The sequence below is a fragment of the Puerhibacterium puerhi genome, assembly GCF_009846865.1.
Classification (GTDB): Bacteria; Actinomycetota; Actinomycetes; order Actinomycetales; family Cellulomonadaceae; genus Puerhibacterium; species Puerhibacterium puerhi.
In genome coordinates, this window is record NZ_WUWN01000007.1 from 1 (window position 1) to 57,671 (window position 57,671).

The 57,671-nt window shown below is 71.5% G+C and carries 49 protein-coding genes and 1 pseudogene (1 of these 50 running past the window's edge); 17 read left to right on the forward strand and 33 right to left on the reverse strand.

Annotated features, from left to right (window positions below; genetic code table 11):
- Positions 1-142 precede the first annotated feature (142 nt).
- From fliG to GSF02_RS05860, 10 genes are all read right to left on the reverse strand, one after another.
- On the reverse strand, positions 143-1,147 hold the full coding sequence (fliG, locus tag GSF02_RS05815; RefSeq protein WP_159793915.1) for a flagellar motor switch protein FliG: 1,005 nt from the start codon (positions 1,145-1,147) through the stop codon (positions 143-145).
- 80 nt (positions 1,148-1,227) lie between these two features.
- Positions 1,228-2,829, reverse strand: coding sequence for a flagellar basal-body MS-ring/collar protein FliF (gene fliF / locus GSF02_RS05820; RefSeq protein ID WP_159793704.1), 1,602 nt, complete (start codon positions 2,827-2,829; stop codon positions 1,228-1,230).
- Positions 2,829-3,131: a flagellar hook-basal body complex protein FliE gene (gene fliE / locus GSF02_RS05825; protein ID WP_235915394.1), complete on the reverse strand. Its 303-nt coding sequence runs from the start codon at positions 3,129-3,131 to the stop codon at positions 2,829-2,831. The genes fliF and fliE overlap by 1 nt, the downstream gene beginning before the upstream one ends.
- Positions 3,132-3,142: 11 nt before the next feature.
- Positions 3,143-3,538, reverse strand: a complete 396-nt coding sequence (flgC, locus tag GSF02_RS05830; RefSeq protein ID WP_159793708.1) for a flagellar basal body rod protein FlgC — start codon at positions 3,536-3,538, stop codon at positions 3,143-3,145.
- Positions 3,538-3,879 (reverse strand): flagellar basal body rod protein FlgB, encoded by a 342-nt coding sequence (locus GSF02_RS05835; RefSeq protein WP_159793917.1) that lies wholly within the window; start codon positions 3,877-3,879, stop codon positions 3,538-3,540. Before GSF02_RS05835 ends, flgC begins: the two co-directional genes overlap by 1 nt.
- Before the next feature lie 164 nt (positions 3,880-4,043).
- Positions 4,044-4,388, reverse strand: coding sequence for a hypothetical protein (locus GSF02_RS05840; protein WP_159793710.1), 345 nt, complete (start codon positions 4,386-4,388; stop codon positions 4,044-4,046).
- Complete coding sequence (fliS, locus tag GSF02_RS05845) at positions 4,388-4,810, reverse strand: flagellar export chaperone FliS (RefSeq protein ID WP_159793712.1); 423 nt, start codon at positions 4,808-4,810, stop codon at positions 4,388-4,390. The genes GSF02_RS05840 and fliS overlap by 1 nt, the downstream gene beginning before the upstream one ends.
- Positions 4,811-4,840: 30 nt before the next feature.
- Positions 4,841-6,211 (reverse strand): flagellar filament capping protein FliD, encoded by a 1,371-nt coding sequence (fliD, locus tag GSF02_RS05850; protein ID WP_159793714.1) that lies wholly within the window; start codon positions 6,209-6,211, stop codon positions 4,841-4,843.
- Positions 6,212-6,321: 110 nt separating this feature from the next.
- Positions 6,322-7,149, reverse strand: a complete 828-nt coding sequence (locus GSF02_RS05855) for a flagellin N-terminal helical domain-containing protein (RefSeq protein WP_159793716.1) — start codon at positions 7,147-7,149, stop codon at positions 6,322-6,324.
- A gap of 102 nt (positions 7,150-7,251) precedes the next feature.
- The gene (locus tag GSF02_RS05860) at positions 7,252-8,070 is read right to left on the reverse strand and encodes a sigma-70 family RNA polymerase sigma factor (RefSeq protein ID WP_235915395.1); all 819 of its coding nucleotides are present in this window, start codon (positions 8,068-8,070) and stop codon (positions 7,252-7,254) included.
- Positions 8,071-8,465: 395 nt separating this feature from the next.
- Between GSF02_RS05860 and flgN the strand changes: the two genes are divergently transcribed.
- The 6 genes from flgN (at position 8,466) to GSF02_RS05890 (ending at position 14,309) form a co-directional block, all read left to right on the forward strand.
- Positions 8,466-8,948, forward strand: a complete 483-nt coding sequence (flgN, locus tag GSF02_RS05865) for a flagellar export chaperone FlgN (RefSeq protein WP_159793718.1) — start codon at positions 8,466-8,468, stop codon at positions 8,946-8,948.
- A 55-nt stretch (positions 8,949-9,003) separates the two neighbouring features.
- Positions 9,004-10,431, forward strand: a complete 1,428-nt coding sequence (flgK, locus tag GSF02_RS05870; RefSeq protein ID WP_159793720.1) for a flagellar hook-associated protein FlgK — start codon at positions 9,004-9,006, stop codon at positions 10,429-10,431.
- A gap of 3 nt (positions 10,432-10,434) precedes the next feature.
- Positions 10,435-11,325, forward strand: a complete 891-nt coding sequence (flgL, locus tag GSF02_RS05875; protein ID WP_159793722.1) for a flagellar hook-associated protein FlgL — start codon at positions 10,435-10,437, stop codon at positions 11,323-11,325.
- Positions 11,322-11,750: a flagellar assembly protein FliW gene (locus GSF02_RS05880; protein WP_235915396.1), complete on the forward strand. Its 429-nt coding sequence runs from the start codon at positions 11,322-11,324 to the stop codon at positions 11,748-11,750. The genes flgL and GSF02_RS05880 overlap by 4 nt, the downstream gene beginning before the upstream one ends.
- Before the next feature lie 168 nt (positions 11,751-11,918).
- A complete protein-coding gene (locus tag GSF02_RS05885) occupies positions 11,919-12,944 on the forward strand; it encodes a type IV toxin-antitoxin system AbiEi family antitoxin domain-containing protein (RefSeq protein ID WP_159793724.1) in 1,026 nt (341 codons plus the stop codon).
- A 324-nt stretch (positions 12,945-13,268) separates the two neighbouring features.
- On the forward strand, positions 13,269-14,309 hold the full coding sequence (locus tag GSF02_RS05890; protein WP_159793726.1) for an NAD(P)-dependent alcohol dehydrogenase: 1,041 nt from the start codon (positions 13,269-13,271) through the stop codon (positions 14,307-14,309).
- 126 nt (positions 14,310-14,435) lie between these two features.
- Here the strand turns inward: GSF02_RS05890 and GSF02_RS05895 are convergent, their stop codons facing one another.
- The 8 genes from GSF02_RS05895 to GSF02_RS18785 all read right to left on the reverse strand — a co-directional run bounded on the left by GSF02_RS05895 (position 14,436) and on the right by GSF02_RS18785 (position 23,801).
- Positions 14,436-15,779: an MFS transporter gene (locus GSF02_RS05895; protein WP_159793728.1), complete on the reverse strand. Its 1,344-nt coding sequence runs from the start codon at positions 15,777-15,779 to the stop codon at positions 14,436-14,438.
- Positions 15,780-15,845: 66 nt separating this feature from the next.
- A complete protein-coding gene (locus GSF02_RS05900) occupies positions 15,846-16,307 on the reverse strand; it encodes a MarR family winged helix-turn-helix transcriptional regulator (RefSeq protein WP_159793730.1) in 462 nt (153 codons plus the stop codon).
- A 288-nt stretch (positions 16,308-16,595) separates the two neighbouring features.
- The gene (locus GSF02_RS05905; RefSeq protein WP_159793732.1) at positions 16,596-17,558 is read right to left on the reverse strand and encodes a class C sortase; all 963 of its coding nucleotides are present in this window, start codon (positions 17,556-17,558) and stop codon (positions 16,596-16,598) included.
- Positions 17,559-17,690: 132 nt separating this feature from the next.
- A complete protein-coding gene (locus tag GSF02_RS05910) occupies positions 17,691-19,172 on the reverse strand; it encodes a SpaH/EbpB family LPXTG-anchored major pilin (protein WP_159793734.1) in 1,482 nt (493 codons plus the stop codon).
- Positions 19,173-19,291: 119 nt separating this feature from the next.
- Positions 19,292-21,931 (reverse strand): prealbumin-like fold domain-containing protein, encoded by a 2,640-nt coding sequence (locus GSF02_RS05915; RefSeq protein WP_159793736.1) that lies wholly within the window; start codon positions 21,929-21,931, stop codon positions 19,292-19,294.
- Positions 21,932-22,328: 397 nt separating this feature from the next.
- On the reverse strand, positions 22,329-23,192 hold the full coding sequence (locus GSF02_RS05920; protein ID WP_159793738.1) for an EamA family transporter: 864 nt from the start codon (positions 23,190-23,192) through the stop codon (positions 22,329-22,331).
- 271 nt (positions 23,193-23,463) lie between these two features.
- Positions 23,464-23,601, reverse strand: coding sequence for an LbetaH domain-containing protein (locus tag GSF02_RS18780; RefSeq protein WP_408003863.1), 138 nt, complete (start codon positions 23,599-23,601; stop codon positions 23,464-23,466).
- Positions 23,589-23,801 (reverse strand): hypothetical protein, encoded by a 213-nt coding sequence (locus GSF02_RS18785; protein ID WP_235915407.1) that lies wholly within the window; start codon positions 23,799-23,801, stop codon positions 23,589-23,591. Before GSF02_RS18785 ends, GSF02_RS18780 begins: the two co-directional genes overlap by 13 nt.
- 168 nt (positions 23,802-23,969) lie before the next feature.
- Between GSF02_RS18785 and GSF02_RS05930 the strand changes: the two genes are divergently transcribed.
- A complete protein-coding gene (locus tag GSF02_RS05930) occupies positions 23,970-24,518 on the forward strand; it encodes an arsenate reductase/protein-tyrosine-phosphatase family protein (protein ID WP_159793742.1) in 549 nt (182 codons plus the stop codon).
- A 48-nt stretch (positions 24,519-24,566) separates the two neighbouring features.
- On the opposite strand, the gene GSF02_RS05935 is transcribed toward GSF02_RS05930, so the two are convergent.
- Positions 24,567-25,733, reverse strand: coding sequence for a nucleotide sugar dehydrogenase (locus GSF02_RS05935; protein WP_159793744.1), 1,167 nt, complete (start codon positions 25,731-25,733; stop codon positions 24,567-24,569).
- A gap of 123 nt (positions 25,734-25,856) precedes the next feature.
- Here GSF02_RS05935 and GSF02_RS05940 point away from each other — a divergent pair, with 123 nt between their 5' ends.
- Positions 25,857-26,324, forward strand: coding sequence for a hypothetical protein (locus tag GSF02_RS05940; RefSeq protein WP_159793746.1), 468 nt, complete (start codon positions 25,857-25,859; stop codon positions 26,322-26,324).
- A gap of 85 nt (positions 26,325-26,409) precedes the next feature.
- Here GSF02_RS05940 and GSF02_RS05945 read toward each other — a convergent pair whose 3' ends face one another.
- Entirely contained in the window at positions 26,410-27,471 is a 1,062-nt protein-coding gene (locus tag GSF02_RS05945; protein WP_235915397.1) for an LCP family protein, read from the reverse strand.
- Between the two features lie 104 nt (positions 27,472-27,575).
- Positions 27,576-28,835, reverse strand: coding sequence for a zf-HC2 domain-containing protein (locus GSF02_RS05950; RefSeq protein WP_159793748.1), 1,260 nt, complete (start codon positions 28,833-28,835; stop codon positions 27,576-27,578).
- A gap of 207 nt (positions 28,836-29,042) precedes the next feature.
- Between GSF02_RS05950 and GSF02_RS05955 the strand changes: the two genes are divergently transcribed.
- Genes GSF02_RS05955 through GSF02_RS05985 form a run of 7 tightly spaced genes read left to right on the forward strand, consistent with a single transcriptional unit; the run spans position 29,043 to position 37,253 of the window.
- On the forward strand, positions 29,043-30,332 hold the full coding sequence (locus GSF02_RS05955; protein ID WP_159793750.1) for a glycosyltransferase family 4 protein: 1,290 nt from the start codon (positions 29,043-29,045) through the stop codon (positions 30,330-30,332).
- A complete protein-coding gene (locus GSF02_RS05960; RefSeq protein ID WP_159793752.1) occupies positions 30,329-31,954 on the forward strand; it encodes a glycosyltransferase in 1,626 nt (541 codons plus the stop codon). Before GSF02_RS05955 ends, GSF02_RS05960 begins: the two co-directional genes overlap by 4 nt.
- A 25-nt stretch (positions 31,955-31,979) precedes the next feature.
- Positions 31,980-32,969: an LCP family protein gene (locus tag GSF02_RS05965; RefSeq protein ID WP_159793754.1), complete on the forward strand. Its 990-nt coding sequence runs from the start codon at positions 31,980-31,982 to the stop codon at positions 32,967-32,969.
- 35 nt (positions 32,970-33,004) lie between these two features.
- A complete protein-coding gene (locus GSF02_RS05970; RefSeq protein WP_159793756.1) occupies positions 33,005-33,934 on the forward strand; it encodes an ABC transporter permease in 930 nt (309 codons plus the stop codon).
- Positions 33,921-34,865, forward strand: coding sequence for an ABC transporter ATP-binding protein (locus GSF02_RS05975; protein WP_159793758.1), 945 nt, complete (start codon positions 33,921-33,923; stop codon positions 34,863-34,865). The genes GSF02_RS05970 and GSF02_RS05975 overlap by 14 nt, the downstream gene beginning before the upstream one ends.
- Before the next feature lie 17 nt (positions 34,866-34,882).
- Positions 34,883-36,040, forward strand: coding sequence for a non-hydrolyzing UDP-N-acetylglucosamine 2-epimerase (gene wecB / locus GSF02_RS05980; protein WP_159793925.1), 1,158 nt, complete (start codon positions 34,883-34,885; stop codon positions 36,038-36,040).
- A 1-nt stretch (position 36,041) separates the two neighbouring features.
- Positions 36,042-37,253, forward strand: a complete 1,212-nt coding sequence (locus GSF02_RS05985) for a DUF6270 domain-containing protein (protein ID WP_159793760.1) — start codon at positions 36,042-36,044, stop codon at positions 37,251-37,253.
- Between the two features lie 133 nt (positions 37,254-37,386).
- Here the strand turns inward: GSF02_RS05985 and GSF02_RS05990 are convergent, their stop codons facing one another.
- The 11 genes and pseudogenes from GSF02_RS05990 to GSF02_RS06040 all read right to left on the reverse strand — a co-directional run bounded on the left by GSF02_RS05990 (position 37,387) and on the right by GSF02_RS06040 (position 54,007).
- Entirely contained in the window at positions 37,387-38,694 is a 1,308-nt protein-coding gene (locus tag GSF02_RS05990) for a glycosyltransferase family 61 protein (RefSeq protein ID WP_159793762.1), read from the reverse strand.
- A 201-nt stretch (positions 38,695-38,895) separates the two neighbouring features.
- Complete coding sequence (locus GSF02_RS05995) at positions 38,896-39,588, reverse strand: LbetaH domain-containing protein (RefSeq protein ID WP_159793764.1); 693 nt, start codon at positions 39,586-39,588, stop codon at positions 38,896-38,898.
- Positions 39,589-39,618: 30 nt separating this feature from the next.
- Positions 39,619-40,275, reverse strand: a pseudogene (locus tag GSF02_RS06000) (UDP-galactopyranose mutase); the annotation flags it as partial.
- A gap of 227 nt (positions 40,276-40,502) precedes the next feature.
- Positions 40,503-41,648, reverse strand: coding sequence for a hypothetical protein (locus GSF02_RS06005; protein WP_159793766.1), 1,146 nt, complete (start codon positions 41,646-41,648; stop codon positions 40,503-40,505).
- Positions 41,649-41,764: 116 nt separating this feature from the next.
- Positions 41,765-44,269: a glycosyltransferase gene (locus GSF02_RS06010; protein ID WP_268892849.1), complete on the reverse strand. Its 2,505-nt coding sequence runs from the start codon at positions 44,267-44,269 to the stop codon at positions 41,765-41,767.
- Between the two features lie 538 nt (positions 44,270-44,807).
- Positions 44,808-45,215: a hypothetical protein gene (locus GSF02_RS06015; protein WP_159793770.1), complete on the reverse strand. Its 408-nt coding sequence runs from the start codon at positions 45,213-45,215 to the stop codon at positions 44,808-44,810.
- A 190-nt stretch (positions 45,216-45,405) separates the two neighbouring features.
- A complete protein-coding gene (locus tag GSF02_RS06020) occupies positions 45,406-47,646 on the reverse strand; it encodes a glycosyltransferase (RefSeq protein WP_159793772.1) in 2,241 nt (746 codons plus the stop codon).
- Between the two features lie 62 nt (positions 47,647-47,708).
- Positions 47,709-49,154, reverse strand: a complete 1,446-nt coding sequence (locus tag GSF02_RS06025; protein ID WP_159793774.1) for a hypothetical protein — start codon at positions 49,152-49,154, stop codon at positions 47,709-47,711.
- Positions 49,151-50,389 carry a UDP-N-acetyl-D-mannosamine dehydrogenase gene (wecC, locus tag GSF02_RS06030; protein ID WP_159793776.1) on the reverse strand — a complete coding sequence of 413 codons (1,239 nt, stop codon included), beginning with the start codon at positions 50,387-50,389 and terminating at the stop codon, positions 49,151-49,153. The genes GSF02_RS06025 and wecC overlap by 4 nt, the downstream gene beginning before the upstream one ends.
- A 16-nt stretch (positions 50,390-50,405) precedes the next feature.
- Positions 50,406-52,277 carry a glycosyltransferase family protein gene (locus GSF02_RS06035; RefSeq protein WP_235915398.1) on the reverse strand — a complete coding sequence of 624 codons (1,872 nt, stop codon included), beginning with the start codon at positions 52,275-52,277 and terminating at the stop codon, positions 50,406-50,408.
- A 278-nt stretch (positions 52,278-52,555) separates the two neighbouring features.
- The gene (locus GSF02_RS06040) at positions 52,556-54,007 is read right to left on the reverse strand and encodes an NCS2 family permease (RefSeq protein WP_159793778.1); all 1,452 of its coding nucleotides are present in this window, start codon (positions 54,005-54,007) and stop codon (positions 52,556-52,558) included.
- Positions 54,008-54,110: 103 nt separating this feature from the next.
- On the opposite strand from GSF02_RS06040, the gene GSF02_RS06045 reads away from it, so the two are divergent.
- A complete protein-coding gene (locus GSF02_RS06045; RefSeq protein WP_159793780.1) occupies positions 54,111-54,368 on the forward strand; it encodes a DUF2530 domain-containing protein in 258 nt (85 codons plus the stop codon).
- An 11-nt stretch (positions 54,369-54,379) separates the two neighbouring features.
- On the forward strand, positions 54,380-54,949 hold the full coding sequence (locus GSF02_RS06050; protein ID WP_159793782.1) for a DUF4334 domain-containing protein: 570 nt from the start codon (positions 54,380-54,382) through the stop codon (positions 54,947-54,949).
- Between the two features lie 129 nt (positions 54,950-55,078).
- Here the strand turns inward: GSF02_RS06050 and GSF02_RS06055 are convergent, their stop codons facing one another.
- Positions 55,079-57,671, reverse strand: partial view of a sacsin N-terminal ATP-binding-like domain-containing protein gene (locus tag GSF02_RS06055; RefSeq protein ID WP_159793784.1) — the 3' portion only. 521 nt of this gene lie beyond the right edge of the window; only the last 2,593 of its 3,114 coding nucleotides appear in the window; the start codon falls outside the window, past its right edge; its stop codon occupies positions 55,079-55,081.

Consider the following 57,671-nt stretch of genomic DNA (forward strand, 5'->3'; position numbering starts at 1 on the left):
CGCGGCCCGCGCGGGGCCGCCGTCGTCGTCCTGGTCGACGGTCGGCAGGGCCACGCCCACCGGCGCAGGGGCGCCGTCGCGCGCGCCCGCCGGCGCCGCCAGCGGCGCCGGGACGAAGGCCGCGGCGGGTGCCGCGGCGGGCTCAGGCGACATAGTCGTCCTCGCCGTCGCGGCGGATCACGATCTGCCCGGACTCCTCCAGGCCGCGGATGGTCTGCACCACGCCGGCGCGGGCCTCCTCGACCTGCGACATGCGCACGGGCCCGAGCAGGTCGATCTCGTCGACGAGCGCCTCGCGCGCCCGCTCCGAGAGGTTGCGCAGCACCTTGTCGCGCACCGCCGGGTCGGCGCCCTTGAGCGCCACCGCCAGCCGGGCCTGCTCCACCTGCCGCAGCACCAGCTGCAGCGCGCGGTCCTCGAGCAGCAGGATGTCCTCGAACACGAACATCCGGCTGCGGACCTCCTCGGCGAGCGACTCGTCGCGGGCCTCCAGGCCCTCGAGGATCGCCTTCTCCGTGGTCGGGTCGGAGCGGTTGATGATCTCGACCAGCGGCGCCACGCCGCCCACGGCGGCCAGCTCGCGCGGGGTCAGCACCGTCGAGGCCTTGCGCTGCAGCGTCTCGGCGACCACCGCGACGACGTCCGGCGAGGCGCGCTCCATGAGCGCGATGCGGTGCGCCACGTCGCCCTGGAGCGCCGGCGGCAGGCCGGCCAGGATCGCCGACGCGTGGTCGGGCCGCAGGTGCGCCAGCACCAGCGCGATGCCCTGCGGGTGCTCGCCGGACAGCAGCGAGATCACCTGGCGGGCGTCGGCCTGCTGGAGGAACTCGAACGGCTGGCCGGCCATCGACGACTGCAGCCGCTCCAGCATGGAGGCGGCCTGCTCGGCGCCCACCGACGCCTCGAGCAGCTGCTGGGCGGCGCCCAGGCCGCCGGCCACGCCGGGGCCCATCGCCGAGACGGCGTAGAACTCCTCGACGACGGCGTCGGCCACCGTCTGGTCCACGCGCTCGAGGTGCATGATCTCGGCCGTCAGCTCCTCGACCTCGGCCGGGTCGAGCTCGGCGAGCACGCGGGCGGCGCGCTCGCGGCCCAGCTGGAGCAGCAGCAGCGCGGCCTTGCGGCGGCCCGGCGTCGCCGGGTCCAGCGCGGGGGCGGGTGCCGCCGGGGAGGCGGGCGCCGTCGCGGGGGCGGGCGGCGCGGGCGTCGTCGCGGCGGTCACGAGGGTCATCGACCGGCCCCCGTCCCGGAGCCGCTGCCGGCCATCCAGCCGCGCAGCAGCTCGGCCATCTCCGCCGGGCTCTCGTCGGCGAGCGTGGCGATCTCGGCGCGCTTGCGGTCGGTGCCGGCGTCGACCTGCTGCGGCTCCTGGACGGGGGGCAGCAGCGCGGTCGGCTCGGCCACGGCACCGCCGTCGAGCAGCAGCGGCGGCTCGTCGACGGTCAGCTCGCCGAGGTCGAGGCGCTCGCGCCGGGTGCGGCGCGAGCGGCGCACCATCATGACGATCACGACGATCGCCGCGATCAGCACGGCGGCGGCGATGCCCAGGTCGCGGTAGAGCCGCGCCTGCGCGGCGGCGTCCTCCTCCGCCTGGGCCTGGGCGAGCGCGTCGGCGGCCTCGTCGGCCGCGGACTGGTCGAACGCCAGGCGCTGGACCTCGATGGTGTCGCCGCGCGCGGTGTCGATGCCCGCGGCCGCCGCGAGCGTCTGCTCGAGCGCGGCGAGGTCGATCCCCGCGGCCGGCTCCATGTCGAGCACGACGGCGACCGACTGCCGCTCGACCCGGCCGGGCGCGGCGCTGGTCACCTCGGTGACCTTGTCGACGGCGTTCTGGACGTCCTCGCTGCTGCTCGTGTACGAGCCCTCGCCGTTGCCAGCGGGCACCTGCACGTTGTCCGGGCCGAGCACGCCGGTGGCCGTGCCGCCCGTGCCGGTGTACTCCTCCTCGGTGGTGGACGAGGTCAGCGGCGGGGTGTTCGGCGTGGCGCTGAACTGCTCGGACGTGCGCTGGGTCTCGTCGAAGTTCAGCTGGGCGGTCACGGTCACGGCGGAGTTGCCGGCGCCCACGACCTGGTCGAGCACGCCCTGCAGCGCCTGGCGCACGCGGTCCTCGTACTCGGCGGTGCGCTGGCCGGCGACCTGGCCGGAGGCGTCCGCGCCCGAGGCGGAGAGCACCTTGCCGGACGCGTCGACCACCGACACGTCCGCCGGCTCCATGCCGCTGATGCCGGCGGAGACGAGGTGCACCACCGCCTGCACCTGCTCGGGCGTCAGCGTGGTGCCCGGGCGGGTCTGGACGAACACCGACGCGGTGGGGTCCCGCTGCGCCTCGGCGAACACGGTCTCCTCCGGCAGCGCGAGGCGCACCGAGGCCTGCTCCACGCCGTCCATCGCCTCGATCGTCGTGGCCAGCTCGCCCTCCAGGGCGCGCTGGTAGGTGGTCTGCTGCTGGAACTCCGAGGACGTCACCGGCATGTCGTCGAGCAGCGAGTAGCCGTCGCCGTCGGCGTTCGCCGGCAGGCCGGCCGAGGCCATGGCGATGCGCTCGGCGTACAGCCGGTCGTTGGGCACCAGCACGGTGGCCCCGCCGTCGGCGAGCTCGTACTGCACGCCGTCGGCCTCGAGCTGGTCGACGACGGCGCTGGCGTCGGCGCCCGACAGCCCGCTGAACAGTGGCGCCATGGTGGGCCGCGACAGCCACGCGCTGAGCGCGACGACGCCGAGCACGACCACCGCCACGCCGAGGACGGCGAGCGTGCGCTGGGCGACGCTGAACTGGCCGACGACGTCGCGGACGCGGTCGAGCACCGCCTTGACCTGCGTGGGCATCAGGCCTGCATCCGCATGATCTCGGTGAACGCCTCGACGGCCTTGTTGCGCACGGCGGCGGTGAGCTCGAGCGCGGTCGACGCCTGGGCGGCGGCGATCGTGTAGTCGTGCACGTCGTCGAGCTCACCGGTCACGGCCTGGACGGCGAGGGTCTGCGACGTCGCCTGCAGCTGCTGCAGGCCGTCGACGGCGGAGCCGAGCGCGCCGGCGAAGCCGCCGTCGTCGGCCACGGGCCCGACGGCCGGGGCGGCGACGGGCGCGACGGCGGGCTGGACGGGCAGGGCGGGGCTGACGGCCCCCACGGCGGGAAGCATCACGAGCGTCCGATCTGCAGGGCGGCCTGGTAGGTCTCGCGGGCCCGGTCGACCACCGCGGCGTTCGCCTGGTAGCCGCGCTGGGCCATGATCAGCTGGGTCATCTGCGAGGCCATGTCGATGTCGGGGTAGCGGACGTAGCCCTCGGCGTCGGCCAGCGGGTTGTCCGGCTCGTAGACGAGGCGGCCCTCGGCGTCGCCGAGCTGGATGCCGCCGACCTGCACGCCGTTGCCGTCGCCGGCCTCGGTGGCGACCACGTAGCGAGCCTGGAACGCCGCCTCGTTGGTGCTGGTCACGGTGGAGACGTTGGCGACGTTGTCGCTGACCGCGTCGAGCCACTTGCGGTGGAGGGTCAGGCCCGTCCCGGCGATGCCGATCGCGTCGAAGATGCTCATCAGGCGGTCCGGATCGCCGTGCGGATGCCGCTGAACGTGCCCGAGATCGCCTGGGTCGCGAGCTGGTAGCGCAGGTTGGTGTCGATGTTCGCGAGCGTCTGGCTGTCGAGGTTGACGTTGTTGCCGTCCTCGCGGGTCGGCTCGAGCGACCGCGCCACGGTGGCGCGCACGCTGCCGGACCCGTGGTCCACGGCGCGCGCGAGCTCGTCCTCGAACATCACGCGCTGGGCGTGGTACCCGGGCGTCTGCAGGTTGGCGATGTTGTCGGCGATCACGCGCTGGCGCAGCGCGAGGCCGTCCAAGGCGGACCCGAGCGCGACGAAGCTCACGGAGTCGAACATGCCCACGGCGATGTACCCCTCATCGGCGGTCATGACGCGGCCGATCCATGGCCTGCGGGACGAGCACTCCCTTGCTCGCCCTGCTCATCGGGCCGCGCACGGGGTCGTTGAGGCGTCGAGGAACTTTTCACCCGCTCGGGCCCGTCATGAAACCGGTCCGGGCGTCAGCCCTGGGTGTCGAGGAAGACCGGCGCGTCCGCGGACCGGGTGCGCATCGCCTCCGCGGCCACCCGCTGGCGGCGTGCCTGGGCAGCCGCCTCGGCCAGCCGCTGGGCGACGGCGAGCTGCCGGTCCAGCAGCTCGCGGGCACGCTGCTCGAGCGACGCGGGCAGGGGGCCGATGCCGGCCGGCGGCCGCCACGCCTGGGCCCGGGCGACGGCGGCGACCGGGGGCAGGTGGGCGGCGGCGAGCATCTGCTCGGCCGCGGCGAGGTCGAGGTCCAGCTGGTCGAGCGCGTCGACCCAGGCGGCGTCCCAGGCGTTCGGGGACTCCTGGACGGCGGCGGACATCAGCCGATGCCCAGCAGGCCGCCGGGGGTGGCGGGCGCGACAGGAGCCGCGGGCTCGGCGGCCTGCTCGGCCGCCTCGTGCCACGCCTCCGCCAGCGGCGCGACGAGCTCGCGGCACGCCGCGACCTTGTCGGTGTCGCCGGTGGCGCCGGCCGTCAGGAGCTCCGACATCACGAAGGTGTACAGCTGCATGAGCGCGGGGCCCCCCTCCCAGGCGTCCGGGTCGAGGCTGCTCATCAGCTCGCTCACCACGTCCTGCGCGTGGTCGACATGGCGCCGCCCGCCGTCCCGGTCCCCGGCCCCCAGGGCGGCTGCGGCCCGGTCCAGGTCCAGCAGGAGCCGGTCGTAGAGCAGGGTGACGAGCCGCGCCGGGCTCGCGGTGGCCACGGCGTTCTCCAGGTAGCTGGTGCGCGCGTCGTACACGGCGGGAAGCCCCTTCTGCGATGGACCGGATCAGCTCGAGCTGGACGACGTCGTCAGCGAGGCGAGCTGGCTCGTGAGCCAGCTCGACTGCGCCTGGAGGTTGGACAGCGTCACCTCGAGCGCGGAGTACGTCGCCTGGAGGCCCTCGCGACGCACCTCCAGGCGCCGGTCCCAGTCGGCGATCTGATCGGCGAGGTCGTCCAGCTCGGTCTGCTGGCCCTGGATCTTGCGCGTCAGCGTGCCCTCGTAGGGGTCGCTCGCGGCGTCGGTCAGGTCGGCGACACGCTGAGCCAGGCCCGAGACGATCGACTGAACCTTGGCCGGGTCTGCGGCGAGCGCCTCGGCGAACTTCTCGCCGTCGAACGTGAAGGCGCCGTAGCGGTCGATGTTGATCCCGGCCGCGGACGGCGACACCCCGTCGACCGGGTTGGACGCCGCGGACAGCAGCCGCTCCTGCAGGCTGCGCACGGCGGAGTCGCCGGAGAACAGGCCGCCCGTCACGACGGCGTTGCCGGCGCTGTCCGTGGTGGTCCGTGTGGCCGTGCGCGCGGTGATCTCCGACAGCACGACACCCAGCGCGTCGACCAGGTCCGAGGCGAGCTTGCTCAGCGCCTCGTCGTCGCGGGCCACCCCCACCGTGACGCTCTGGCCGACGGCGGCGGCGCTGACCGTCACGTCGATGCCGAGCACGAGCCCCTCGAAGGTGTTCGACGACTGCTCGATCCGGTCGCCGGAGCCCAGGACGAGCACAGCGTCCTGCGCCGGCCGGACGTCCTGCAGGCCGCCCGACAGGCCGCTCACCGTGAAGTCGCCGTCGGTGCCGGTCGCGGTGCCGGTGAGCTGCAGCCGGTACAGCGCGGTGCCGTCGTCGTCCGTGCCCGAGCGCACGATGCTCGCACGCACCCCGGCGTCGGCGTTCGCATTGATGGCGGCGGCGACGTCCTGCAAGTTGCCCGACGCCGGCTTGATGGTGACCGACGTGGCGTCGGCACCGCTGCCGCGGGTGATGGTGATGCTGGGCGGGTCCCCCGCGGCGACCACGTCGGTGAGGGCGGCGGGGACGGCAGTGGTCACGACCTTGGCGGTAGCGACCTGCTCGACCGTGAACGTCAGCTCTCCGGCGCTCGCTGCCGTCGCGCCCGAGACGGTCGCGGTCACGGAGTCGACCGAGCTGGTGGCCTTGGCCGCCTGCCAGGAGTCGGCCTTCGCTGCCTTCGCCGCCGTCTCCGCGAGCGAGGCGACCTTGGTGTTGAGCGCCTGCAGCGCGGCGACCAGGTTGGTGGCCTGCGTCTGCTTGTTCTTGAGCAGCGTCTGGGGCGCGGCCTCCACCTGCATGAGGCTGTTGATCAGCGAGGTGGTGTCCAGGCCGCTGATCAGCCCGTCGATTCCCAGCGTGGCCATGGCCCGCCTCCTTCGCGATCGGTCGGGGACGCCGCGGCGGCGAGCGGCGGGCACCGACCCGCCGCCGCGGCGACGTGGTGACGGCCGGCAGGCGGCCGTCACCAGGGAGATCACTGCAGCAGCTGCAGCACGCTCTGCGGGATCGACTTGGCCTGCGCGAGCATCGCCGTGCCGGCCTGCGACAGGATCTGCGCGCGCGTGAACTCGACCATCTCGGACGCCATGTCCGTGTCGCGGATGCGCGACTCGGAGGCGGACAGGTTCTCGATCGCCACGTTGACGTTCTTCACCGTGTGCTCGAACCGGTTCTGGATGGCACCGAGCTCGGCGCGCTGGGTCGACACGGCCGTGATCTGAGCCTGCACGTCGTTCGACGAGCTCACGACGGCGGTGGCGTCGTCGGGGTCGGCGGTGAGGGTCAGGGCCTGGATGGCGGTCGAGAAGTCCTTGAGGGCGGTGTCCCCCGCGATCGTGATCGTGTCGGCCTTGTCGTACCCGACCTGGAACACGAGGTCCGCGTCACCGAACAGGGCGGTGTCGTTGAACTTCGTGTTGTTCTGGATCCGCTGGATCTCATCCTTCAGCTGATCGAACTCGGACTCGATCGCCTTCTTGGAGTCGGCGTTCTGCGCACCGCTGGCGTGCTGCACGGCGAGGTCGTTCATGCGCTGCAGCATCGAGTGCACCTCGGTGAGGGCACCCTCAGCGGTCTGGACGACGGAGATGCCGTCCTGGGCGTTGCGCGCTGCCATCTTCAGGCCGCCGACCTGCGAGCGCAGGCCCTCGGAGATGGCCAGGCCGGCCGCGTCGTCCGCGGCGCGGTTGATGCGCAGGCCGCTGGAGAGCTTCTCGAGCGACTTGCTCAGGTCGTTCTGCGTGTTGGACAGGTTGCGGTAGGCGTTGACCGCGGCGATGTTCTGGTTGACCGACAGTGCCATCGTTCACTTCTTCCGTGAGTAGTGGTGCAGGCCCGTCCGTGGGCTCGCACCTCTCATCGCCCGGACCGCGCGGTACGTGAGGAGTTCGCCGAAACTTCCGCGTCAGGCGGGCGTGCGCACCGACCCGACGCCCATCGCGCGCTCGGCCACGGCCGCGAAGTACCGCTGCCGGCGCCGCTCCGCGACCCCGTCGGGTCGGGCGGGCTCGGGCACCAGCTCCGGGTCGAGTCCCGTGTTGATGCCGTCGCGCAGCAGGGCCAGCGCCTCCGTGCGCAGCTGGCTGATGCGCGACGGCGTCACGCCGAGCTCCTCGGCCAGCTCGGCCGGCGAGCGGTCGTCGAAGAACACGCCCTCGACCACGACGCGCAGCCGCTCCGGCAGCTCGTCGACGGCGGCGCGCATCCACACCAGCCGCTCGCGGGTGAGCGCCACCTCCTCGGGCGTGGGCGCGGCGTCGGGCAGCACCTCGGCTACCGGGCTGCCGGGCACGTCGAGGCTGAGCACCCGGCGCTCGAGGTCGGCGCGCGCCTGGTCGACGGTCGCCGCGTCGGCGCCCATCGCCGCGGCGACCTCGTCGCGCGTCGGCGTGCGGCCCAGCGCCACGGTCAGCCGGTCCACGGTCGAGCCCATCTCCCGGGCCCGGGCCCGGGCGCCGCGGGACGCCCAGTCCATCGACCGCAGCTCGTCGAGGATGGCGCCGCGCACGCGCAGCGCCGCGTAGCGGGCGAACGGCACCCCGGTGCTCGCGTCGTAGGACCGGGCGGCCAGCACGAGCGCGAGGAAGCCGGCCGAGGACAGGTCGTCGCGGGTCACCGACGTCGGGACGCGCGGCAGCACCTCCGACACCTGGTAGCCGACCACCGCGAGGTGGGCCAGCACGAGCTCGCTCGCGGCGGCGTCCAGCGTCGCCGGTGCGCTCACCGCGCACCCCCGGCCCACGCCCGCGTCACGCCTCCGCCTGTGCCGCGCCCCCCGGAGCCCCGGATTCCACCCATCGGTCCACACACCCTTTCGTCCGTCTCCCGCAGGAGATCGACTGGCACCCCACATGCCGTCGGCACCCCACATGCCGAGCAGAAGACTGCGTGACGATGCGGGCTGCTGGATACCAAAACGGGGACGCGCCGCGGGTGAAATTCACGGGTTGCACACAAGTTTTCCGGATCGTTACCTGCGAGGATGTCTGTGGTCACGCACGCGCGGGGGATCCGCGCCCCGGAACTGGTCATCACCGGGGCCCTGCCTGCCGATGAGAGAGGTACGGCGCGCCCCGGCCCCGGGGCGCCGCCCGGTACACGAAGGGTCATCGCACGAACGTGGAACTGAGCCGACTGTCCGACGTCCTGTGGGCGCAGAGGCACCTGCTCGAGCTGCTGCTGTTCAAGCTCGAGCAGGAGCAGCTCGTGCTCACCTCGGGGCGCACGCGATGGCTCGCCCAGGCGTCCCGCGAGGTGGCGAACGTCATCGACGCCGTGCGCGACACCGAGGTGGGTCGGGCCGCCGAGGCCGAGGCCGCCGCACGCTCGCTCGACCTGCCCGACGGCAGCTCGCTGGCGCAGATCGCCGACGCCGCGCCGGCCCCGTGGGACGAGCTGCTGCGCGCGCACCGCGCCGCGCTCGCCGGCCTGGCCGCCGAGATCCGCGAGGTCACCGAGAACAACCGCGAGCTGCTGGCGACGTCGTACCAGGCCACGCGCGAGACGCTCGCGACGCTGGAGAGCGACGCCGCGACCTACTCCCCCGACGGGCGCACCACGCCCGGGGACCGCAGCGGCCAGATCATCGACCGGTCGCTGTGACGGCCCCGAGCACGATCCCCGCACCGACCCCCACGCACCGACCGAGGAGCACCTCATGAGCACCTTCTCCGGGCTGAGCACGGCGCTGAGCTCGCTGATCGCCCAGCGGCAGGCGCTCGAGGTCGCCGGGCAGAACGTGGCGAACGCGAAGACCGCGGGCTACACGCGCCAGCGCGCCGAGCTCGGGGCCGTGGCCGGCGCCGGCATGCCGGCCGTCTTCTCCACCTCGGACGTGTCCACCGGCGGCGTGCGGGTCGACAACGTCGCACGCCTGGGCGACGTCTTCCTCGACGCCCGCCTGCGCACCACCACGGCGTCGGCGTCCTCGCTCGGGGTCATCGCCGACGCCGCGGCCGAGCTCGAGAAGACCCTCGGCGAGCCCAGCGACACCGGGCTGTCGGCACAGCTGGACACCCTGTGGTCGGCGTGGAACGACCTCGCCGCGACGCCGGACAAGGAGGCCGCGCGCGCCGTCGTGCTCGAGGCCACCACCGCCGTCGTCGACCGCCTCGCCACCCTGCGCACCGAGACGGCCACGCAGTGGGGCGCGAGCCGCGACAAGCTCACCGCCCTCGTGGACCAGGTGAACGCGTCGGCGGCCTCCGTCGCCGACCTCAACGAGCAGATCCGCGCGATCACCGCCTCGGGCGGCACCGCCAACGAGCTCATGGACGCCCGCGACGCCCTGGCCGTCCAGCTCTCCGGGCTGGCCGGCGCCACGGTGCAGACCCGCGCGGACGGCCAGGTGGACGTGCTCGTCGGCGGCACCCCCCTCGTGAGCGGCGCCACGGCGCGCTCGCTCACCGTCGCGGGGTCGACGCAGCTCGACGAGGCCACCGCCCCCGGCGGCGCGCAGGCCGTGCACGTCGAGTGGGCGCACCGCCCCGGCGTCCCCGCCGGTGTGGACGGCGGCCAGGTCGCGGGCCTGCTCACGGTCCTCGCCCCGGCGGAGTCCGGCGGCCTGTACGCCGACGTCGCGGCGTCCTACGACGAGTTCGCCACGGACCTGGCCACCCGGGTCAACGCGATCCACACCACCGGGCGCACGCCCGACGGCGCCGCGGGCGGTCCGCTGTTCACGTTCGAGGCGGGCATGTCGGCCGCGCTCGGTCTGCGCGTCGCCGTCACGGATCCCGCCGGGCTCGCCACGGCGGGAAGCGGCGAGGGAGCCCTCGGCGGCTCGGTCGCCGCCGAGATCGCCGCGCTCGCCGACGCCGCCGACGGCCCGAGCTCCGCGTGGACCGCGATCGTCGTCGACCTGGGCGTGCGCACCGCCAGCGCCGGCGCCCGGGCCGACGTCGCCGAGGCCGTGCGGGCGTCGGCCGACGCCCGCCGCACCGCGCAGATCAGCGTCGACACCGACGAGGAGACCATCAACATGCTCGCCTTCCAGCGGGCCTACGAGGGCGCGGCCCGCGTGTTGACCGCTGTCGACGAGATGCTCGACACGCTCATCAACCGTACCGGCGTGGTCGGGAGGTAACCCATGATCGGACGCATCACCCACCAGTCGATCCAGCAGCAGTCGCTGGCGAACCTGCAGCGCAACCTGTCGGCGATGAGCGCGCTGCAGAGCCAGCTGTCGTCCGGCAAGCGCGTCACCGTCCCGTCCGACGACCCGGCCGTGGCCAACGACATGCTCCGCCTGCGCGGCGAGCAGGCCGCGCTGAACCGCCAGCAGCGCAGCATCGCCGACGCCGACGCGTGGCTGTCCACCGTGGACAACGCCCTGGCCGCCACGCTGTCCGGCCTCCGTGACGCCCGCGACACCCTGGTGCAGGCCGGCAACGGCGCGATGAGCCAGGACGCGCGCAACGCGCTCGCCGCCCAGCTCGAGGGCGTGCGCGAGGCGCTGCTCGACCAGGCCAACACGGCGTACATCGGACGCCAGGTCTTCGCCGGCACCTCCGCCGAGCCCGCGTTCGACCGCACCACGTACGCCTTCAGCGGCACCGTGGCCGGCACCACGCCTCCGGTCGAGCGGCAGATCAGCGCCGACGGCAGCGTCCGCGTCGACTCCGACGGTGCAGCCGTCTTCGGCGTCGGCGACGACTCCGTGTTCGCGCTGCTGGACCGCGCGGCGGCGTCGCTGCGGGCCGGCGAGGACGTGGCAGATCACCTCGGAGAGCTCGACGCCCGCATGACGGCGGTGACCACCGAGGTGTCCTCGGTCGGCGCCCGGCATGCCCGGGTGCTCGAGGCGAAGGACGCGGTCGCCGACGACCAGGTCGCGCTCAAGGCACGGCTGTCTGCCGTCGAGGACGTCGACCTGGCCGAGGCGATCCTCGACCTGCAGATGCAGGAGGTCGCCTACCAGGGAGCGCTCAGCGCCACGGCGCGGGTGCTCCAGCCGACCCTGCTGGACTTCCTGCGATGAGCGGCGTGGCGATGGACGCGACGCCGGACGTGGCGGCGGAGGGCCCGGCCCTGCCGGCGCGGGTGGCGGTCGTCGAGCCGCTGCCCGGCCTGGGCGGTCGCACCGCGTACACGCTCGAGCCGCTGGCCGACGCCGTCGGCGTGCTGGTGCTGCGCAGCGACGACGCCGCGGTGCGGCTGTTCCTCGCCGACCCGGCCGCGTTCTTCCCGGAGTACTCCCCCGCGCTGCCGGACGGCCTGCCCGCGCGCCTCGGCGCCGCGTCGGCCGACGAGCTGCTCGTGCTCGTGGTGGTGCACCCCGCCGACGACGGCCGCGGCGTGCCGACCGCGAACCTGCTGGCGCCGCTCGTGGTGGCCCCGGCGACGGGCCGGGCGGTGCAGGTGGTGCTCGAGGCGGACCTGCCGCTGCGCGCCCCCCTGGCCTGACGCCCGCCCAACTGCCGTTCCGGGTCCCTGGCGGGCCGAGACAGAGCCCTCTGTCTCGGACCGCCAGGGACCCGGACTCGTCCTCGGCGCGCCCGGCGGAGGGTGCGGGCTCGGCGGTGCTGTGGATATCCCGCACGGGCGGGGGCTGCGGTGGTGTTGCCTCGGGGCATGCAGTCGCCCCGGCCGCTGCCGCCCGCCGTCCTGGAGCTCGCCCGCCGCCAGGCGGGCCTCGTCACGGCGTCGCAGCTCGCCACCGCCGGCCTCGACCGCCGCCGCGTGCACGAGAAGGTCGCGCAGCGGCTGCTGGTGCGCGTCTGCCGCGGGGTGTACGACGTCGAGCCGACACCGCCGTCGCTGCGCACCGTGGCGTGGGCGCGACAGCGCGGCTGGCCCTGCCCCACCGACGTCCTCGCGGCGGGACGGCGTCGTGCCGCCGTCCTGGCGCTGCTGGCGCACGGCCCGCTCGCGGTGGCGTCCGGCCTGGCGGCGCTCACCCTGCACGGCGTCGAGGGCATCCCGCTCGCCTACCGCGCCGAGGTCGTGATCCGGACGTCGGCGCCGCGGGCGCCCGGCCGTGCGGGACGCGTCCGGCGCTTCCGCGGCACGGGGTGGACGACGACGCCGGACGGGTGGGCAGTGGCGCCGCTGCCCGAGGCGCTGGCGCAGGCGGTGCTCGCGCTCAGCCGCCACCCGCGCGGGCGCGACCACGCCGTCGCGATCATGGACGACGTGCTGCACCGCGGCCTGCTCACGCCGTCCGGGCTGCGGAAGGCGCGACGTCTCACGTGGCACCGCCCGGGCGCGCAGGCCGCGCAGCCCTGGTGGGACCTCGTGGACGCGCGGGCCGAGTCCCCGGCCGAGACGTGGGCGCGGCTGTCCTGCGCGGACGCCGGGGTCGCGCCCGACGTGCTGCAGCTCGACCGGCTCGACAGCTCGGGTCGGTTCATCGGCCGCGTCGACATGGCGTGGCAGCTGGAGGACGGCACGTGGCTGCTCGTGGAGATCGACGGGCAGGACGTTCACGGCCGGCCGGGTGCGCTCGTGCACGACGCCGAGCGGCAGAACCGCCTCCTGACCGCCGGCGACGTGCTGCTCCGGTTCAGCGGCTCGGCGGCCTGGCGCGGCGAGGTGGCGGCCGGTGTCGCTCAGGTGCTGCGCCGCCGTGGCCGGCGCCCACCGGCCACCCGCCGCTGACCGCGCCGCCCGACGCACCACCGTCACGAGGCCCGCTCGCCGTTGCGGGTCCCTGGCGGTCCGAGACAGAGGGGTCTGTCTCGGACCGCCAGGGACCCGGAACGGTGGGGAGGGTGGCGGGGGCGGTCACTCCGGGGGAGCGGGGTGCCGGTGACCTCGTGCAGCCGGGTCAGCAGCGCGGGTGGGGGGCCCTGGTCGAACCTCCCACCCCGCCGCGCGACCACCTAGAGTCGCGCTGGCGCCTCGCCCCGGGCTCGCCCGTGTCGACCCTGGGCGCCCCCCGTGCGGCGGGCGCCGCACCGCACCACTACCCCGGGAGAACCTGTGCTCAAGGTCAACGCCTATGCCGCGCCGTCGGCGACCGAGCCGCTCGAGCCCATCACCATCGAGCGCCGCGACGTCGGCCCCACGGACGTGCTCATCGCCATCCGCTACGCGGGCGTCTGCCACTCCGACATCCACACCGTCCGCGGCGAGTGGGGGCCCATCACCTATCCGCAGGTGGTCGGGCACGAGATCGTCGGCGAGGTCGTCGAGGTCGGCGCCGAGGTCACCAAGCACGCGGTCGGCGACCGCGTCGGCGTCGGCTGCATGGTCGACTCGTGCCGCGAGTGCGAGAACTGCAAGGCCGGCATGGAGAACTACTGCCTCAAGGGCAACACGCAGACCTACGCGTCCGTCGACCGCGACGGCACCATCACCCAGGGCGGCTACTCGACCCACGTGGTGGTCGACGAGGACTTCGTGCTGCGCGTGCCGGAGTCGATCCCCTACGAGGCCGCCGCTCCGCTGCTGTGCGCCGGCATCACCACCTACTCCCCGCTCGCCCGGTGGAACGCCGGCCCGGGCAAGCAGGTCGCGGTGGTCGGCATGGGCGGCCTCGGCCACATGGCCGTCAAGATCGCCGCGACGATGGGCGCCGAGGTCACCGTGCTGTCGCGCACGCTCGCCAAGCGGGAGGACGCGCTGGCCTTCGGCGCCACGGCGCACCTCTCGACCGCCGACGACGCGACGTTCGAGGCGCTGGCCGACCGGTTCGACCTCATCGTCAACACCGTCAGCGCCCCGCTCGAGCTGGACCGCTACCTGTCGCTCCTGCGCCTGGACGGCACGATGGTCAACGTCGGCGCCCCGCCGCAGCCCCTGCCGCTGCACGTGTTCACGCTGTTCAACAACCGTCGGTCGTTCGCCGGCTCGAGCATCGGCTCGATCGCCGAGACGCAGGAGATGCTCGACTTCTGCGCCGAGCACGGCATCGCCCCGGAGGTCGAGCTGATCTCCGCCGACAAGATCAACGACGCCTACGAGCGCGTGCTCTCCAGCGACGTGCGCTACCGCTTCGTCATCGACACCGCGACGCTCTGAGTCGCGGCCTCACCCACCCTCCAGACGAATCCGGGTCCCTGGCGGTCCGAGACAGACCCCTCTGTCTCGGACCGCCAGGGACCCGGAACTGCATGCGCGGGGCAGCGGCCGGCCGGCGACGGCGCGTCAGGCGACCGTCGTGAGCTTCTGCGCGTCGTCCCGCGCCAGCTCGGCGCGGACCTCCTCGCGGGCGGCGGCCACCGGCGTCTGCCGGTCGAGGTAGACGACCTCCAGGTGCGGGCGCTGGCGCACCCGGTAGCGCACCTGCAGGTGCCAGCGGCGGATCGCCCACACCGACGCCGCGGCGCACACCAGGAACGTGGCGATCGAGCCGATGAGGATCGACCACCGCGGGCCGAACGCCTCGCCGACCCACCCGACGATCGGCGAGCCGATCGGCGTCGCGCCCTGGAACACCATCATGTAGAGCGCCATGACCCGCCCGCGCATCACCGGGTCGGTGGACATCTGCAGCGTCGTGTTGGCCGCGGTCATCATGGTCAGCGACGCGAGGCCCACCGGGATGCACAGCAGCATGTACGAGTAGTAGCTGGGCATCAGCGCGTTGGCGGCCGTGGCGAGCGCGAACGCGAAGCCGGCGCCGAGCACCAGGCGCACGCGCGGCCGGTCGCGCCGGGCCGCCAGCAGCGCGCCGGTCAGCGAGCCGATCGCCAGCACGGAGCCGAGGACGCCGTACTCCCCCGCGCCCTTGCCGAACTCGACGCGCGCCATCATCGCGCTGGTGAGCTGGAAGTTGAGGCCGAACGTCGAGACGACGGCCATGACCACCATGATCACGACGATGTCGGAGCGCCCGCGCACGTAGCGCACGGCCTCGCGGATCTGCCCCTTGGCCCGCGGGGCGGACGGCAGCACCCGCAGCTCGCGCACGCGCATGCACGACAGCGCGGCGATCGTGGCGGCGAAGGTCACGCCGTTGATGACGAACACCCAGCCGGCGCCCACGGCGGCGATGAGCAGGCCGGCCACGCCCGGCCCGATCAGCCGCGCCGCGTTGAACGACGCCGAGTTGAGCCCGACGGCGTTGGAGAGGCGGTCGGCGGGGACCATCTCCGCCACGAACGTCTGACGCACGGGGCCGTCCAGCGCGGACACCACGCCCAGGGCCAGGGCGAGCCCGTAGACGTGCCACAGCTCCACGGCCCCCGACAGGGTCAGGGCGCCGAGGACGAGCGCCAGCACGCCCATGCCGCCCTGCGTGGCCATGAGCAGCCTGCGGCGCGGCAGGCGGTCGGCGAGCACGCCGGCCCACGGCGACAGCAGCAGGAACGGCAGGAACTGCAGCGCGGTCACGAACCCGACGGCGGTGCCGGAGTTGTGCGTCAGATCGGTCAGGACGATCCAGTCCTGGCCGATGCGCTGCATCCACGTGCCGATGTTGGCGACGAGGGCGGCGGCGAACCAGATGCGGTAGTTGACGTATCGGAGTGAGGAGAAGGTTGCGCTCATCGAGTGACGGTCAGCTCGTTCCTTGGGGGTGTCGGTGGACAGGGACGTGGGCAGCGGCCGGGCGCGCTACCGGCTCGAGGCGATCTGCGACAGCAGGTCGGACGCGCGCGCCAGGACCTCGCGCTCCTCGGCGGTCAGGGCGGCCAGCTGCTGGGCGAGCCAGGCGTCGCGGCGGCGCCGGGTCTCGACGACCTCGCGGCGGCCGTCGTCGGTCAGGCGGACGACGACCTGCCGGCGGTCGGTGGGGTGCTCGGCCTTCACGACGAGCCCGAGCTCGGCGAGCCCGTTGACGGTGCGGGTCATCGACGGCGGCTTGATGTGCTCGTGCGCCGCGAGGGCGCCGGGCGACATGTCGCCGTTGCGGAACAGCGCCGTCAGGACGCCGAACTGGCCGACCGACAGGTCGGCCTCCCCGCGCTGGGCGCGCAGCCGGCGGGTGACGCGCGACAGCGAGACGCGCAGCTCGCTGCCGAGGGCCGCCGGGCTCGTCCGCGCCCGCGACACGGGGCGGGTGGCAGAGGCAAGCATGTTCTTAGCCTAGGTCATTAGCACAGGTAATGACAGGGGGTAACGGGTCACACCCGTGGCCAGGAAAGACGTGCTCAAGAGGGGGCGCGAGGTGCGTCAAGGAGTGGCATGGTGCGTCAGGCGGGCGCAAAGCGTGCCGGCCCGAGACGCACGAAGCCGGCGGCACGCGAGTGCCGCCGGCGAGGTCGTGCGGGCGCCGAAAGGGTGTGTGGGGTACCCGACGCCCGCACGACAACGACCTAGACGGGCGATCACGGGAACTATGACGCGACCTGAGAGTGGCCTGCGTCACACCGCGGGCGCCGGCGTCGGCCCGCCCGTCCGGCGGCGCCCGGCGGCCGCCGGGGCCCGCGCCGGGCGCGGCCGGGTGAGCAGCACCGCTCCCCCGACGATCCCGGCGAAGCCGACGGCCCACCAGGGGAACCCCGGTCCCTGCGCGGCGGGCGCCACCGTCGTCGTCGCCGCAGCGGCGGCCGGGGTCTCGACGCGCTCGGCACGCACGAGCAGGCGGTGAGTGTTGACCCCGATGGGCGTGCAGGTCACGAGCGTGAGGTAGTCCTTGCCCTCGACCGGGCGCAGCGCCTCGGTGTCGTCGGGCTCCACGGTGAGGATCTGGTCGACGCGGTAGGTGAGCACCTCGTCGAGGACGGTCACGGTGATCTCGTCGCCCTCGCGCAGGTCGCGCACGTGGTCGAACAGGGTGGCGTTGACCATCCCCGAGTGGCCGGTGAGCACGGTGTGCGTGCCCTCGCCGCCCACGGGCAGCGCGGAGCCGTACAGGTGCCCGACGCCGCGGGCCAGGGTGGCCTCGTCGGTGCCGTGGTAGATCGGCAGGTCGACGTCGATCTCGGGGATGCGCAGCCGGGCCATGGTGCCGCGGCCGTCCACGTCGAGGGTGTCGAAGTAGGTCTGGGCACCGGAGCCGACGGCGGTCTGCCGCCCGTCGGTGCCGAGCGCGTACGGGTCGCGCAGGGGCCCGGCGGGCAGGTTCTCGTTGTAGGCGCGGGCGGCCTCCAGCATGGCGTCCCGCGCGTCCGCCGGGATGGCGTCGACGGTGCTCACGTACCCGGACACCGCGGTGGCGTGCACTCGGTCGGTCGCCCACGCGGCGGCCGAGGGGTACAGCAGCACGCCCGCGCCGACGGCGGCGGTCACGACGGCCGCGAGGCGCCGCAGGGGCCAGCGCCGGGCGACCGCACCGCCCGCGCGGGCGGCGTGCCGTCCGTGCCGGGGACGAGGAAGTGCGGCCATGACGAGCTCCGTTGTCGAGGGTGCGGGCGTGTGGCGTGGGGCGGCCCGTCGGGGGCGGCGCCGGCCAGGAGCCGGCGCCGCCCGCGTCAGGCACGCACCCGGTGGGGCGGCAGGGCGCCCCGGGGTGAGGCGTCAGGCCGCCTCGGCGCGGCGCCGGCCGCGCACCGCGAGGAACAGCGCGCCGCCCAGGATCAGGGCGCCGGCCACGGACAGCAGGGTGGTACCCACGCCACCGGTCAGCGGCAGGGCGAAGCCGGCGTTGCTCGGCACGTTCTCGACCTCCAGGTCGATGCCGGCGGCCGACGTCGCGGCGGTGACCTCGAACTGCACCGGCTCGGCGAGCAGCTCGTAGCCGGCCGGGGCCTTGAGCTCGGCGATCCAGTAGGCGCGGTAGCCCTCGTCGCCGGGGGCGACCTGCTGGCCGTTCGCGAAGTCGGAGTAGCGCAGGCCGGTGAGCGTCAGGGTGCCGTCGGCGGCCACCGGGAACTCGGTGCGGCCGCCGAGCGTGACGGGGTTGCGCCCGGCGCGGGCGTCGGCCTCGGAGGTGTAGACGGCGAACACGGCGCCGCTGAGCGCGTCGCCCGCGGGGTTCACCTTCTGCAGCGTGAGGCCGCCCCACTTGGTCTGGACCTCGGGGGTCTCGGTCGGGCCGCCGGGGCGGCCGGGCTCGACGTCGAAGCTGGAGCGGTTCGGGTAGAGCAGCGCGGTGTTCTCGATCTCGCCGACCGTGTTGACGGTGGTGACGACCTGCACGACCACCTGGGTGTCGTGGTGGGCGGCCAGGACGGCGCGTCCGGCCTCGGTGAACTCGACGGTGAGGGCGTGGGTGCCGGCGTCGTGGCTCACGGTGTAGTGGGTGCCCGCGGTGACGGGCGTGCCGTCGGCGAGGCGCACGGTGGCCGAGCCGTAGGTCAGCTTGGCGTCCAGGGCGTCGACGATCTTGTAGCCGTCGATGACGTCCTCGTTCGGGATGTCGCCGGTGATGGTCCAGGAGACCTCGTCGCCGAGCGCGACGGCGCCGGAGTCGGTGACGGTCTTGGTGGCGCCGGACACCGAGTTCTTCGGGTACACGTGCACGTCGTAGAGCCACGCGTCCGAGTCGTCCGGGTCGGTCAGCGGGAGCGTGACCAGGAACGGCGCCGACGGCGTGACGCCGGCCGGGTACGAGGTCTCGGTGACCAGGTACAGGCCCACCGGCAGGCGGGAGAAGACGGCTGTGCCGTCGGCGCCGGTGGTGACCGAGGTCCCGCCGAGCAGGCTGTGGCCGGCCGCGGCGATGGAGCCCGCGGGGTCGGCGGCGTCGAAGGAGCCGCTCAGCGCGTTGGCCGCGCTCCAGCCGGCGTTCGTGGACAGGTCCACCCCGCCGACCTGCTGGACGGTGAACTCGACGCCGGCCAGCGGCTCGAGGCCGGTGGTGTCGACGGGCGTGCCGTCGTTGTCGAGGCCGGTGGCCGCCTCGGGCCGCTCGAGCTTGTGGACGGTGAGCGTGCCGGTGGCGGACGGGTCGACGCTCGTGGCGGCGGCCGCGGGGCCCGCCATGCCGAGGCCGGCGAGCGTGAGGCCGGCCAGGACGGCGGCGACGCGCCGCAACCGGTGCGCGGGACGTGCGAACACAGTGGTGCTCCTTCGGTGGGGTGGGTGGGGGCAGGCCCCCGTGAGGGCATGACGAGGGGACCGTGCGGGCGCCGGGGGTGTGTGGGGGCCGGCGCCCGCACGGGGTCTGGGGCCGCGGGCTACGTGCGCCGGCGGTGTCGTGCGGTCAGCAGGGCGAGGGCGGCGGCGACGGCGAGCAGGCCGGCGCCCGCCGTCAGGTAGGGCCGGGTGCCACCACCGCCCGTCTCCGGCAGCTCGAGGGCGGGCACGTCCCGCACGGTCAGGGTCCACGTCCCGTCGCCGTCGTCGTCGGCGACGCTCACCACGCCGCCGTCGTCGTCGGCCAGCGTCACGGCGCCGTCGGCGCCGATCGTGAACCGCACGGGCTGGGCCAGCAGCGAGAACCCTGCTGGCGCCTTGGTCTCCTCGAGCCAGTACGTGCCGGCGGCGAGGCCCGTCGCAAGGAAGCGGCCGGTCTGGCCGTCCACGGGCGTGACGGCGGGCGTGGTGAGCACCGCGCCGGGCGTGCCGTCGGCGTCGGCGCGCAGCGCCCACGCCGAGCCGGCCATCGGCACCCACGTGCCGTCCACGGCCTCGCCGACCTTCTCGACCTGCAGGCGCGACGGCGTGCTGTGCTCGGTGGCGCAGGGGGCGGCGTCGGTGCAGGTGGTGGGCGGCACGCCGCGGCCGTCGACGGCGGTCACGACGTTGCGCAGCGTGGCCGACCAGGCGTCGTCGCGCACCTGCACGGCGTACGTGAGCGTCGCCGACTGGCCCGCGTCCAGCCCGAACGCCGGGCTGGTCAGCGTGGTGCCGCGCGGGTCGGGCACCGCGCTCGGCCGCCCGCCGGCGACCGTGAGCCGCGCGGAGCCGGCGACGAACGTCGCGTCGTCGAGCACGTCGGCCAGGTCGTCGGTGAGCACGACGTCGCGCACGGGGCCGTCCGCGGCCGTCGTCGTCACCGTGTAGGTGACCTGCCGGCCGGGCTCCACCGTGGTGCCGGCGGCGGGGTCCGCAGCCTTGGTCACCGCGTAGGTGCCGGGCTCGGGGGTGGTGTGCTCGGTGGCGCACGGCGTGGCCGTCGTGCACGTCGTGGGCGCCTTGCCGCCGGCGTCCCGGCCGGTGACCACGTTGCGCAGGCGGGCCGACCAGGCGTCCTTGCGCACGTCGACCGCGTAGGTCAGCGTGGCGCGCTGCCCGTCGGTGAGGTCGAACGCCGGGCTGGTCAGCGCGCCCCGGGACGGGTCCGGCACGGCGACCGGCGCGCCGCCGGCGACAACGAGGCGGGCGGAGCCGGCGACGAACGTCGCGTCGTCGAGCACGTCGGACAGGTCGTCGGTGAGCACGACCCCGTTCACGACGCCGGTGGCCACGACGCCCACCGAGTACGTGACCCGCTGGCCGGGCTCGACCTGGGTGCCCGACGCGGGGTCCGCCGTCTTGGTCACGGCGTACGAGCCGGACGAGTTGGTGAAGGTGCAGTCGACGTCGAGGCCGCGTGCCGTCGCGCCGGCCGTCGGGTAGACCAGCGTGTACTCCCCCGCCGTGCTCGTACGCGTCACCGGCACGTCCCGACCCGAGGTGGTCTCGGTGCACCGCAGCGAGATGTCGTAGCGGGCCAGGTTCGTGCTGCGGTTGCCGGCGAGCTCGCGCAGGCGGTACGTCTTGCCGCCCAGGGCGGGCACGGGGCCGACGACGGCGTCCGCCTGCAGGCCGGTCGAGGAGCCGGAGGTGGTGCTCGTGCCCAGCGAGGTGCCGCCGTCGGCGCGGAGGATCTCGAGGGTGAACTGGTCCGTGGCGCCGACGCGGTTGGCGATGTTCTTCTGCAGGGTCAGCGTGCTCGGGACCTGGCAGCTCGCGAGGTCGGTGATGCCGGAGCGCGAGAACCGGCTCACCTCGGCCATGGTGTTCGGGTCGAAGGTGACGACGCTGGTGTCCGTGGAGGCGAACGTGTAGGTGTCGGGCGACAGGGCGATGCCGTTGAAGGCACCGCTGACGGACAGGGGGTCGGACGTCGCCGACGGCGTGAGGGCCGCCGTCCCGGTCCGCTGCAGCTGGGCGGCGGGGACCGTGTAGACCTTCGTGCGCGACCGGCTGGCGATGAAGAAGAGGTTGCCGTCGGCGTCGAAGGCGAAGTCGCCGTTGGGGTTGGTGCCGACGTCGGTGCTCAGCGTGCCGACCTGGCGGCCGTTGCTCCCGTCCGCCGCGAACCGGTACACGGCGACGCCGTCGGTGAGCGAGACGCCCAGGAAGTAGTCGCCCGACCGGGGGTCGACAGCGCCGGCGATGGTGTTCTCGGAGGCGACGCGGAAGTCGTCGACGAGCGTGCGCGAGCCACTCGCGTCCGTCCGGACGATGCGGACGGCGTCGAAGCTGCGCCAGAAGAGGCCGACGCGCTCGGTGCCCGACCAGCGCTCCGCGGCGTAGAAGGCGGACCCGTCGGCCGAGACCGCGAGCGCGTTGAACGCTCCCGCGTGGGTCTTCGTGAGACGGGCCGCCTGCTCGGCCTTGACGATCGCCGGTCCGTCGGCCCCGGTCGTCATCAGGTGGACGACGCCGTCGCTCGTGATCGAGTAGAGGGTGCCCGGGGCGCACTGCGCCACGTCCACCATCGGCACCGCGCCCGGCGCGCCGGCAGCCTGCACCGTCGCGGCCTGCGCGGCCTGCGCGGGCGCGGCGGCCAGGCCGAGGCCGAGGCCGAGGATCAGCGCAGCAACGAGCGCGGTGACGACGACGCGGATGCGGGGGCGTCGTCGGGCGGCGGCGGTGAGGGGCGGCACGAACGATCCTCTCGAGGGTGGGCAGCAACACCCCTCAAGACGAAGCACGCTGGCAACCATGACGAGGTCGGTGGGTGAAGTAGTTCACAGCTCAATTCCGGCGGCGGGGCGCGAGCACAGGCACTTCTCCGGGCACCGGGCGCTCCGGCAGGGAGCCGAGATGCCGTACGGGCGCCGGCCGAGGGGGGACGGCCGACGCCCGTACGGGACCAGGGCCGTGCGGACACCGGACGGGTGTGTGGGGGGCGACCGGTGCCCGCACGGGTGCCGGCTGCGATGCCGCGCGGAGCGCGACCTCGTGGCCTGCATAACCTTCAAGACACCAAGGCTCGGCCGGGATGACGTCACTTCGGGGTGACGCGCACGACTTTCACCCGGCCCCTCGCCCTGGCGGCACTCACGCGACGCTGAGCAGGACGACGGCGGCGCCGGCCGCGACGAGGCCGACGGCTCGGCGCGGCCCCACGTGCTCGTGCAGCACGAGGACGCCGAGGAGCACGGGGAGGGCCGGGTACAGCGATGCGAGGGTGACGGCCACGGCGAGCAGCTGCTCCCGCGTCGCCAGGAGGTACAGGGTGAGGGCGAGCGCGGCCCCGGCCCCGATGACGAACGCCTTGGCGACGTCGTGGGGTGCCACGCGGGCGCGTCCGCGGGCCCGCGCGACGACCGGCACGAGCACGACGACGGCCGCCACGCGGCCGGCGGCCACGGCCCACAGGCCGCTCGACGACCCCGCCATCGCCAGGCCCACGTACTGCACCGCGACGCCGGCGCTCGCCAGGAGCCCGTCACGCGCCGCCGCGGAGCCGGACGCCGGGCCCGCGGCGGCCAGGCCTGGTCCGGTGGCCTGGCCCCCGCCGGCGACAAGCCACAGCGCCGGGAGCACGACGGCGATCCCGGCCCACGCGGCCGGGGACGGCTGCTCGCCGAGGAACGCCACGCCGCACAGCACCGACAGCGCGACGCCGGTGACGGCGCTGACCGGGACCACAGCGGTCATCTCGCCGCGCGACAGCGCCCGGTTGAGGAACAGCATCGCCAGCCCGCTGCCTACCCCGGACAGCGCTCCCCACGCCAGGTCGACGGCGCGCACCTGCGGGGCCGGGACGGCGAGCGCGGCGGCCAGCGCGAGCGCCAGGCCGCCGAGCTGCCCGACCCAGGAGACGGACGCATAGTGCACCCGCCGGGACAGCATCCCACCGGCGAAGTCGACGACGCCGTAGACGACGGCCGAGGCGAGCGCAAGCGTGGGGGCTAGCACTTCACATCCGAAACGACGCGCACAGGCTTCCTCTCATGGCGCCAAGCGTTACGCCACCACACGCAATGCGCACGTTCCGATATCGGTGACGACCGCAGCCATCTGACGCTGAGATGCCCCCGCCGCACCTTTCCGCGAGCGGCGGCACACCGCCGCAGCTCGACTGCGACGTAAGCGTTGAAATCCTCCAAGTCTCGTCAATCACCAAGTAGCTCCAGTGCACCGGTCCCCGGCACCGCCGCAGCAAGTTGCACGATTCTGGAATTCGAACCTAAGCAACAACCAGCGCGGCAAGGTCCTTCTTTCGCGCTGCCGGGACTCCCGCGTAGAGTCCATCGGGCTGGCAATCGGAAGTGACGACGCTTCCCGCGGCGATGATGCAACCGCGCCCGATTGTCACGCCCGGCAAGATCGTCGCACCCGATCCGATCCAACAGCCTTCCTCGCGGCCCGGGCGCGCAGCGCGTCGACCAGCAGCCAGGCTCCGAGCGCGATCAGCAGCACCACCACGCCGACGAGGGTGAGCACGACCGTGCGGATGATGCGGCGGCGGCGCTTCTCGGCCCCGTAGGCCGGCTGACGGCCCAGCCGCGCGCGGGGCGGAGCCACCGGAGGCGCCACGGTCGACCAGTTCGATCCCCAGCCTTCGTGCGCCACCCGTGATCCCCCTGTCGTGACGGCTTGCGCCGTGTTCGGTCGTCGTCGCCGCCCGGCGGCGACGCGCTAGATTACCCACGTCGCTCGCCCTTTCCCGATCACAACGCCGAAAGGACCCTTGTGTCCCAGCTGCTGTGCGTCTGCACCGGCAACATCTGCCGCTCCCCGGCCGCCGAGGCGCTGCTGCGCCGGGCGCTGGACGACTCGGTGGTCGTGAGCAGCGCGGGGACGCGCGGGCTGCCGGCCGCGCCGGTGCACGAGCCCATGGCGCGGCTGCTGGCGGCCGACGGGCTCGACGTCAGCGGCTTCCGCTCGCGCGCGCTGACGGCGCGGGACGTCCAGTCGGCCGACCTGGTGCTGACGCTCACCGCCGAGCACCGCTCGCGCGTGCTCGAGCTCGAGCCGCTGGCGCTGCGCCGCACCGTCTCGCTCGGGGAGCTGTCCCGGCTGGCGGCCGAGGTCCCGCCCGGCACGATCACCGGCGCCACCGACGCCGAACGGCTCAGGTCGCTGGTGCCGGCCGCGCTGGCCCTGCGCCACCGGTTCCTGGGCGCCGGCGCGGACGACGACGTCGTCGACCCCTACCGGCTCGCGGACGAGGTGTACGCGACGTCGTACGCGCAGATCACCCACCACGTGGCGCGGCTGGCCACGGCGCTGCGGACCTGACCGCTCGCCGTGACCGGCGGCGGGCCGCCCGCGGCGGCGAGCTCGGGGTCAGTCGCGCCCGTAGATGTCGCGCGTGTAGACCTTCTCCTCGACGTCGGCGAGGGCCTCGGCGCGCCGGTTGGCGACGATGACGTCGCTGCGCCGCTTGAAGTCCTCCAGGTCGCGCACCACCTCGGAGCCGAAGAACTCGTCCTGCTCCAGCGTCGGCTCGTAGACGACGACCTCGACGCCCTTGGCCTTGAGCCGCTTCATGACGCCCTGGATGGAGGAGGCGCGGAAGTTGTCCGACCCGGACTTCATGATGAGCCGGTACATGCCCACCACCTTGGGCTGGCGGCGCAGGATGTCCGCGGCGACGAAGTCCTTGCGGGTGGTGTTCGCCTCGACGATCGCCGAGATGAGGTTCTGCGGCACGTCGCGGTAGTTCGCCAGCAGCTGCTTGGTGTCCTTGGGCAGGCAGTACCCGCCGTACCCGAACGACGGGTTGTTGTAGTGCGACCCGATGCGGGGGTCCAGGCCCACGCCCTCGATGATCTGCGCCGTGTTGAGCCCGTGCGTGGCCGCGTAGGTGTCCAGCTCGTTGAAGTACGCCACGCGCAGCGCCAGGTAGGTGTTGGCGAACAGCTTGATCGCCTCGGCCTCGGTGGCACCCGTCAGCAGCACCGGCACGTCGTCCTCGTCGGCGCCCTCGAGCATGAGGTCGGCGAACAGCTTGCCGCGCTCACCCTCGTCGCCGACGACGATCCGCGACGGGTGCAGGTTGTCGTACAGCGCGCGGCCCTCGCGCAGGAACTCCGGGGAGAACACGATGTGCCCCTCGGGGTGGCGCTCACGCATCCGGTCGGTGAAGCCCACCGGCACCGTCGACTTGACCACCACGGTGGCGTCGGCGTTGACGTCCAGCACCTGGGCGATCACCGACTCCACCGACGAGGTGTCGAAGAAGTTCTGGTCGGGGTCGTAGTCGGTGGGCGTGGCCACCACGACCAGCTCGACGTCCGCGAACGTCGCCTTCGCGTCGGTCGTCGCCGTCAGCGACAGCGGCACGTCGCGCAGGTACGCCTCGAGCTCCGGGTCCACGATCGGCGACTGCCGCCGGTTGACCAGGTCCACCTTGCGCTGGTCGATGTCCACCGCCGTCACGTCGTGGTGCTGCGCCAGCACCACGGCGTTCGACAGCCCGACATAACCGGTACCGACGATCGCGATCTTCACAGCAGCTCGCCTTCTCTTCCGGCCCGGGGGCCTGCGAGGGTTGGGACGGTGCGGGCCCGGGCGCGCCGGGTACCGCCCCGGGAGTCTAACGGCCGGGTCACGCTCTTCCCCTAGGGTGTGGGCGTGGTCACCACCTCGCTCCCCGACGCCCTCACCCGCCTCGGCCTGCTCTCCGGCCGCCTGCCCAGCTTCGTCACCGACGTCGGCGGCAGCGGCGACGTCCTCGAGGTCGTCGCCGACGCCCGCAGCGTGACGAACCTCCCCGCCCCCGTGCGCCTGGCGACGCGGCTGACGCCGAAGGTCACCGCGCGCCTGCGCGTCGAGGACTTCGCCGACGGCGTCGCGACCGTGTCCGTCGACGCCTCCGCCGGCGGCCTGCCCGCGCACAAGCTGCTGGGCCTGGCCGCCGGCCGCATCGAGGGCCGCCTCGCCGCGCGCCGCCTGCCCGCCGGCTCCGTGCGGGTGCTGCCCGACTCCCGCGTGGCGCTCGACGTGCAGAAGCTGCTGGCGGCGCGCGAGCCCGGCACGCGCGTGCAGGGCTTCGCGTTCCGGGACGGCGCCGTCGTCATCGACGAGGCGCCGGCCGCCTGACGCGGCGCCTCCGCCGGTCGACGACCGGGACAGCGAAGGGCGGGCCTCCCCTGGGGAGGCCCGCCCTTCGCGCGTCGGGGGACGGCTACTTCACCGTGGCGCCGAGCACCTCGAGGTTCTCGGCGTTGTCGGCGACGTACTGCGCGGCGTCGTCGGCCGCGATCGCCGCCATCAGCGGGTCGAACCGGGCGCGGTCGAGCACCACGATCGACTGCCCGTCGTTGCTGCGGCCGGTGCCGGAGTACGGCGCGGTGAGGAACGTGACGTCGTTCGTGCCGATGTCGCGCGCGCTCATGAACAGGCTGGTCATCTCGTCGAACGTCAGCTTGTCGTCGGTGGCGACGGACTCGCTCACGGTGCGCAGGAAGCTCGACATCATCGTGATGTTGCTGCGGTTGTTGTTGACCTTGGCCATGATCGCGCGCATCCAGTTCTGCTGGCGCTGCACGCGACCGAAGTCGCCGTTGGCCAGGCCGTGGCGCTGGCGGGCGTAGGCGAGCGCCTGCTCGCCGTCCAGGACGTGCTTGCCGGCGGTGAAGGACACCTTGTCGCCGTCGCTGATGTCCTCCGGGATGGTGATCTCCACCCCGCCCAGGGCGTCAGTCATGTTCACGAACGACTCGAAGTCCGTGACCGCGAAGTGCTGGATGCGCACGCCGGTGAGCTGCTCGACCGTGTCGATCATCAGCGCGGGGCCGCCGTAGGAGAAGGCGGCGTTGATCTTGGCCTCGCCGTGCCCGGGGATCGGCACCCAGGAGTCGCGCGGGATCGAGATCACCTGCGCCGACTGCCGGTCACCGGCCAGGTGCACGAGCATGATCGCGTCGGTGCGCTGGGCCCCGGCCTTCCACTGCGTCGGGTCGCCGGCGGAGATCCGCGAGTCGGAGCCGAGCACCAGCATGTTCACGGCGTCGGCGTCCTCGGGCGCCACCGAGGGGCGCGTGGCCTCGTCGATCTGCGCGAACGGGTCGCCCAGCTTCTCCATGTTGCCCTCGAGCTGGCTCTTGAACCACAGGGCGGCGCCGGCCCCGCCGCCGACGAGGACGAGGGCCAGCACGCCGACCACGGCGAGCGCCCGGCGCGTGGTGGAGGCCTTGCGTCGCTGACGCACGTGCCGCTGGGCGGGGGCGGTGTCTGGCTGAGTCACGGCTGGTGATCCTAGGAGTCAGGCCCGAGGAACTCGGGCAGGAATCGTGTGCATGTGGGGGTCCACCTGCACGGATGGTGCTCGCTGGCGCTAGGGGCTGGTCGTCATCCGACGACGGTGGCCCCGGCGGTCGCGGTCGGGGCCGGCTCGGAGCCGGTCCCGCCGCCTCCCCCGCCCACGGGGCCGCCGGTGTTGTCGGGCGTCGGAGTGCCGCCGCCCGCCGGAGGCGTCGTCGGCGTCTCGGTGCCGCCGGAGCCGGGATCGGTGGTGTCGTTACCGCCGCCACCGCCGGTGCCGTCCCCGGTGCCGCCCGTGCCGGTGTCACCGCCGGGCGGCTGCCCGCCCGTGTCGCCGGTGTCGGTGCCATCGCCGGGCGGCTGCCCGCCGGTGTCCCCGGAATTGCCCGTGCCCCCGGACCCTCCGCCGGACTGCTGCCCGCCACCGCCGGCGCTGCCGCCGGTTCCCGTGCCGGTGCTGCCGCCGGTACCGGTCTGCGACCCACCGCCGGAGCCCGTGCCGCTGCCGCCGTCGGAGGTGTCGCGGCCACCGGCCGCGCCCCCGGTCGGGCGCCACCCGTCGTCGCGCGCCCCGGTGAGCGGCGCGTCCCGGACGTCGTCGTCGGGCGACGACGACGGCACGCCGCTCGGCGAGGGCGACGCCGAGGCGGACGGCGAGGGCGACGGCGACGGGCTCGGCGAGGCGGGCGCCGGCGAGGGCACGGTGCTGGCCGGCGTCGTCGCGGTGGTCACGGGGACCGGGTCGGCCGCGGGCCGGCGCTGCTCGGCGGTCGCGCTGCCGATGGCGACCGCCGCGCCCCCGCCGAGCACCAGCCCCGCCGCCACGGCGCCCCACACGGCCGGGCGCACGGTGGTGCGCGCCCGGTCCACGGCGTAGGCGAGGCGGTCGCCGATGCTCTGCAGCAGCGGCGCGAGGCGTCCCGGCGCCCGGGCCGGGCGCGCCTCCAGCGGGCCGACGACGACGGCGTCGCCGAGCGCCGCCCAGGCGCGCGGCAGGTCCTGCAGCTCGCGCAGCACGCGGTCGCAGTCGGGGCAGGCGTTGAGGTGGCCGGTCACCAGGTCGCGCTCGCGCAGCCGCAGGCGGCGCATCAGGTAGGCGGGCAGCAGGTCGAGCACGTGCGCGGTGCTGGGGTGGCGCCGCTCGCTCGCCCGGGCGTACACGGTGGTCAGGCCGATCCAGGCCGGGCTCGTGACCTGCTCGACGAGCAGGGCGGTGCGCGTGCGCTCGTCGACGCCGGCGACGGCGGTGCGCAGGACGCCCGGGTCTGCCCGGACCTGGCGCTCGACCGGCGAGCGGTCGAGGAAGTCGCCGAGCGCCAGACCGGCGACCGGGTTGCGCCTCGCCATCGAACCTCCTTGCGCTCCGCCGCAGCGGACCCCCCGAGCAGCGCCGCGATTCTAGGGAACGCCCTGGCCGGGGCAGCGCATCAGGTGCCTCGGGAAGCGGAATTCACCCCCGAGCGTGTCGAGGTTGCGACGTTTGCCGGAAGTGCCGCCGGGGTGTGGCCCTACGATCGACGGGGTTTTGCGCACACAGCACCAGGGGGACTCGACATGCAGCCAGCGCCGACCGCGACCGCGCGGGTGCTGCTGGTCACGCACTACTACCACCCCGAGCGCGGCGCGCCGCAGCGCCGCTGGGACGCGCTGGTGCCCCGCCTGGCCGACGCCGGCATCGAGGTCTCAGTGCTGGCGCCGCCGCCGCACTACCCGCACGGCACGCTGCTCGCCGGCGCCCCGGCGTCGCGCCCGGGCTCGGTGACGCGCGGGCGGCACGGAGAGCGAGTGGTGCGGGTGCGCTACCGCGAGCACAGCCAGCGGCTGCTGTCGCGCACCGCCGACCAGGCCGTGGCCGCGGCCAGCTCGGTGGTCCAGGGCCTGCGGCGGTTCGGCTCCCGGGCGCACCGTCCCGACGTCGTGGTGGGCACCGTGCCCGGCATCCCGTCGATGTTCGCCGCGTGGGTGCTGGCCCGGCTGCTGCGCGCCCGGTTCGTGGTGGAGATGCGCGACGCGTGGCCCGACCTCATCGCGCCGAGCGGCATCTTCCGCTCGGCCCGCTCGCCGCGGTCGCGGCTGCGCGTGGCCGCGACCGCCGTGGTGCACCGCGTCCTGTCGCGGCTGCAGGCGCGCGCGGACGCCGTCGTGACCACCACCGAGGCGTTCGCCCAGGTGCTGCGCGAGCGGGGCGTGGAGCGCGTGGCGGTGGTGCGCAACGGCACCGCCTTCGCGCCGCTGGAGTGCACGCCCGTGCCGGCGGCCGAGCGCCGCGCCCGCCCGTTCCGCGCCGTGTACGCCGGCACGATCGGGCGCGCGCAGGGCCTCGAGGCAGTGGTCCGCGCCGCCAAGCGGGTCGCCGACGCCGGCCAGCCGATCGAGGTGCGCCTGGTGGGCGTGGGCGCCGAGGTGCCCGCGCTGCAGGCGCTCGTCGACCTGCTCGACGCGCCGGTGACGATCGAGCCGCCCGTGCCGTTCGACCGGGTGCGCGACCTGTACGCGTGGGCCGACACGCTGGTGGTGTCGTTGCGCGACTGGCTGCCCCTGCAGTGGACCGTGCCGTCCAAGCTGTACGAGGTGATGGCCTCGGGCGTGCACGTGACCGCCTGCGTGGCCGGCGAGGCCGCCGACATCGTCACGGACGTGGGGGCCGGCATCGTGGTGCCGCCCGGCGACGCCGACGCGCTCGCGGCGGCGTGGCGGGAGCTGGCCGCCTCCCCCGAGCCGGTGGTCGGCGACCCGGCCGCCGCCCAGTGGGTGGCCGAGAACGCCGACGACGACTCGCTGGCCGACCGCTATGCCCGCCTGCTGAGCCGGCTGGCGACGCGGCCCACGAAGGTGCGCGCGTGAGCGCACCCGCGCGGGCGGGCGAGCTGGCCCGCAACGTCCGCTTCGCCGCGTCGTGGGCCCTCGGCGCGCTGCGCACCGACCCGGCGTGGCTGGCGCTGCAGGCCGCGCGCCGCGCCCCGGCCCGCTGGAGCGCCCGGCTGGTGCCGCTCGTCGAGCGCGTGGTGGGCGACGACGCCGCGCGCCCCGGCGGGCGGCTGCGCGCCGCGTGGGCGGCCGGGGACGTCGCGCCGATCCGCGCGACGCAGCCGCGCACGCGCACCGAGCGGCGCGTCCGCGAGGCGCTGCTGGGCCAGGTGGACGGCCTCGCGCCCGCCGACGACGTCGCGCCCGCGGGAGACGTCGGAGCGCCGGCCGCCTCCGCGGCGTCCGGGGGCCCCGTCGCGGTGCACCACCACCTGACCAACTCGCTGCCGCACACCCAGAGCGGCTACACCCTGCGCACGCACGCCGTGCTGCGCGCCCAGCTCGCGGCCGGCCACCGGGTCACGGCCACCACCCGCGCCGGGTACCCGTTGACGATCGGGGCGGTCGGCGCGCGCGGCACCGACGTCGTCGACGGCGTGCCGTACACGCGGCTGATCCCCGCCGCGCTGCCCACCGGCCACCGGCGCCGGTTCGCCGACGCCGTCGACCTCCTGACGCGCGAGCTGGACGCGAGCGCACCGGACGTGGTGCACGCCACCACCCCGTGGACCACCGGCGACGTCGCGCGGGCCGCCGCCCGCCGGGCCGGGCTGCCCTGGGTGTACGAGGTGCGCGGCCTGCCTGAGGAGACCTGGGTGGCCTCGCACGCGACGCCCGAGGCGCGCGCGCACGCCGCCGCCTCCGAGCGGTACGCGCTGGTCCGCGCCAAGGAGACCGAGCTGGCGCTGGCCGCCGACGCGGTCGTGACGCTCAGCGGCACGATGCGCGACGAGCTCGCCGCGCGCGGCGTGCCGGCCGAGCGGATCACCGTGGTGCCCAACGCCGTCGACGACGCGCTCCTCGCGGCCCCGGCCCCCTCCCCCGCCGAGGCGCGGGTCGCGCTCGGGCTGACCACCGCGCGCTACGTGGTGGGCACGGTCTCCAGCCTGGTGGGCTACGAGGGCCTGGACACGGTGCTGCGGGCCGTGGCGCTGCTGCGCTCGCGCGGCGTCGACGTCGCGGCCCTGCTGGTGGGCGACGGCGCGGCGCGGCCGGACCTGGTGCGGCTCGCCGCGGAGCTGGGGCTGGGCGAGCACGCGATCCTGCCCGGCCGGGTGCCGCGCGACGTGGCGCGCACGTACCTGGCGGCGCTCGACGCCGTGCTGGTGCCGCGCCGGCCCGACCGCGTGACCCGGCTGGTGACCCCGCTCAAGCCGGTCGAGGCCGGCGCCATGGGCCGCCCCGTGGTCGCCAGCGACCTGCCCGCCCTGGCCGAGGTGCTCACGCCGATGGCGGGCGACGTGCCCGAACCGTCCGGGCTGCTGGTCCCGGCCGACGACGTCGAGGCGTGGGCCGACGCGGTGACCCGCGTGCTCACCGATGGCGCGCTGCGCGCCTCGCTCGTGGCCCGCGGCCTGGAGAACGCGCGCAGCCGCACCTGGAGCCGCAACGCCGCCGTGTACGCCGAGGTGTACGCCGCCGCCCGCACCCGACGCTGACCGCCCGACACCGAGGAGCCCGTCCGTGCCCCGTACCCGCACCGTCCGCTCGCTGGCCGGCGGGCTCGCCGCCCTGCTGGTGCTCGTGCTGGCCGCCTGCACCACCCAGGCGCCGCGTCCGGCGACGACGGTGACCGCGTCGGGGAGCGCGGCGACCAAGCAGACGCCGCCGTCGCCGTCGCCCACCGCCCCGGCCGACCCGCTGCCCGAGGGCGCGGTGAACGCCCTGTTCCTGGGCACGGACTCCCGCACGCCCGGCAGCATGACGGGCAACGCGGACGTCATCATGCTGGTGCACGTGCCGGCGGACCGGCGCAGCGTCTACCTGCTGTCGTTCACGCGGGACATGTGGGTGCCGATCCCCGGGCTGGGCGAGGGCAAGATCAACTCGGCGTTCTCCCGCGGCGGCACGCAGACCATGGTCGACACGCTGTCGGGCCTGCTCGGTGGCGTCGAGGTCGACTACGTGCTGCAGGCGGACTTCAACGGGTTCATCGCCGTCACGCGCGCCCTGGGCGGGTTCGAGGTGGACAACAAGCACCACAGCACCGTGACGGTGCAGAGCACCGGCCGGGTGGTCGACTTCCCCGAGGGCCGCATCACGCTGTCGGGCACGGACGGCCTCATCTACGTGCGCGAGCGCAAGCGCCTGCCGCTCGGCGACCTGGACCGCACGGAGCGCCAGCGCGCCGCCGTGGTGGGCATCCTCGACAAGATCAAGCAGCAGGCGCAGGACCCGGCCGCGCTGGCCGAGCTGATCCCGATGCTGGCGCAGAACGTGAAGATCACCGGTGACCTGCAGCTCGAGGACCTGTTCGCGCTGGTGCCGATGGCGCAGAACCTGACGCGCGACGACGTGGTGAGCCTCATGGTGCCGATCACCGGGTTCGGCACCAAGGGCGGTGCGTCGGTGAACCTCGTGGACGCGCCGCAGGTGGCGGCGCTCGGTGAGGCGCTGCGCGCCGACACGATGGAGCAGTATGTGGCGCAGTACGGGACCGGGTACGCGCCGTGACGGGCGCGTCCGTCCCGCCGCTTAGAATGCCGCCGATGTCCTCCAGCAACGGTGCCGCCACGGCCGCGCCCTCGACCGCCGGCGTCGCGTCGTACGCAGAGCTCCTCGGTGGCCCCCCGGTCACCGAGGTCGTCCAGGCCGGCAGGCTCAGCCGGGTGGGCGCCCGCCCGTCGCTCGGCAGCTACCTGCGCCAGCTGTGGGCGCGCCGCCACTTCCTGTGGGCCGAGGCGCGCGCCAAGGTCGGCAGCGGCACCCGGGACACGATCCTGGGCCAGGTGTGGCTCGTCGCCAAACCTGTGCTGGACGGGCTGGTCTACTTCGTGATTTTCGGCCTGATCCTGAACTCCGACCGCGGGATCACGAACTTCCTCGGCTACCTGGTGATCGGCATCTTCCTGTTCTCGTTCACGACCGAGTGCGTGACGGGCGGGGCCAGATCGATCCAGTCGGGGCGCAACCTCATCCGCGCCTTCTCGTTCCCGCGGGCCTCGCTACCGATCTCCGTCGTGCTGCGCGCGGTGCTCAACCTGGTCCCGACGCTCGTGGCGATGTTCGCCATCCTGCTCCTGCTGCCCGAGCAGGAGGTGTGGACCTGGCGCGCGGCGCTGCTGCCCGTGGTGCTGCTGCTGCAGACGCTCTTTGTCACGGGCCTCGCCCTGCTGCTGGCGCGAGCCACCGCGAAGGTCCCGGACATCGCCCAGCTCATCCCCTACCTGATGCGCTTCTGGCTGTACGGGTCCGCGGTGTTCTTCTCCTACGAGCAGTTCCTCGACCACCCCACCGTGCTCGCGGTGATGCAGGCCAACCCGATGTTCATGGTGCTCGACGCCGCCCGCGACTGCCTGCTGTACGGCGTCACGCCGGCGCTGAGCACGTGGCTGGGGCTCACGGCCTGGGCGGTCGGGACGCTGGTGGTGGGGTTCCTGGTGTTCTGGCAGGGAGAGGAGAGCTATGGACGCGCCTGACCTCCTCGACGACCCCTTCGCCCAGGCGACGGTGGCCGTGCAGAACGTGCACGTGCACTACCGCGTGCCGTCCACCGAGGCCGCCGAGCGCCGCCGTCGCGCCAACCGGCTGGTCCGTGCCGCCCGCAGCGTGCTGGGGCGGAACCCGCAGGTGCTCGTGCGGGCGCTCTCCGGCGTGTCGTTCGTCGCGCGCCAGGGTGAGCAGATCGGGCTGGTGGGCCAGAACGGCTCCGGCAAGTCCACGCTGCTGCGCATCATCGCCGGGCTGGAGACGCCCTCGCGCGGCCAGGTCCTGGCGGAGTCGACGCCCGTGCTGATCGGCGTCAACGCCGCGCTCGTGCCCGACCTCTCGGGAGAGCAGAACATCCGGCTCGGTTGCCTGGCCATGGGCATGACGCCCGAGGCGACCGAGCGCGCGGTGCCCGAGGTCATGGAGCTCGCCGGCCTGGGCAAGTCGATCTACCTGCCGATGAAGACCTACTCCTCCGGCATGGGCGCGCGGCTCCGGTTCGCCATCGCGACGGCGGCCAACCCGCACCTCCTGCTCATCGACGAGGCGCTGGCCACGGGTGACGCCGCGTTCAAGGAGCGCAGCGAGGCGCGCATGCAGCAGCTCCGTGCCGGCGCCGGCACCGTGTTCCTCGTCAGCCACGCCGCCCAGACCATCGAGGAGACCTGCACGCGGGCCATCTGGCTCAACTACGGGCGGATGGTCCTCGACGGCCCGGCGCCGGACGTGGCCCTGCGGTACCGCAAGTGGGCGTGGGCGATCGCGAAGGACAGGCCCGAGGAGGCGAAGAAGATCATCGAGCAGGCATTGATGGACCGGGAGGAGACCTCGGTCTACGTGGAGGAGCCCGTCCCGTCTCGGCTCTACACGCCACGGCACGTGCGCCCCGCACGCGTCGGCGCAGCGGCAGGCAGGAGCTAGTCGTGCGGCGACGCATCATGGTCGTGTACGGCACGCGCCCGGAGGCCATCAAGGTCGCGCCCGTCATCAAGGCGCTCGAGGACCACCCGGTCCTCGCGCCGATCACGGTCGTGACGGGGCAGCACCGCGAGATGCTCGATCAGGTCAACGAGCTGTTCGACATCGTCCCGGACCACGACCTCGACATCTTCGAGCACGGCGCGGGGTTGTCTCAGATCTTCGCGCGGGTGCTCGAGCGACTCGACCCCGTGCTCGAGCTCGAGAAGCCGGCGGCCGTGCTCGTCCAGGGCGACACCACCACGTCGACCGCTGCCGCGCTCGCGGCGTTCCACCGCCAGATCCCCGTGGTCCACCTGGAGGCCGGGCTCCGCAGCGGCGACATCATGTCGCCGTTCCCTGAAGAGGCGAACCGCAAGATCACCTCGCAGATCGCTTCACTGCACCTCGCGCCAACCGAGGGAAGCCGGGCGAACCTCCTCGCCGAGTCCGTCGACCCGCGCTCGGTCGTGGTGACGGGCAACACCGTGATCGACGCGCTGCTCATGACGGTCGCGCGCAAGGTGCACTTCAGCGACCCCACGTTGGAGGACCTAGCGGACTCTGGGCGTCGAATCTTGCTTGTAACCACGCATCGTCGGGAGAACTGGGGCGAGGCCATGGGCGGCGTCGGCCGCGCCCTCGCGCACTTGGCCCGTCGCTTCCCCGACGTCGAGATCGTGCTGCCCGCTCACCGCAACCCGATCGTCCGTGAAGCGGTGCTCCCGCATCTCGCCGGCCTGCCCAACGTCACGGTGACCGAACCACTGCCGTACGGGGAGTTCACTCGCATGCTGTCCCTCGCCACGATCGTCCTTACAGACTCGGGCGGGGTCCAAGAGGAAGCGCCGAGCTTAGGCAAGCCCGTCTTGGTTCTACGCGACAATACCGAACGCTTAGAGGCCATCGCGACTGGGACGACTAGGCTCGTCGGCACTGACGAACAACGGATCGTCCAAGAAGTGAGCCTCCTCTTGGAGAACGAGCCCACCTATGAGGCAATGGCACAAACCGCGAACCCATACGGCGACGGAAGAAGCACTGCAAGAGTTCTCGAAGCAATCGCGACACTGCTAGATCGCGCGAAGAGCGCAACTTCAATGCCAATCATTGTCGGCGAAGGGCACGAGAAGAGCTAGCATGAGCAGAACTCGCATCTTCATATGGGGTTCGTGCGTCTCCCGAGACTCGTTCGAGCACTTTATTCCCGACGAGTTTGAGTTGCTCCAATACGTCGCGCGCCAGTCGGCCATCAGCGCCTACACCAAACCAGTTAGCCTCCTCACGCCACCGAGACTTGAGTCGTCGTTTCAGCAGCGCATGGTCGCAGGCGACTACAACTCGAACCTACGAGACCTCCTCGCGGCGCATGGGCGCGACGTCGATCTAATGCTGGTCGACCTTACTGATGAACGGCTGGGCATCTACGTTCTTCCCGACGGCACGGTAATAACGCGCTCGGTCGAGCTAATCCAGTCTGGTGCAGAAGAAACACTCCCGCCAGGTACCCACTTTGTGTCTTTTGGGAGTGGCGAGCACTTCGAGTACTGGACGGCCGGAATCCAGGCTGTCGGGAAGATGATCCGTGAGGCGATGCCGCGCGCGGCCGTCGCGCTGATCAACATCCCGTGGGCAGAAAAGACCGATGACGGACGTCCGAGTAGCAACAGTTTCGGTGTTACAGCGGCAGACGCAAATTTGATGTTCCCCGCATACGTAGAGGCAGCGAGAACCGCTCTTGGTGCACGCCTCGTCCGCGCGGAAGGCCCGATAACTGCAGCTTCGCAGGGGCACCCCTGGGGTGAGGCACCGTTTCACTACACTGAAAGCGTGTACCTGGACGTCACGCGTCAGATAACCGGAAAAGAGGGCCGCCGCGTCTGGGCCGAGCAAGGCACCGGCGAACGTACCGGCGGTCACCGCGAGAATTCTCCAGCGCTGACCAACGAGGAGGTATTGCGGGCCAATCAGCTCACGGCGGTCAATCTAGGGCTTCAAATCACCCTCGAAGGCGAGTGGCGAAATCACTGGATTTGGGGCCGAACGCGAGCATCCGTGCACCAATTCGACTTCGGCGGCACTACCTATGCTTTTGACATCACCATTGACGACAGCGGGCACTGTAGAATCGAAATGTTCCCGAGGGACCGGTCGGTTCTTCCGAAGATGATCGAAACACTAACTCGATGGAGTCTTTGCGCCCCCGAGAATATCAAAACAGATCGCGTCGAGATATCTATGCTTCCACTGCCGGACGACATCGTAACGAAAAGCACCGTGGCCGCATTGGCAGAAAGCATGTCTGCCGCTCGAAGAGCCATCGAGAGCGAGCGTTCGCGCAAGGTTTCTTAAGTACATCTGGGCACCGCGCTATCGATCCGCTCGGCTAGCCCTTTGTCTGTGCCGACGCGCGACCAGGTGAACCACGGCGCCGCGTGCCTGTGCCCGTCAAGCGTCCGCGAGTGGAAGCTAGCGCTCGACGCCATCACCGATCAAGCACAGCCTCGACGTTTGGGATGACCGTGTCCGATCGTCCAATAATCGGGTGGTAGTCTGCCGTAATGTTGCGAGATCTCTGGTAGAAGTCGGGCGCAACCATTGACTCGGTAAATATCTCGACGATTCGGACGTCCTCTTGACAGAATGCGATGTTCGCAAACCCGGCGCCGTGGTGACCGATGATGCACTTCGCGCGCGCGAAGATCGCAATTTGTTCTTGCACTGAGAAGTCTTCGAGGTGGACCACCCGAATGCCTCGCTTGCTTAGCCAGTCTTCGAGCTGCAGTTCGTAACCGGGGCTTCGCTCCGACCGCCTCCTTGAGATGTAAATGCTTGTCTCGTTCGGAAAAGGCGACTCGATTGCGCGCCCAATCCCCCGGAAGAAGCCAGTGAGATTGCTCGTCCAATAGAAGGTGTTGATCTCCGGTGCGTACGCGGTGCCGATCATCGCGTCTTGCAATTGGGCCGCTGGCAGGAATCGGCCCTTCGGGATGCCTAGCAGCTTCCCCAGCGTCGCAACCACTCCGAACCGGTCCTCGCCATGGACAATCGGTACCGACTCACTCACACGCGCGACGTGGCGGAGCCCATACCCCATCTCAATCAGCGAATGGTAGTAATTCGCTGTCGAGTGAGGGAACGGTAGGATGTACGCTTCCGGAACTTCTCGCGAGACGTTCCGAACGAGATTCGCCCTCGACGCCTTGGCCACGCGCCCCGAGCGTGCGGGGGCATATTCGCCTGCATTTCCGATGAGCGTCATTGCATCGGATGAAAGAGCACTGAGACGGCAGGATTTCTCGACGTAGATTGCATCCTGCTCGAACTGGACCGGCTCAGGCCCGTCAAACCGAGATGCAAGCAACTTCTGCAGCACGGGCTCTTCGAGCCCATAGGACGTGATTGGCTTTCGAGAGACTGGCATGTTCAATACGAAATTTGTGTAGCGGCCGCGGGGGGTCGATGGCGAAAGCCTTGGCGGAATGCCGACCTGTCGTGCGGCGGTCGTTGGCACTAGGTTCACACGCTGAAAAGCACCTGGCTCCCTGCTGAGGACGGCTTCAATCACTTCGAGGTGGTCCTCGACTGAACGGATCAGCGAGTGCGCGTTCTTTACCCGGTAGTGGTCTTCCTGGAAGTGCCCGTCTCGCACGACAGCGTGTAAGAGGTGCTTCGCCTCAGCCAGTTGCGATTCAAGACAGAGGGTGCGAATCGAGTCGGTGAACTGGAACGCGTCGAACCGTCCGGCACTTCCCATCATTTCGCTGGGCATTGAGTCCGATTTCTGGGTCATCCCAATCCTCTTAGGCATTAGCTTGTAACGGTGAGCAGGCCCCGAAACGCAGGCATCAGCGGCCGGGCTGGGCGACGCCTCGGCCAGCGCCGTCGGAAGGGCGATCGTCGGTCAGGTCGGTCTTTTCCGGGTGGGCGTTCTGGGTCGACGACTCCTCGGGATTGGACCGCCCCTGTTGGCTGGATCTCAGTACAATGTCCGTCAGCGTCGGGCGTTGCGACGGGGCGCGGCACCGTTGTCTGACGGGAACTCGGAGGTCCAGGCGATTCCGCGGCGCCGAATTGCCGCAGGCGCACCGGCGAGGAGGACGTCCGTCTCTTCAAACGCCTTGTTGACGATGCTCTTCGCTGCAACGACGGAACCGTCAGGTATCTTCGCCTTGTTCAGCACGCTGACTTCTTGTCCGATCCAGACGTGATCGCCGATGCTGATCCCGACTTCAGGGTTGAGCAGTGCGCCGGACTCTTTGTCCCAAAGTCCATGGTGCGAAGAGCCCCGAATCGTGATCCCTGAGGCAAAGAGACAATCTTTACCGACGCGCACTTCCAGCCCCGGGGTGAGGGGGCCAATGATGTGCGTGGAACCGTTGAAGACACAGCCGTCCCCAACGGAAACGGAAACGTTGGTGGAGTATGTACCGCTGTTCGCGACGAAGGAGATCCTCACCCCTCCGAACTGCACCTTAATCGCTCCAACCTTGACCGTGCATTTGACTGCAGAGCTAAGGTCGATTTCCAGCCTTCTCCAACTGTTGTTCGGCGCCAGTCGTACAACGTTGTGCTGAGAGCGAGGATGGAACTTCACGACCACACCGCCGGGCAAGTCGCTGTGGTCTCGCGCTCTGACGTCCCCGACCCATACTTCATTACGTTCGAAGTACTGGCTATCACTCATCCGTGTCACTCCACTTTGACTGGAGCGCGATCACAGTGCGCTCTGGATGCCGGCGCCCTTGGCGAAGTGCGGGGCCAGCTTGTTGTCCACCATCGACAGCGCCGAGCCGATGGCCATGTGCATGTCGAGGTACTTGTAGGTGCCCAGCCGGCCGCCGAACAGCACGTCGGGCTCCTGGGCCGCGAGGTCGCGGTACTTCAGCAGCCGCTCGCGGTCCTCGCCGGTGTTGATCGGGTAGTACGGCTCGTCCGAGCGCTCGGCGAACCGCGAGTACTCACGCATGATCACCGTCTTGTCCGTCGGGTAGTCCCGCTCGGGGTGGAAGTGCCGGAACTCGTGGATGCGGGTGTACGGCACGTCGGGGTCGGCGTAGTTCATCACGGAGGTGCCCTGGAAGTCGCCCACGGGCAGGACCTCCTCCTCCAGGTCGATCGTGCGCCAGGACAGGTCGCCCTCGGCGTAGTCGAAGTACCGGTCCACCGGGCCGGTGTAGACCACCGGCACGTTGCCCACGACGTTGCCCTTGTTGACCGGCTGCGAGGCGTCGAAGAAGTCGACGCCGAGGCGCACCTCGATGTTGGGGTGGTTGGCCATCCGCTCGAGCCACGCGGTGTACCCGTCCACGGGCAGACCCTCGTGGGTGTCGTTGAAGTAGCGGTTGTCGTACGTGTCCCGCCGTGGCGACCGACGTGTAGTACGAGTACTCCGGGTCCATCGTGTACCGCAACCCGCGCCCTTGACGCGACCGAACACTAGACCAGCAGCCCCCTCGTGGATGATCCTTCCCTACCGGGCTGAGTCACGCCGCATACACAGACCGAACCCGGCGAAAATCTAAGATTCGCTGAGCCCTAGTACTCCCCGACTTGCGAAAGCGCTCCATCGCTCGCCTCCACGTCGTCGCTTCCACGCCCCTACACCCAGTCAGCGTCTGGGAACGCCCGTCGTAGCGCCGAGACAGCCACGTCGTCGACCTCGTAGTGGCGTGGAATGCTCTCACGCCGCTTCGTCCGCTCCGGATACTTCCATCCGGTATTGATTGCTCGGAAGTCCCTGTACATGTCGTCAAGCGGCTCACCGATAGCAGGGCCAGCGACGTAGTGGGTACACCACTGAGTAACTGCGCCTGCACGCTGCGGATCAATTGTCCACTTAGTAGCGCTCGGCGGCGAAGACGGATCACGATACCGGAAATTGTAGTAACGCGGAACGTCATCTACATGCTCCGCCTCAGACTCAATCCGACGCCCACGGTAGTAGAGAAGGCCAGTCTCAGTGGCGTCGAGCCAATCCAGCACACTGCGCCCGTCGGGAGTGACAACCAGCTCGTCGATATCAGTGTTGATTACCATTCTCGCCGCAGAAAGAAACACCGACCTCGCATGTTCGAGCACACCATACTCGCAGAAGTCTGAGTCCCAAGGAGCGTTCACGACCCCGTCGCGCGTACCCCCTTGCGGTCCGAACTTGTATGGCCAATCGACGACAACAGCCACACCCACACCGGTCGTGGCCAGTGTCTCGAGCAAGTCCTGGGTACCGTACGACTTCGAACGATTGTCGTAAAGCAAAACTGCGTCTACGTCGTGGCACGTGACGTGGTACTTCACCCAGTCGGCGATCCACTCGAGTCTGTTGTCTTGTGACTTCGTCATGAGTACACGCCGGTCCCTGAATAAGTCCTCTGGCACCGAGTTGACCAAGCCAACGACAGTATCCCGTCCGACCGACATCTCGAGATGGCTGCCACCAATCTGCCCGACGTCGTGGATCCACGAGTTCTGCGTCTTCTTTACATCTTCCAGGGTGGGCGTGACAGGGCACCGGCCATATTGGTTCGTAATGCACCACTCCACGTCCATGCCCGCAAGCGTGTCGAAGAGTGGCGGCCCCGACAGGAAGATCGAATCCCCGACCTGGCAGACGTCGTAGAAGAGTGTCGTGAAGTCGAATTGCTCGACGTAAAGCGCTCCTTGAAGGTCGACACGCCGAGGTGGACGCCGCCTAAGGGGCGTTGGAGCCAGCGACACGCTTGATGGCGTGTAAAGAAGCGTCTTCACCTTTTCCCTCCGAGGAAATCATCGCAGAGTGATTCGGACACGCTGCTCGCGTAGCGCGACCGGCATCCGATTGCGAACCGTGACCTAATGCGTGCGCCAGCCAGACACGGAAGGTGTCACCCGACACGGTCACGCGCGCCTCGAACTAGACCATGCTCAACGCCCCGTGTCAGGTAGGAGATTCGTTCCCGTTGCACGAAACTCACCCAGTCCTTGAACTCGAGAGACTTCTCGAGCCTTCGGACCCGCTGTGGCGAGTACTGCTCTGACGCCTCCTTCTTGGCACGAGCGATGCGGCTATTGAACTCCCTGATCATCCATTCGGAACCATCGCGCGCACGGCGAATCAGCCGCGATGAACGATCGTCGGGGATTGGCGCAGTCTCACGCCCCGCGACGGAAGCAACCCGTATCAGTTCCCGCCACGAAGAGGCGAGGTCGTGCTCGAGGAAGGGTTCGACGGACGCCCGAGCCTCCTCGCCGAGCGATCTCCTATACTCCTTGTCTACGAGGACGCGAACGACTTGTCTGCCGAGCTCCCGGAAATCGCCTTGAGGGACCGCTACGTGCCCTCGCCCATCCTCAAGGACGGCCTGGTTGGGAAGGTCGTAGAGGACCAGCGGCAAGCCCGCCACCTTGGTTTCAACGATCGCCATGCCGAACGTCTCCCAAGTACTCGTGAGCATATACGCGTCAGCCTCGGCCAGGTGCGCTTCGACGTCGGTCGTTGGTGGCATGAACTCAACTGACTGATCGACGCCGAGGCTGACGCTTAGATTTTTCAGTGATTTGACCAAACCTTCCGGTCCGGTGCCCACCAGCCTTAGCTTGGCGTGCGGCACAGCCTTCACCACCTCAGCGAACGCCTTTATGAGGTGCGTGCACTGCTTCTGAGCCTCATTGAACCGCCCCATCCAGAGCACCACGGGTTCATCCGATGGGTCACCGATACTCTGATTGCGGTCGGCAGACTCGGCGAGGAAGTCACGAACCGGATTCTGAACGTACATCGCGGGCACGCCAAACGATTTCCAGTACAGAGCCTCGACCTCAGACAGGACCTGAACCGCGTCAGCTAGCGCGAACACATACGGGCGAACAGCTGAATTGTATGTAACGAAATGACTGAAGGATTCGTGCACGGACAGTATAAACGGCACGCCAAGCGTTTTTACCGCGAGCATGTCATAGAGCAGGCCGTCATAGGAGGCGGCGTGGTAGGAGAGGATGTTAATACCCTCTTCGGCGATCGCACGGCGAAGACCAAAGACCCGGTCGAGCGTCGAGCCAGTATTGTCAATTTTCACGTGGCGCACGCTTACAGGAAGGTCGAACTGCACTTCCCCTTCAGGCACGTCGGTGTCAGTAATGAGAACTACGCTATATCCCATGGACTCGAACGTAGGGATGAGTCCCGAGATTACCCGCTGAACGCCTCCGATTGTCATCGTGTGGTAAAAGATTCCAATGGTTTCGGGATTGCTTACTCCGGTGTCATCGGTGGCGAGGGAAGTTCGAGCCAAGGCCGATGCGCCGTTGATCCTGCGCGCAACCCGTCCACGGTCGGCATGAACGCGCTCGCGTAGCCAAGTAATCACCTCCAGTGGGGCCCAAGCGTCGAGCAGAAGGCTGAAGCCGGCAGCAGCATCACTATCGTCGACGTTAGCGTTCCAGTGAGTGGCACACTCGTTCACAAAGTGATCGCGCAGATTCTGGATTAGGCTAGCTGCGAGTCCATCCTCACCGTTGGCCATAAGCGTTTCGGCGAATTTGTCAAGCACACGGATGACCCTTGACTGGGTGCAAAGGAGCCGCAATCGCGAAAGAGGGTCCATGTTGCCGGCGGTTGCGCCGGCCGCCATGCGGTACCGATAGAGCGGAAGGTCAATCGCGCGGTAGGACTCAGCGTGCCAGAGGAGCAAGAACGTTTCGTAGACGTCCTGCCCCTTGGGCAACACCTCCACCTCCGAGAGCGAAAACGCCGCACGGGCAAGGTCGGCACGGTAAATTTTGCTCCACACCGTCCACGAGACTGCACGGGATTCGAAGCACTGCCAGACGATGTCTCTGCCGCGAAGTTCTTCGTACTTTGGCTGGAGCGCACGGAGATTCCGCTCGATACGTTCGCTGCCCAGCTGTGACGAGTCGATTATCTCGGTACCAAATTGGATGACATCGGTCCCATAGGAGTCCATCTCTCGTACGAGAGTCTCGCACGCCTCGGGTATGAGTTCGTCATCGGCATCGAGGAACATTACATAGCGGCCCGCAGCCCGCAGGACTCCGACTCTCCGAGCTATGTGAGCCGACGAGTTCTCTTCGAGCGACTCCACATGGATGGAAACGTTCGGGTACTCCGCCGCCAGCGCAGACAGGATTTCTAGTGAGTTGTCTGTCGATGCGTCATCAATACAGATGACCTCGATGCTAGACGCTATCGTTTGGAGGCAGAGGCTGCGGATCGCATCGGACACATGCTTTGCGTCGTTATGAATGGGCACGATGACGGAGACTGTTGGGGGACGTACAGCAGTGAGCGTTTGCCCCTCGGCGCCGGAGGTCAAATCTCGCTCCTTTCGTTCGTTCCTGAATCGGGCGAGACAACCGGTCGATCCGTCCACCAAGACGAGACGTGCAGTCGGCCTTCCGCAATCGAACGCGCGCTGCGCTGCCTTGCGTTGAACGACTTCCGCAAAGCCGCGACCTCCGCTTTCGCGCGGTCGCTCTCACGTCTGACTGCTCCCCAGATTCGTCGGCGGTCAGCGCGCGACACTTCGGTTGCTTCCTTGAGAGTCGCCCAAAGACGACGGCGGTCGTCTCTTGAGGCATTCGTCGCGGCATTCAGCGTCGACCAAAGCTTCGCGCGGTCGGCGGCTACAACTTTGTCGCGGCGTTCTAGGCGACTCAACTCGCTCTCCAAGCGTGCTTGGAGAGCTGCCATGGATGCCTCGAGCGCTTCGACTCGCGCGGCGATCTCTGACTGAGCTCTAGTGGCTGCGGCGTCAGCTGACGTCCAGGTTTTCGAAAGCTCGGGTGTCAGGTCTGCAGGACCTGCTGAAGCACTTTCGTGCGTTCGATCTTCAGGCATCGGCGAATTTTGAGATGGCGCAGCGTGTGACCCGGGTTCGCCTCGTTGCGTCATTTTGAACCGCCCTTTCATCACTTATCTCCCATCTCGCGGGCTCGCGACACGATAGCGGGCCACGCAGCACGATCAACCCACTCGTGGGCGTCGTCTATCGCGAAGTCGATTGCCAGGTTCGCGAGTTGGAACTCGTCTGGAGACCGCCCGGCGCAGCCGAAGGCCCAAGCAATCGCCACGCGATACGTCAAGTAGTCGTCGGGGCGAAACAACTCGCCCTGCTTGGGAACTCCGCCGAAGACTCTGAAGGCCCAAGCCACGGGGATGAAGTACTCATGCCACACCGGGACGTCGTCGAACGGCGCTTCCCAGACAGGCTCGAATTCTGGCCGTCCTGCGCTTTCGTACAGGTGCCCGATCGCCTCACCTCTAGTGAGAACGTCGCCTGTAGTCGTGCTCGTCGGAACGTTGGAGGTGTCCGTCATACTCGCTCGCATTTGTTGGCTCCGGGCTTCTCACCTCGTGCAGAGAGTTGAGAATGGTGTTGTGGCGGCTGTCGTCAAACGCGTTGTTCGGGTGGCCTCCAGTTTCCTCTGGCGGCGTTCGCACCGTCATAGCGAATCGCGCGCTCCCCAGGCGCGACCGGATTTGCGGTTGGTTGCTCACTTCTACTCGTCATCGCGGGAGCAGGCGGGCAAGCATTCGCGGGACCGCGGTGATCGCCTTGCCGGCGCGCCATGTTTCGGACGATCGAATTTGCGCAATCTTGGCGTCGCGTCGCGCGACCTCACGCTCGAGCTCGCGGATCCTCTGCGCGGGGTCATCGTATTCTGTCGTTTGCCTGTCCAAAGCGGGGGTCCGTCGATCGAGCGCCGCGGCGCGCTTGGCCTCGGCCTGGTAGAGCGCGATGTCCCAGTACGACCCGGTGCCGTGCTCCTGCGAATGGCGGATCATCCCCAAGGTCGCCCGCTCCTTCGCCTGCGTGAAGAAGTCGAGCGGCTTGTCAGAGATGCCCAGCTCGGGGAACCACTCCGTGACCAGGGTGGCGTAGAAGTCCTCGCGCGCTTCCTCTGGCAGGTTGTTGAGATGCCAGAGGAGCAGGTGCAGAGCGTAGTTGATGAACTCGCGCTGCAGGGGCGGGTAGATGCCGCTCCGCACCAGTTGCTCCCGGATCGCCAGGAGCGCGAGATAGGCGTTGTCCGGCGACTTCGCGGTGGAGTTCGAGATCGAGGTGCCCACGTTCCTGCGGTGCGAGATGAGCTCTTCGTCCAGGATGGTGATCCGGTCGCAGCACAGCAGGGCCGAGTAGACGAAGTATGCGTCGTTCGTCGAGGTCAGCGGCTGGAACCGGAGCCCCGTGTTCTGCAGGTACGCGCGCAGGAACAGCTTGTCCCAGGGCCAGCCCACGAAGCTGAAGAACGGGTTGGCGGTGATCGACATGCCCGAGAACGGCCGGGCCTTCGGCAGCTGCTTGATCTTCACGGCGTGCGCGATGGGGCTCGTCTCCCCCGTCACCGAGTCGAGGTTGCGCGACCGGAACACACAGATGGAGGCCCTGTCCGCCTTCGCCTTGCCGTAGGCGCGGCCCAGCATGCCCCTGTCGAAGACGTCGTCGGCGTCGAGGAACGCCACGTACTCGCCCTGCGCATGGTCAAGACCGAGGTTGCGCGCGACTCCCGCGCCCTGGTGCTCCTGCGTCAGCAGGAGCACCCGGTCGTAGGGGTCGGAGTCCGCGAACTCGTGCAGGACCTCCAGCGATCCGTCCGTCGAGCCGTCGTCGACCAGGATGACCTCGAAGTCGCGCAGAGACTGGTTCCGCAGCGAGGCCAAGCACTCCTTGAGGTGCGGCATGGCGTTGTAGACGGGCATCACGACGGACACCTTCACCCGGAAGGCCTCGTACTGGTAGTAGTACTCGTCGGGGTCGCGCATGATCCACCGGACGCGGTTCCACTCCCCGACGCTGAAGGCCGACTGGATCAGCACGCCCCGCTCGGCATCCTTCTTCAGCACGTCCGACACCATGCGGCAGAACTCGCGCCGCAGCTCTGGCGCGAGCCGCTTCATCGTGAAGTCGATGTTGTGCCAGCGCTTGAGCCCGTAGACCCCCGTGAAGGTCTCTGCCAGCTCGGGTCGCTCCAGGAGCCACTCGCGGATCCAGTCATACTCCTGGAGCGCGACGTCCGCCTTGCCCGTCGACTTCACCGAGGAGTTCGGGTTGTCACGGCGGTTCTCGTAGAAGATCTCGTTGATGTACATGACGCGGCGCGCCTGGCACATCGTCTGGAAGAAGAACCCGTTGTCCTGGTACGACGCGCCCGGCGTCTCGTGGTGCCAGATGTCGTTCTCGAGGAGGAAGTCGCGCCGGTAGATGCCGCACCAAGTGTTCATCGGGTAGCGGAAGATGGCGAGGCGCTCCGCCGGATCGATGACCTCGCCGTAGGCCGACGCGTCGTTGGCGGCCCGGACGATCACCTCGGTGCGCGACTCACCCGTCCCGCGGAACCGCAGGTAGTCCGCCTTGACGATGTCGAGGTCGTGCTCATGCCCCGCCTGCCAGAGCGTCTCGAACATCGCCGGACGGACGACGTCATCCGGCTCGAGGATGCCGATGTACTCGCCGGTCGCGTGGCGGAACGCGACGTTCATGGCGACGCCGTAGCCGGCATTGGCCTGGCTGATGACCCGCAGACGGTCCGCATGCTCGCGCGCGTAGCGCGCGAGGATCTCCGGGCTCGAGTCGGTCGAGCCGTCATCGACGCAGACGATCTCCAGGTCCGAAAGCGTCTGGTTGATCAGGCTGTCCAGCGCCGCCTCGAGGTACTGCTCGACGTTGAAGACGGGCACCAGGACCGAGACACGGGGCCGACCGGTTCCCTGGCCGAGCACGGTCGAGGATTTGATGCTCGTGGTCATTGCGCTTGAGTTCCTATCGGTGCGGTGCTGTGAGACAAGTCGTCGAAGGATCGGTAGCGGTGCTAGTGAGGGCTCAGCGGTCGGGACGTCACTATCGCGCGCGCCACACTGGATGCGCCCTGGGCAACTCTGCGTTCACGGATGGCCGCGCGTACCTCTTCGGCGCGTCGCCCTGCTGCCATCTCAGCCACGGCTCGCGCCGCGTCGTCCACGCCGTCTGCAACGAGGCCGAGCTGGGCCTCGGCGACTGCCCGAGCGCGCCGACCTTGGTCGTCGTTCAGCGTCGTTGCGCTGGGGAGGTAGACGCCCGGCGTGCCGGTGTGGAGGTTCTCGTGCACGGAGTTGTACCCGGCGCCGGTCACCGTGAAGTCCCATGCCGCAGCGAAGTCCACCAGGGGGAACTGGGCGGCGATCGTGACCGTGTCGTACCTCGCGGACTCGGGTAGCAGCGGCGATCTGACGACAACCGGCACCAGGTCACTCGTGCGCCGGATACCGTCCACCACTGCAGCGGTCGCCGATCCGTCTCCGTTGCCCCCGGACAGCTGGACCAGCGCATACCGGCGCTCAGGGTCCAACCCGAGGGCAGCGATCGCCTTGGCGCGAGGCATCGGGGTTGAAGGCGCCAGGGAGACCGGGGCTGTCCACACCGCCTCGCGGAAGATCTCCGGCGCTGTCGACTCATCCTCCGCAATGTCCCTGGGAGTCACCACGCTGGTCACGTGCTCGCGCCAGTCCGTGACCTGACTCAGATCGGTTCCCTCACGCCACAGACCTCGGCGTAGCCAGATCAGCGGCAGGTCGGCAATCTCCGCCACATCGGTCAACGAGGAGAAGACCCACGTTCCGTCGAACACGATCGCGTCAGCCGGATTCTCGGAGAGCTCCTGCAAGAGCTTCCGCGTGAACTGTCGACGCCAGTGGTCCAGCCCGCGCGCGGTCGCGCGCTGGCTCGGGAAGTACTCGACGTCGTACCCCGCGGCCGCCACGGTGGACGCCGCCGTGGAAAGGGTCAGGATGCGGCCGGTGAGCAGGCCTTGAGAGTGCCTGAGCACGGCGGCGCAGCGGGCGATGTGGCCCATGCCGCCGCCGTTGCTCGTCACGAACAGGACGCGCGGTGGCGTCCCGTCGGCGGGGATCGGGGCCTCGCGCGGCCGGAACCACGCCAGGCCTGCCGTCGTCGCAGCGACCTCACGGCTCACCTGCTCGATCCGCGCGAGCGAGCGCTCCTGGTGGTACTCGTGCCGCGACGCCTTCGCGCGGGTCTCGTGCACCGCCGCCTCGACCTCACCGATCCGGCGTCGTAGCCGCGCCTCGCTGCGCGCGACGGCCCAGCGGCTCGCGATCCCCGCGACGAGCCCGACCGACACCAGGAGGCCGAGCACGCCGGCAAGGACCAGCCACGCGCTGTCCCGGGACACCGCGAGCGCGACGACAGCGGCGGACGCGACAGCAACGAGGGCCGTCCCGGCGAGAACGAGCGCCCGGCGATGGGATCCCAGGTTCAACGGAGCATTCCTCGCGTGTCCACGACGGTGCCGGGGACGCCCTTCAGGTCCGCGTCGTCGAAGGCGTCATGGTTTACCAGCACAGCGACCACATCTGCCTTCAGCGCCTCGTCGACACTCACGAGCTCGACGTTCCCGTGGCGCGCGAGCTGCTCGGGCAGGGTCTCCACGTGCGGCTCGACCACCGCGATGCGGGCGTCGGGAGCCGTGCGGGCGAGGCGGTCCACGATCTCCACCGCCGGCGACTCGCGCAGGTCGTCGATGTTGGCCTTGAACGACAGACCGAGCGCCGCGATCGTCGGTGCCCGGACGTCCCGCACGGCGTCGAGCACCTTCTCCACGACCCATTCCGGCTTGCCGTCGTTGACCTCGCGCGCCGTGCGGATGAGGCGCGACTGCTCGGGGTCGGCGTCCACGATGAACCACGGGTCCACCGCGATGCAGTGGCCGCCCACGCCCGGGCCCGGCTGCAGGATGTTGACGCGCGGGTGGTGGTTGGCGAGCCGGATCAGCTCCCACACGTCGATCTCGAGCTTGTCGGCGATCAGTGACAGCTCGTTGGCGAACGCGATGTTGACGTCGCGGTAGGCGTTCTCCACCAGCTTCGTCATCTCGGCCGTCTTGGCGTCCGTGAGCACGATCTCGCCCTGGCAGAACGTCGCGTAGAGCTTGCGCGCCCGCTCGGCAGCCTCGGGGGTGAGCCCGCCCACCACGCGGTCGTTGGTGACGAGCTCGATCATGACGCGCCCGGGCAGCACGCGCTCCGGGCAGTGCGCGAAGTGCAGCACGGGGCGGCCGTCGCTGCCGTCCAGGCTGAGGTCGGGGCGCAGGTCGAGGATCCGCCGCGCCATCTTCTCGGTGGCGCCGGGCGGCGACGTCGACTCGAGGATGAGCAGCTCGCCCCCGCTGAGCTGCGGGGCCACCGACTCGGCCGCGGCCATGATGTACGACAGGTCGGGCTCGTGGTTCCCGGTGAACGGCGTGGGGACCGCGATGATGAAGGCGTCCGCCGGCTCCGGCGTCGTCGCTGCCCGCAGCGTGCCCTTCTTCACCGCGCCGGCCACGTACGTGGCCAGGTCGGGCTCGACGAACGGCACGTCGCCGTTGTTCACCGCGTCGACGGTCCGCGGGTCGACGTCGACGCCGACCACCTTGATGTCGGTCGACGCCAGCACGGCGGCGGTCGGCAGCCCGATGTACCCGAGGCCGATCACCCCGACGGTACTGAGATCCATACTCGTTTTCCCCTGCTCAGAAGACGACGTGCTCGTCGGCACGTCCGTAGAACTGCACCTCACCGCTGGCCAGCAGCTCGGCGTCGGTCACGCTCCACGTGTGCTGCCGCTGCCCGGTGCGCACCTGGACGAAGTTGAAGCGATCGGCGGAGTACACGCGCACCCCTGCCTCGACCGCCGCGGCGAGGAACCCCGTGTCCTCGCCCGCGGGCAGCTCTGTAAACCGCACCTCGCGCGCGACGTCGCGACGCGCCACGATCGTGGGCCCCATGACGCGGTCGGTGAACCGGTGCTCGCGGTCGGCGAACCGCAGCAGCGTGGCGTCCAGGCTCTCGAGGTACATGTAGTGCGCCTGCTTGCCCACGACCGGCGCGCCGCTGTACGCCATGGCGTCGAGCTGGTCGGACAGGTACAGCGGTCCGTACACGTCGTCGTCGTCCATCTTGGCGACCACGTCGCCGCCGGCGGCGTCCACGAGACGGTTGAGGCATGCGCCGAGCGGCACGCCTGCGTCGGCACGCAGCAGCACCAGGTCCTCGACCCCGGCCTCCTTGGCGCGCACCCGCAGGTCCGCCTCGTCGTCCTCGAACCCGTGCGTCAGCAGCGCCAGCTGCACCGCCACGTCCCGCTGCGCGCCCACGGTACGCAGCACGTCGTCCAGCCGGTGCGGGCGGTTGGTGGACACCAGCGCCGTGACCGACGGCCGCGGCACCTGCGGCGCGGCGGCCAGGCCGACGTCGTGCAGCACCCGCTGCGCACGGGCGCCGTAGGTGTGCTCGCGCCAGATGCGCCGCTGGCCCCGGTGCACCGCGCGGTCGCGCAGCTCGGGCGAGCGCACGAGCGCGCGGATGGTGCTGGCGGCCTCCTCGCGGGTGGCCACGGAGAACACCTCGTCCGGCGGGAAGAACTCCCCCGTCGCCGCGCTCGGCGTCGTCACCACCGGGGTGCCGCAGGCGGTGATCTCGAAGATGCGCCGCGCGCACATGCTCGGCGAGTCCACCACGGAGTTCACGTTGAGGAACACCTTGTAGTCGCGGTAGGCGGCGAGCATGCGGTCGTATCCCAGCGAGCCGACCACGCGGGACGCGAACGGCTCGGGGAACTCGTACTGGTCGCCCTGGCCGGCGAACCGGGAGAAGATCTCCAGCCCGTGCTCCATGCGGGGCGAGACGTCCATCGCGGCGCCAAGCAGCAGCTCCATCTGCGCCCGCCGCTCGGGGTACTTGTGCGCGAACCAGGTGCCGGCGAACGCGACGTCACCGCTGCGCTCGTGCCCGTGTGCGCGCACCGGGCTGTGGATGGCCGGCTGGGCGCCGAACGGCAGCACGCCCACGCGGTCGTGCCCCAGCCGCTCGCGGTAGGCGGGCACCACCGTGGTGTCCGTGGTGTAGACCCGGTCGAACAGCCTGGCGGTGTCGAGGAAGTCCTCGAAGTGCGCGGGGTCCTCCTTGTTCCAGAAGGCCGTGGGGACGCCGCGATCGCGGCACGCGGCGAGCATCTCCACCAGCGCCGGCCGTGGCGCCGTCGGGCCGGTGAGGTGGTACTGCCAGGCGCCGCCGTTGCCCTTCCAGGCCGACTCCACGAACACGAGGTCCAGGCCCTCGAGCTGCTCGGGCCACGCCGACGGCTTCAGCAGCACCTGCTGCCACTCGTAGCCGAAGGCGAGCCGGGAGAACTCGTCGAGGATCACGCCCACGCGCAGGGGGCGGGCGGGCTCGCGCTCGGGGACCGGCCACGGCTCGTAGACCGGCGCGCCGTCCGCCGTGCGGTGCGGGGTGCGCTGCGGGCCGAGGATGCGCCGCCGGCGCAGGTGGGTGCGCAGCTGGGACAGGCCGCCGGTGCGCAGGTGCCACAGCGCTGTGCGTGCAGCGCGCAGCTTGCTGGTCACCGCTCTCCCCCCCTGCCGCTGCTCCTCAGCGTCCGGTCGTGTGCTGGTGGTCCGAGCCCCGGCACGCGCGCCAGCGGGTGCGTGGGGGCCGGGTTGATGATAGGTGCCTCAGGTGACGTGCTCGGACCGTCCGCCGCTCCCTCGGTCCTCGCCGCGGGTTTTCACCCGCTGAGCGCCAGGTGAGTTCTTCCTGGTTGTCGCGTTCGTCCCAGAACGACGGCGGCCGGCCCGCGAGGAGGGCCGGCCGCCGTCGACGTAGGTCAGACGCCCGACGTGCGTCAGACCCCGAGCGCCGCCCGGATCGGGCCGAGCGTGAAGTACACGACGAACATCAGCGCGGAGAACCACATCAGCGGGTGGATCTCGCGGGCCTTGCCCTGCGCCAGGCGCACCACCACGTAGGCGATGAAGCCCGCGCCGATGCCGTCGGAGATCGAGTAGGTGAACGGCATGAGCGCGATCGTGAGGAACGCCGGGATGGCGATGTCGAGCTTCTTCCAGTCGATGCCCGCGACCTGGGTCATCATCAGGAAGCCCACGAACACCAGGGCCGGGGCCGCGGCCTCGTAGGGCACCAGGGCCACCAGCGGCGACAGGAACGTGGCCAGCAGGAACGCCACGCCCGTGACCACGGACGCCAGGCCGGTGCGCGCGCCCTCGCCGACGCCCGACGTCGACTCGACGTACGCGGTGTTCGAGGACACCGAGCCCATGCCGCCCGCGGCCGCGGCGAGCGAGTCGATGATGAGGATCTGCTTGGACTTCGGCGGGTTGCCCTCCGCGTCGAGCAGACGGGCCTCGGCGCCGACGGCCACCATGGTGCCCATCGTGTCGAAGAAGTCGGCCAGCAGCAGCGAGAACACCAGCAGGATCACGGTGACCACGCCGATGTTCTCGAACGAGCCGAGCAGCGAGAAGTGGCCCAGCAGCCCGAAGTCGGGCACGTCGACGACGCCGGTGAAGGTGGGCGCCGAGTTGAAGCCGGTCGGGTTGTCCTCGGAGCGGGCGCCGATGTGCAGCGTGTTCTCGAGGATCACCGCGAGCACCGTGGCCGCGAGGATCGCGATGAGCAGCGCGCCCTTGACCTTGCGCACCCACAGCACGATGGCCAGCACCAGGCCGACCACGAACACGACGATCGGCCACGAGCCGAGGTTGCCCAGGCTCAGGATCGTGGAGCCCTCGCCGCTGACGAAGCCCGCGTTGGTCAGGCCGATGAGCGTGATGAACAGGCCGATGCCCACGCCGATCGCCGTCTTGAGCTCCACCGGCACGGCCCGGAAGACCGCCTCGCGGAACCCGGTGAGCACCAGCAGCAGGATGATCAGGCCCTCGATGACCACCAGGCCCATCGCGTCGGCCCAGGTGACGTCCGGCAGGCCGGCGATCGAGAACGCGACGACGGCGTTGAGGCCGAGGCCGGCCGCGAGCGCGAGCGGGTAGTTGGCCACCACGCCCATGAGGATCGTCATGACGCCGGCGACCAGCGCCGTGCAGGCGGCGATCATGCCGAGGTTCGGCCCGTCGCCGCCGCCGAGGAACTGCCCGGTGCCGTCCGGGACGGTGCCGATGATCAGCGGGTTCAGCACGACGATGTACGCCATCGCGAAGAACGTCACCAGGCCGCCGCGGATCTCTGTGGCGACCGTCGAGCCCCGCTCGGTGATCTTGAAGTAGCGGTCGATCGCGCTCAGACGGGCAGGCGTCGGCGCGGCGGTCTTGTTGGGCATGGGTCCAATTTTGCCAGGCGTCACGGGGTCCTCGGGGCCGCGGCAGGCCCGCTTAACACGGCGTTCACCGACGGGGCAGCGGGCCCGCTCGTAGACTGGCGCCGTGCCGTCCCTGGTCGATCTGCTGCTGCACCCCGAGCAGCGCCGCCCGAGCCCGCCGCCGCTGAGGGTGGACCTGCGCCGCGTGATGCTCGCGGGCATCGCGGCCTGGGCGGTCGCGCTGGTCGTGGCGCTGGCGCTGCTGGCCGCGGGCGTCCAGGACGCCGAGGGCGTCGCCGTCTGCGCCGCCGGCCTCGCGCTCGGCGGGCTGGGTCTGCTCTGGGAGCGGCGCAACCGCCGCCGCTACCGCGGCGAGGACTGAGGAGCCCTCCCGTGGCCGCCGGCCCCTCCCCCGCCCCGCACACCCCCGCTGCGCGGCTGGCCGAGCTGCGGCGCACGGGCGCCACCACCCCGGCGGCGCTCGCCTTCTACGACTCCCTGGCGCCGGTGACGCTGGAGCAGCTGCGCGGCACCTGGCGCGGCGAGGACCTGCGCACCGACCACCCGCTCGACGGCGTCCTGGGCCGGCTCGGCTGGTACGGCAAGCGGTTCGACGGCGAGGACGCCCACCCCCTGCTCTTCGAGGACGGCACCGGCGGCGTGGTGGCGATCGACCCGCGGTACGTGCCGCTCACCGTGGTGCGGCGCTGGCCGCGGGTGCTGGGCCATCCTGCCGCGGTGCGGGCGTTCCGGGCGCTGCTGCCGCTGCTGCGCGCGCGCCGCCCGAAGGCCCGCCTGGTGATGGCGGAGTACCGCAGCGTCGCGACGGCGACGATGGTCTACGACCGCCTGCCCGTCTTCGACGCCTTCCGCTGGGTCGACGACCGCACCGTGCTGGGCGCGATGTGGATGCGCGGGATGCCGGGGACGTACTTCTTCGTGCTGCGCCGCGCGGACGCCTGACCCCGCCGTTGCGGGTCCCTGGCGGTCCGAGCAAGGCCCCTCTGTCTCGGACCGCCAGGGACCCGGAACGGTGCGGGGCGCGCCGACGGCGGCGCCGGGGCGTCAGTGCCCTCAGCGCCGCCCGTGCTCTCAGTACCAGGCGACGGCGGTCCAGGCGTCCGCCGCCCGCCCGGGGTCGCGCAGCGCCTCCGCGAGCAGCGGGGCCAGCGTGGGCGCTCCCAGCAGCTCGGCCAGCCCGCGCGCCGCCCCGTCCGCCGAGACCGCGTGCACCTCGCCGTCGTGCACCCACCAGGCCACCGGCTCGCCGTCCACGGCGAGCCTCTCGTGCCGCCACCACCGCGCGGGCAGGCGCGGGTCGAGCGCGCGCACGCGCTCGTCGAGGTCCTGCGCCGTGCCGTGGTCGTCCGGCGCCACGTCCTCGGCCAGCGGCAGGTCGAGCAGCTCGGCGACGGCCGCGGCGCCCGGGGCGGGCACCGGCACGACGGCGCGCAGCTGCGCCCAGCGCGGGGCGGGCGCGACGTCGAGGTCGTCGGCCTCGCGCACGGTGACCTCGGCGCGGCCGGTCGCGCCGTCGATGCGCAGGGCGGGCAGCCGGTCCGGCAGGGGGTCGAGCGCCGTCGGGCGCCCGGCGGGGTCGAGGCCGGCGGCCAGCCGCGCGAGCCCGCGCCAGACGGCCAGCGCGTCCGCCGGCAGCAGCGCGGCCCCCGCCGGCGGCAGCGCGTCGAGCACCGCCGCCCAGTCCGCCGGCCCGGCCTCCTCGAGCGACCCGACGCCGCCCAGCGCGTGCAGCGCCTCGGCGTCCAGCCCGCTCCCGGCAACCTCCGGCGGCGCGGGCGGCAGCAGCGGGACGCCGGCGTGCAGCGCGAACGGGGCGCCGAACCGGCGGCGCAGCCACCACGCGGTGTACGACGGCGCGGGCGCGGCGCCGGGGCGCGCGCCCGGCCCCGGGCTGACGGGCACGAGCAGCGCCCGGCGGGCCTCGGGGTCGGCGGCGAGGCGGGCCAGCGCGTCGGGCCAGGCGTCGTCGGCGACGGCGTCGAGGTCGGCGACGGCCGCGAGGTCGCCCACCGGCACGTCCGGGCCGAGCGCGTCGGCGAGGAACGCCACGTAGTCGGACCACCCGGCGAGCCAGCCGGCCGGGTCGTCCGGGCCGGGCTCGTCGTCCTCCTCCGGCCCGTGGGTGAGCACGTCGGGCACCGTGTAGACGGCCAGGTCCCCGTGCGCGCCGGCCGCCGCGAGCGTCTCGGCGCCGTACCGGTCGACGACCGCCACGGCCACGGGCGCCAGGGCGTCGAGCGCCTCGGCCGCCCAGGTGCCGGGCAGGGACGTCTCCCGCAGCGCGGCGAGCTCGCCGTCCTCGGTCGCCACGGGCAGCTCGCCGAGCCAGAACGGCAGCTCCGCGCCCGGCGCCTCGGCGAGGGCGCGGCGTGCGACGTCGAGCACCGCGTCGACGACGTCGGCCGCCTCGCCGGCGTCGTCGCCGCCGTCCTCCGCGCCGTCCAGCAGGGCCTCGGCGGCGTCGAGGGCGGCCTCGGCGGCGTCGAGGGCGGCGGCCCGCACCACCGGGTCCTGCAGCAGCGCCAGCGGGTCGAGGCGCGCGGCGCCGACCCGCTCGAGCACCGGGTGCGCCGCCCGCGGGTGCACCAGCCGCACGCCGAGCGCCCCTGCGGACGCGGCCAGCTCGTCGTCGGCGGCCTGCGGCGGCAGCACCGTGCCGCGCGCGCCGTGGGTCAGCCGCCCGTCCGCCAGTGGCACGGGCGCCCCGGCGAGCGCCTCGCGCACGGCCGGGTCCGCGGCGTGCGGGGCGAGCGCGGCGTAGACGGCGCGCCAGCGCTCGGGCGGCAGGTGCAGCTCGCCGACGGCGTCGGCCAGCGGCACGGCGCGCGCGCCGAGCGCGCGGGCGACGCCGTGCAGGCGCGCGGGCAGCGCGACGGCGCCGAGCACCGCGGCCACCGCCGGGTCCTCGCCGACCGGGCCGGCCACGACTGCCGCGTCCTGCGGCGCGACGAGGCGGCCGCGCTCATCAGGGTCCTCGGCTTCCTCGGCCACCGGGGCCTCGGGTCCCGTGCCGTCGAGCGGCAGCGGCAGCAGGGGCGTCGAGCGCAGCGCCGCGAGGGCCGCCTCGCGCACCGCGGCGTCGACCTCGGACGCGGGCAGTCCCTGGGGCACCAGGTCCAGCACGGCGGCGCCCCGCTCCCGCGCGACGTCGCCGAGCAGCGCGGCGTACGCCCGGCCGGCCGCCGCGGCGACCCGGGTCGCGGCCGGGCCGGGCAGCACGCGCCGGCGGCCCGGGTCCACGGGGAACGACGCCACCAGCAGCGCCGGGAAGCCCAGCCGGACGTCGGTGGGCGTCGGCGCGTGCAGCACGTCGGTCGGGGTCGCGGCGGCGTCGGCCGGCGTGCCGGCCCGCAGCGCCCAGACGAACGACCACGCGGACCGCCGCTGCTCGAGCGGCAGGTCGGCCACGTCGTCCGGCGCCAGCTCGCCGGCCTCGCGCCGCACGACCCACCGCGCGGCGACGTCCGCGAGCACCCGCCGCTCGGGGGCACCGTCCGCGACCTCGACGACCACCTCGGCCAGGGCGGGCAGCGCGAGCAGCAGCGCGTCGTCCACCGCGGCGAGCTGGGCGCGCACCGCGGCGAGCGCGGCGTCGTCGCGCAGGGTCAGCTCGACGACGGTGTCGGCCTCGTCGTGCGCGGTGCCCGGGGCGGGGAACGGCAGG

What these genes read in the sequence shown, in the direction of transcription:
- GSF02_RS05880 (WP_235915396.1), top strand. Translation starts at nt 11,322, where the DNA reads ATGAGCGGCGTGGCGATGGACGCGACGCCGGACGTGGCGGCGGAGGGC.
- flgL (WP_159793722.1), top strand. Translation starts at nt 10,435, where the DNA reads ATGATCGGACGCATCACCCACCAGTCGATCCAGCAGCAGTCGCTGGCG.
- wecB (WP_159793925.1), top strand. Translation starts at nt 34,883, where the DNA reads ATGGTCGTGTACGGCACGCGCCCGGAGGCCATCAAGGTCGCGCCCGTC.
- flgK (WP_159793720.1), top strand. Translation starts at nt 9,004, where the DNA reads ATGAGCACCTTCTCCGGGCTGAGCACGGCGCTGAGCTCGCTGATCGCC.
- GSF02_RS05975 (WP_159793758.1), top strand. Translation starts at nt 33,921, where the DNA reads ATGGACGCGCCTGACCTCCTCGACGACCCCTTCGCCCAGGCGACGGTG.
- GSF02_RS06015 (WP_159793770.1), bottom strand. Translation starts at nt 45,215, where the DNA reads ATGACGGACACCTCCAACGTTCCGACGAGCACGACTACAGGCGACGTT.
- GSF02_RS05900 (WP_159793730.1), bottom strand. Translation starts at nt 16,307, where the DNA reads ATGCTTGCCTCTGCCACCCGCCCCGTGTCGCGGGCGCGGACGAGCCCG.
- GSF02_RS05905 (WP_159793732.1), bottom strand. Translation starts at nt 17,558, where the DNA reads ATGGCCGCACTTCCTCGTCCCCGGCACGGACGGCACGCCGCCCGCGCG.
- GSF02_RS05885 (WP_159793724.1), top strand. Translation starts at nt 11,919, where the DNA reads ATGCAGTCGCCCCGGCCGCTGCCGCCCGCCGTCCTGGAGCTCGCCCGC.
- GSF02_RS05855 (WP_159793716.1), bottom strand. Translation starts at nt 7,149, where the DNA reads ATGGCACTGTCGGTCAACCAGAACATCGCCGCGGTCAACGCCTACCGC.
- GSF02_RS05895 (WP_159793728.1), bottom strand. Translation starts at nt 15,779, where the DNA reads ATGAGCGCAACCTTCTCCTCACTCCGATACGTCAACTACCGCATCTGG.
- GSF02_RS05995 (WP_159793764.1), bottom strand. Translation starts at nt 39,588, where the DNA reads ATGAGTGATAGCCAGTACTTCGAACGTAATGAAGTATGGGTCGGGGAC.
- GSF02_RS06020 (WP_159793772.1), bottom strand. Translation starts at nt 47,646, where the DNA reads ATGACCACGAGCATCAAATCCTCGACCGTGCTCGGCCAGGGAACCGGT.
- GSF02_RS05990 (WP_159793762.1), bottom strand. Translation starts at nt 38,694, where the DNA reads ATGACCCAGAAATCGGACTCAATGCCCAGCGAAATGATGGGAAGTGCC.
- GSF02_RS05970 (WP_159793756.1), top strand. Translation starts at nt 33,005, where the DNA reads ATGTCCTCCAGCAACGGTGCCGCCACGGCCGCGCCCTCGACCGCCGGC.
- fliF (WP_159793704.1), bottom strand. Translation starts at nt 2,829, where the DNA reads ATGCCCACGCAGGTCAAGGCGGTGCTCGACCGCGTCCGCGACGTCGTC.
- GSF02_RS05840 (WP_159793710.1), bottom strand. Translation starts at nt 4,388, where the DNA reads ATGTCCGCCGCCGTCCAGGAGTCCCCGAACGCCTGGGACGCCGCCTGG.
- flgC (WP_159793708.1), bottom strand. Translation starts at nt 3,538, where the DNA reads ATGAGCATCTTCGACGCGATCGGCATCGCCGGGACGGGCCTGACCCTC.
- GSF02_RS06040 (WP_159793778.1), bottom strand. Translation starts at nt 54,007, where the DNA reads ATGCCCAACAAGACCGCCGCGCCGACGCCTGCCCGTCTGAGCGCGATC.
- GSF02_RS05950 (WP_159793748.1), bottom strand. Translation starts at nt 28,835, where the DNA reads ATGGCGAGGCGCAACCCGGTCGCCGGTCTGGCGCTCGGCGACTTCCTC.
- GSF02_RS05985 (WP_159793760.1), top strand. Translation starts at nt 36,042, where the DNA reads ATGAGCAGAACTCGCATCTTCATATGGGGTTCGTGCGTCTCCCGAGAC.
- GSF02_RS05955 (WP_159793750.1), top strand. Translation starts at nt 29,043, where the DNA reads ATGCAGCCAGCGCCGACCGCGACCGCGCGGGTGCTGCTGGTCACGCAC.
- fliD (WP_159793714.1), bottom strand. Translation starts at nt 6,211, where the DNA reads ATGGCCACGCTGGGAATCGACGGGCTGATCAGCGGCCTGGACACCACC.
- wecC (WP_159793776.1), bottom strand. Translation starts at nt 50,389, where the DNA reads ATGGATCTCAGTACCGTCGGGGTGATCGGCCTCGGGTACATCGGGCTG.
- GSF02_RS05835 (WP_159793917.1), bottom strand. Translation starts at nt 3,879, where the DNA reads ATGTTCGACTCCGTGAGCTTCGTCGCGCTCGGGTCCGCCTTGGACGGC.